43 protein-coding genes and 1 pseudogene are annotated in these 47,976 nt (G+C 66.0%); 22 read left to right on the top strand and 22 right to left on the bottom strand.

Annotated elements, in window-relative coordinates:
- On the bottom strand, positions 1 to 1,207 hold a 1,207-nt coding region (locus tag H926_RS0103020; RefSeq protein WP_051146235.1), incomplete at its 3' end, for an RluA family pseudouridine synthase.
- Positions 1,208 to 1,393: 186 nt separating this feature from the next.
- On the opposite strand from H926_RS0103020, the gene rpsU reads away from it, so the two are divergent.
- From rpsU to gatB, 5 genes are all read left to right on the top strand, one after another.
- Positions 1,394 to 1,600: a 30S ribosomal protein S21 gene (rpsU, locus tag H926_RS0103025; RefSeq protein ID WP_011446475.1), complete on the top strand. Its 207-nt coding sequence runs from the start codon at positions 1,394 to 1,396 to the stop codon at positions 1,598 to 1,600.
- A 206-nt stretch (positions 1,601 to 1,806) separates the two neighbouring features.
- Positions 1,807 to 2,391, top strand: coding sequence for an FKBP-type peptidyl-prolyl cis-trans isomerase (locus H926_RS0103030; protein WP_022674990.1), 585 nt, complete (start codon positions 1,807 to 1,809; stop codon positions 2,389 to 2,391).
- A 121-nt stretch (positions 2,392 to 2,512) separates the two neighbouring features.
- Positions 2,513 to 2,815, top strand: a complete 303-nt coding sequence (gene gatC / locus H926_RS0103035; RefSeq protein WP_022674991.1) for an Asp-tRNA(Asn)/Glu-tRNA(Gln) amidotransferase subunit GatC — start codon at positions 2,513 to 2,515, stop codon at positions 2,813 to 2,815.
- A 173-nt stretch (positions 2,816 to 2,988) separates the two neighbouring features.
- Positions 2,989 to 4,473, top strand: a complete 1,485-nt coding sequence (gatA, locus tag H926_RS0103040) for an Asp-tRNA(Asn)/Glu-tRNA(Gln) amidotransferase subunit GatA (RefSeq protein WP_028657500.1) — start codon at positions 2,989 to 2,991, stop codon at positions 4,471 to 4,473.
- Position 4,474: 1 nt separating this feature from the next.
- The gene (gatB, locus tag H926_RS0103045) at positions 4,475 to 5,971 is read left to right on the top strand and encodes an Asp-tRNA(Asn)/Glu-tRNA(Gln) amidotransferase subunit GatB (RefSeq protein ID WP_022674993.1); all 1,497 of its coding nucleotides are present in this window, start codon (positions 4,475 to 4,477) and stop codon (positions 5,969 to 5,971) included.
- A 109-nt stretch (positions 5,972 to 6,080) separates the two neighbouring features.
- Here the strand turns inward: gatB and H926_RS0103050 are convergent, their stop codons facing one another.
- The 3 genes from H926_RS0103050 to H926_RS0103060 form a co-directional block, all read right to left on the bottom strand.
- Positions 6,081 to 6,812, bottom strand: coding sequence for a hypothetical protein (locus tag H926_RS0103050; RefSeq protein WP_148291614.1), 732 nt, complete (start codon positions 6,810 to 6,812; stop codon positions 6,081 to 6,083).
- Positions 6,813 to 6,858: 46 nt separating this feature from the next.
- Positions 6,859 to 7,542, bottom strand: coding sequence for a hypothetical protein (locus H926_RS0103055; protein ID WP_148291615.1), 684 nt, complete (start codon positions 7,540 to 7,542; stop codon positions 6,859 to 6,861).
- A gap of 137 nt (positions 7,543 to 7,679) precedes the next feature.
- Positions 7,680 to 10,589: a pitrilysin family protein gene (locus tag H926_RS0103060; RefSeq protein WP_022674996.1), complete on the bottom strand. Its 2,910-nt coding sequence runs from the start codon at positions 10,587 to 10,589 to the stop codon at positions 7,680 to 7,682.
- Positions 10,590 to 10,790: 201 nt separating this feature from the next.
- Between H926_RS0103060 and clpB the strand changes: the two genes are divergently transcribed.
- Positions 10,791 to 13,370 (top strand): ATP-dependent chaperone ClpB, encoded by a 2,580-nt coding sequence (clpB, locus tag H926_RS0103065; protein WP_022674997.1) that lies wholly within the window; start codon positions 10,791 to 10,793, stop codon positions 13,368 to 13,370.
- Between the two features lie 81 nt (positions 13,371 to 13,451).
- Here the strand turns inward: clpB and H926_RS0103070 are convergent, their stop codons facing one another.
- Together H926_RS0103070 and mgtE are read right to left on the bottom strand one after the other, a co-directional pair.
- Positions 13,452 to 13,859 (bottom strand): DUF1489 domain-containing protein, encoded by a 408-nt coding sequence (locus tag H926_RS0103070; protein WP_022674998.1) that lies wholly within the window; start codon positions 13,857 to 13,859, stop codon positions 13,452 to 13,454.
- Between the two features lie 23 nt (positions 13,860 to 13,882).
- Complete coding sequence (gene mgtE / locus H926_RS0103075) at positions 13,883 to 15,313, bottom strand: magnesium transporter (RefSeq protein ID WP_028657501.1); 1,431 nt, start codon at positions 15,311 to 15,313, stop codon at positions 13,883 to 13,885.
- Between the two features lie 144 nt (positions 15,314 to 15,457).
- Between mgtE and H926_RS0103080 the strand changes: the two genes are divergently transcribed.
- Both H926_RS0103080 and H926_RS0103085 read left to right on the top strand, forming a co-directional pair.
- Positions 15,458 to 15,913, top strand: a complete 456-nt coding sequence (locus tag H926_RS0103080) for a peptidylprolyl isomerase (RefSeq protein ID WP_022675000.1) — start codon at positions 15,458 to 15,460, stop codon at positions 15,911 to 15,913.
- Positions 15,914 to 16,078: 165 nt separating this feature from the next.
- Positions 16,079 to 17,623, top strand: coding sequence for an acetyl-CoA hydrolase/transferase family protein (locus H926_RS0103085; RefSeq protein ID WP_043607628.1), 1,545 nt, complete (start codon positions 16,079 to 16,081; stop codon positions 17,621 to 17,623).
- A gap of 121 nt (positions 17,624 to 17,744) precedes the next feature.
- On the opposite strand, the gene H926_RS0103090 is transcribed toward H926_RS0103085, so the two are convergent.
- The 4 genes from H926_RS0103090 to H926_RS0103105 all read right to left on the bottom strand — a co-directional run bounded on the left by H926_RS0103090 (position 17,745) and on the right by H926_RS0103105 (position 21,397).
- Entirely contained in the window at positions 17,745 to 18,626 is an 882-nt protein-coding gene (locus H926_RS0103090; RefSeq protein WP_022675002.1) for a LysR substrate-binding domain-containing protein, read from the bottom strand.
- Positions 18,626 to 19,570, bottom strand: coding sequence for a hemolysin family protein (locus tag H926_RS0103095; RefSeq protein WP_022675003.1), 945 nt, complete (start codon positions 19,568 to 19,570; stop codon positions 18,626 to 18,628). The genes H926_RS0103090 and H926_RS0103095 overlap by 1 nt, the downstream gene beginning before the upstream one ends.
- Positions 19,571 to 19,602: 32 nt before the next feature.
- Complete coding sequence (gene ybeY / locus H926_RS0103100; protein ID WP_022675004.1) at positions 19,603 to 20,097, bottom strand: rRNA maturation RNase YbeY; 495 nt, start codon at positions 20,095 to 20,097, stop codon at positions 19,603 to 19,605.
- Positions 20,098 to 20,305: 208 nt separating this feature from the next.
- A complete protein-coding gene (locus H926_RS0103105) occupies positions 20,306 to 21,397 on the bottom strand; it encodes a PhoH family protein (RefSeq protein ID WP_082208975.1) in 1,092 nt (363 codons plus the stop codon).
- Between the two features lie 265 nt (positions 21,398 to 21,662).
- Here H926_RS0103105 and H926_RS0103110 point away from each other — a divergent pair, with 265 nt between their 5' ends.
- Complete coding sequence (locus H926_RS0103110) at positions 21,663 to 21,965, top strand: hypothetical protein (protein ID WP_022675006.1); 303 nt, start codon at positions 21,663 to 21,665, stop codon at positions 21,963 to 21,965.
- 82 nt (positions 21,966 to 22,047) lie between these two features.
- Here the strand turns inward: H926_RS0103110 and miaB are convergent, their stop codons facing one another.
- The 3 genes from miaB to nhaA all read right to left on the bottom strand — a co-directional run bounded on the left by miaB (position 22,048) and on the right by nhaA (position 25,239).
- Positions 22,048 to 23,370, bottom strand: coding sequence for a tRNA (N6-isopentenyl adenosine(37)-C2)-methylthiotransferase MiaB (gene miaB, locus H926_RS0103115; RefSeq protein ID WP_022675007.1), 1,323 nt, complete (start codon positions 23,368 to 23,370; stop codon positions 22,048 to 22,050).
- Between the two features lie 124 nt (positions 23,371 to 23,494).
- Positions 23,495 to 23,950, bottom strand: coding sequence for a Dps family protein (locus tag H926_RS0103120; protein WP_022675008.1), 456 nt, complete (start codon positions 23,948 to 23,950; stop codon positions 23,495 to 23,497).
- Positions 23,951 to 24,048: 98 nt separating this feature from the next.
- On the bottom strand, positions 24,049 to 25,239 hold the full coding sequence (gene nhaA / locus H926_RS0103125) for a Na+/H+ antiporter NhaA (protein ID WP_028657504.1): 1,191 nt from the start codon (positions 25,237 to 25,239) through the stop codon (positions 24,049 to 24,051).
- Positions 25,240 to 25,344: 105 nt separating this feature from the next.
- Between nhaA and H926_RS0103130 the strand changes: the two genes are divergently transcribed.
- The 4 genes from H926_RS0103130 (at position 25,345) to H926_RS0103145 (ending at position 29,532) form a co-directional block, all read left to right on the top strand.
- Complete coding sequence (locus H926_RS0103130; RefSeq protein ID WP_022675010.1) at positions 25,345 to 25,932, top strand: glycosyltransferase; 588 nt, start codon at positions 25,345 to 25,347, stop codon at positions 25,930 to 25,932.
- 102 nt (positions 25,933 to 26,034) lie between these two features.
- Positions 26,035 to 26,949: a sulfite exporter TauE/SafE family protein gene (locus H926_RS0103135; protein WP_022675011.1), complete on the top strand. Its 915-nt coding sequence runs from the start codon at positions 26,035 to 26,037 to the stop codon at positions 26,947 to 26,949.
- The gene (locus H926_RS0103140) at positions 26,946 to 27,710 is read left to right on the top strand and encodes a TIGR02186 family protein (RefSeq protein WP_022675012.1); all 765 of its coding nucleotides are present in this window, start codon (positions 26,946 to 26,948) and stop codon (positions 27,708 to 27,710) included. Before H926_RS0103135 ends, H926_RS0103140 begins: the two co-directional genes overlap by 4 nt.
- 88 nt (positions 27,711 to 27,798) lie before the next feature.
- The gene (locus H926_RS0103145; protein WP_369801294.1) at positions 27,799 to 29,532 is read left to right on the top strand and encodes an ATP-binding protein; all 1,734 of its coding nucleotides are present in this window, start codon (positions 27,799 to 27,801) and stop codon (positions 29,530 to 29,532) included.
- A 112-nt stretch (positions 29,533 to 29,644) separates the two neighbouring features.
- Here H926_RS0103145 and H926_RS0103150 read toward each other — a convergent pair whose 3' ends face one another.
- Positions 29,645 to 30,382, bottom strand: a complete 738-nt coding sequence (locus tag H926_RS0103150) for a folate-binding protein YgfZ (RefSeq protein ID WP_022675014.1) — start codon at positions 30,380 to 30,382, stop codon at positions 29,645 to 29,647.
- A gap of 38 nt (positions 30,383 to 30,420) precedes the next feature.
- On the opposite strand from H926_RS0103150, the gene pyrC reads away from it, so the two are divergent.
- Complete coding sequence (gene pyrC / locus H926_RS0103155) at positions 30,421 to 31,461, top strand: dihydroorotase (protein ID WP_022675015.1); 1,041 nt, start codon at positions 30,421 to 30,423, stop codon at positions 31,459 to 31,461.
- Positions 31,462 to 31,570: 109 nt separating this feature from the next.
- Here the strand turns inward: pyrC and rarD are convergent, their stop codons facing one another.
- A complete protein-coding gene (rarD, locus tag H926_RS0103160; protein ID WP_022675016.1) occupies positions 31,571 to 32,491 on the bottom strand; it encodes an EamA family transporter RarD in 921 nt (306 codons plus the stop codon).
- A gap of 168 nt (positions 32,492 to 32,659) precedes the next feature.
- Between rarD and H926_RS0103165 the strand changes: the two genes are divergently transcribed.
- Positions 32,660 to 33,151, top strand: a complete 492-nt coding sequence (locus tag H926_RS0103165) for a glycine zipper 2TM domain-containing protein (RefSeq protein ID WP_028657508.1) — start codon at positions 32,660 to 32,662, stop codon at positions 33,149 to 33,151.
- Between the two features lie 152 nt (positions 33,152 to 33,303).
- Entirely contained in the window at positions 33,304 to 33,537 is a 234-nt protein-coding gene (locus H926_RS25375) for a hypothetical protein (RefSeq protein WP_022675018.1), read from the top strand.
- Here the strand turns inward: H926_RS25375 and H926_RS0103175 are convergent.
- Entirely contained in the window at positions 33,534 to 34,946 is a 1,413-nt protein-coding gene (locus H926_RS0103175) for a succinylglutamate-semialdehyde dehydrogenase (RefSeq protein WP_028657509.1), read from the bottom strand. The genes H926_RS25375 and H926_RS0103175 overlap by 4 nt on opposite strands.
- A gap of 104 nt (positions 34,947 to 35,050) precedes the next feature.
- Complete coding sequence (locus tag H926_RS0103180) at positions 35,051 to 36,469, bottom strand: protein adenylyltransferase SelO family protein (RefSeq protein WP_022675020.1); 1,419 nt, start codon at positions 36,467 to 36,469, stop codon at positions 35,051 to 35,053.
- A gap of 87 nt (positions 36,470 to 36,556) precedes the next feature.
- On the opposite strand from H926_RS0103180, the gene H926_RS0103185 reads away from it, so the two are divergent.
- The 5 genes from H926_RS0103185 to H926_RS25380 all read left to right on the top strand — a co-directional run bounded on the left by H926_RS0103185 (position 36,557) and on the right by H926_RS25380 (position 42,493).
- Entirely contained in the window at positions 36,557 to 37,465 is a 909-nt protein-coding gene (locus H926_RS0103185) for an alpha/beta fold hydrolase (RefSeq protein ID WP_028657511.1), read from the top strand.
- A 26-nt stretch (positions 37,466 to 37,491) separates the two neighbouring features.
- The gene (locus H926_RS0103190; protein WP_022675022.1) at positions 37,492 to 38,649 is read left to right on the top strand and encodes a glycosyltransferase family 4 protein; all 1,158 of its coding nucleotides are present in this window, start codon (positions 37,492 to 37,494) and stop codon (positions 38,647 to 38,649) included.
- Positions 38,650 to 38,818: 169 nt separating this feature from the next.
- Positions 38,819 to 39,571: a tetratricopeptide repeat protein gene (locus H926_RS0103195; protein WP_022675023.1), complete on the top strand. Its 753-nt coding sequence runs from the start codon at positions 38,819 to 38,821 to the stop codon at positions 39,569 to 39,571.
- A gap of 123 nt (positions 39,572 to 39,694) precedes the next feature.
- Positions 39,695 to 41,053, top strand: coding sequence for a PQQ-binding-like beta-propeller repeat protein (locus tag H926_RS0103200; RefSeq protein ID WP_022675024.1), 1,359 nt, complete (start codon positions 39,695 to 39,697; stop codon positions 41,051 to 41,053).
- Between the two features lie 45 nt (positions 41,054 to 41,098).
- Positions 41,099 to 42,493 carry an isoprenylcysteine carboxylmethyltransferase family protein gene (locus tag H926_RS25380; protein ID WP_022675025.1) on the top strand — a complete coding sequence of 465 codons (1,395 nt, stop codon included), beginning with the start codon at positions 41,099 to 41,101 and terminating at the stop codon, positions 42,491 to 42,493.
- Between the two features lie 54 nt (positions 42,494 to 42,547).
- Here the strand turns inward: H926_RS25380 and H926_RS0103210 are convergent, their stop codons facing one another.
- From H926_RS0103210 to H926_RS0103220, 3 genes are all read right to left on the bottom strand, one after another.
- Positions 42,548 to 42,847, bottom strand: coding sequence for a putative quinol monooxygenase (locus H926_RS0103210; RefSeq protein ID WP_022675026.1), 300 nt, complete (start codon positions 42,845 to 42,847; stop codon positions 42,548 to 42,550).
- Between the two features lie 14 nt (positions 42,848 to 42,861).
- On the bottom strand, positions 42,862 to 44,235 hold the full coding sequence (locus tag H926_RS0103215) for a glutamate--cysteine ligase (protein WP_022675027.1): 1,374 nt from the start codon (positions 44,233 to 44,235) through the stop codon (positions 42,862 to 42,864).
- A gap of 105 nt (positions 44,236 to 44,340) precedes the next feature.
- Positions 44,341 to 45,093 (bottom strand): 16S rRNA (uracil(1498)-N(3))-methyltransferase, encoded by a 753-nt coding sequence (locus H926_RS0103220; protein ID WP_028657514.1) that lies wholly within the window; start codon positions 45,091 to 45,093, stop codon positions 44,341 to 44,343.
- 107 nt (positions 45,094 to 45,200) lie between these two features.
- Between H926_RS0103220 and ubiA the strand changes: the two genes are divergently transcribed.
- On the top strand, positions 45,201 to 46,115 hold the full coding sequence (gene ubiA, locus H926_RS0103225; RefSeq protein ID WP_022675029.1) for a 4-hydroxybenzoate octaprenyltransferase: 915 nt from the start codon (positions 45,201 to 45,203) through the stop codon (positions 46,113 to 46,115).
- A gap of 129 nt (positions 46,116 to 46,244) precedes the next feature.
- Here ubiA and H926_RS0103230 read toward each other — a convergent pair whose 3' ends face one another.
- The gene (locus H926_RS0103230) at positions 46,245 to 47,156 is read right to left on the bottom strand and encodes an MBL fold metallo-hydrolase (protein WP_022675030.1); all 912 of its coding nucleotides are present in this window, start codon (positions 47,154 to 47,156) and stop codon (positions 46,245 to 46,247) included.
- A 71-nt stretch (positions 47,157 to 47,227) separates the two neighbouring features.
- Positions 47,228 to 47,976 (bottom strand): annotated as a pseudogene (locus tag H926_RS0103235) (chromosome segregation protein); the annotation flags it as partial.

Consider the following 47,976-nt stretch of genomic DNA (forward strand, 5'->3'; position numbering starts at 1 on the left):
CGGCTCCGGCCACGCGGGCGCGCTGGCCAGTGGGCTTGCGCGCGCCGGTGGTTGCCGGGCCATCGATGCGCTTGCGGCGTTCGCCGCGGCGCTCCTTGCGGTATTGCTTGGCGTGGGCCTTGGCCGCGCGCTTTTCCATGGTCTTGGGTTCGACCAGCACCGGCGCTTCGAGTGGCAGATCGCCTTCGGTTTCGGTAAAGCCCAGCTGTTCCAGGCTCTTGGAAAAGTGCTCGGGCAGCGGCGCGGTCACGTCCAGCAGATCCCCTTCGGGATGCTCGATGCGCAGGCGGCGGGCATGCAGGTGCAGCTTGCGGCTGATGCTGCCCGACAGGAACGCGCCCTGGCCGCCGTACTTGCCATCGCCCACGATCGGGTGGCCGATCGCGGCCATGTGCACGCGCAGTTGGTGGGTGCGCCCGGTGAACGGCTGCAATTCCACCCAGGCAGCGCGGTTGCCGGCGCGATCGATCACGCGATAGCGCGTGCGGGCCGGCATGCCGTGCTCGGTTTCATCGACCATCATCTTCTCGCCGCCGGTGCCCGGCTGCTTGGCCAGCGGCAGTTCGATCATGCCATCGTGGATATCGGGCACGCCCATGACCAGCGCCCAATAGATCTTGCGCGCGGTGCGGCCGGAAAAGCGCCTGGAAAAGAACGCCGCGCTGCCCGGCGTGCGCGCCACCAGCAGCACGCCCGAGGTATCCTTGTCGAGCCGGTGGACCAGGCGCGGGCGCGGATCGCCATCGCCGGCATAGGCATCGAGCAGGCCATCGACATGCTCATAGGTGCCGCTGCCGCCTTGGGTGGCCAGGCCCGGCGGCTTGTTGATCACGATCGCGGCGCGATCCTGTTCCAGCACGATGTCTTCGGCCAGGTGGATCTGTTCTTCGGTCAGCGGCTTGCGCACGCGGCCGCCCTTGCCGCCGCCGGCCAGCGGCAGCGGGCCACCCGCCGGGGGCACGCGCAGGGACTGCCCGGCGATCAGGCGGGTGTCGACATCGGCGCGCTTGCCATCCACGCGAATCTGGCCGGTGCGCGCCCAGCGCGACACCATGGCAAAGCTCACCTCGGGGAGGTTGCGTTTGAACCAGCGGTCCAGCCGCACATCGTTGTCATCAGGGCGAACTGTGAACTGGCGCACGGCATCTGCATTGCCGGCACCTTTGCCATTCGAAGCTTTGCCGTTAGAGGCTTTTGAAGAGGTCATGGTCGCGCCCATAAGGCCTTTGCCCGCAAATTGCACGACATTGCTTGCCTTTCGCCGGCAGAATCACTATTGGGCGCCCGGTTCGAGCCGGTCCTGATCGGATTCGGCACGCTTTGTGTTCCTGGTATCTGGTGACCCCCGCGCGGCCGCGGGCTCTCGCCCGAAGCTGTTGAGGTATGTCGGTTTATGCAGATTCTCGTTCGCGACAACAATGTTGATCAAGCTCTTCGTGCCCTGAAGAAGAAGCTTCAGCGCGAAGGTGTCTATCGCGAAATGAAGCTGCGTCGTCACTTTGAAAAGCCGTCGGAAAAGCGCGCTCGCGAAAAGGCCGCCGCTGTGCGTCGCGCCCGCAAGCTTGAGCGCAAGCGCCAGGAGCGCGACGGCGCGAAGTAAGCTTCAATCGTGGCGGGACTATCCGTCACATTGAGCACTTGCGATAGGCCCTGTGCTGGGCCAAGAGGGCGCCGTGAATCACGGCGCCCTTTTCGTTGGGTCGAGCATCCTGGCTCGAATCGACGGGCAGGCACCGGCCGGGCGGCCGTTCCTTTGGGCGCTGCCTGATCAGGGAAAATCCAGAGGGAAACCCCAGAGGGAAACCAATGTCGGAAATCACCCGCGTTCCGTTGCAGCCCGTTGCCAAGGGCTCGCTCGCCAAGGTTTGGCTCGGCGTGATCGTTGCCGTGCTGGTGGGCATCGGCCTGGCCTGGGCGGCGCGCCCGGTGCACTTCAGTGAAGTGCGCGTGATCGCGCTCAAGGAAGGCACGGGCAAGTCTCCCACCACGTCTGACGTGGCGCTGATCAACTATGTTGGCCGCATCGCCAGCACCGGCAAGGAATTCGATCGTGGCGAAAACGCCGCGATGCCGCTGCAAGGCGTGATCCCCGGCTTTGCCCAGGGCCTGCAACAGATGAAGGTGGGCGGCAAGTACCGCCTCGAGATCCCGGCCGCGCTTGCCTATGGCAGCCAGGCCATGCCGGGCCGCGATGGCAGTGTCGCCATTCCCGCCAACAGCGACCTGGTGTTCGAGGTCGAGCTGATCGAGTTCCGCTCCATGGCCGAACTGCAGCGCCAGCAGGCCGCGATGCAGGCGCTGCAGCAGCAGATGCAGGCGCGCGGCGCGGCCGGTGCGGCTGGTGGCGCAGCGGGTGATCCGGCGGCAGCCCCGGTGGTGCCCGCCAACTGATCCGGCTTTATGCCAGGGGGCTGTCGGCCCCGTGGCTTGCCCCAGCGGCTTGAAGGACACCGCGCGCGATGGTAGCGCGCGGTGTTCTTGTTTTTGGCAAACCCTGCACGAAAGGGACGGCATGTCCGTGAATACCGCCGACGTGGCGAAGATCGCCAGTCTTGCGCGCATCAAGGTGAGTGAGGCCCAGCTTGAAGCGATGGTGCCCGAATTGAACGGCATCCTCGCCTGGGTGGAGCAATTGGGCGAAGTCGACGTGACCGGGGTGACCCCGATGACCGCCGTGATCCCCAATACGCTGCGCCTGCGCGATGACGTGGTGAACGCCGATCCGCTGACCGGCGGCGACATCCGCGATGCCGTGCTGGCCAATGCCCCGGTGGCCGAACATGGCTTCTTCGGCGTGCCCAAGGTGATCGAGTAAGCTTTGGCCGGCCTTGCGCGGGCCGTGCTTCGACAGGCTCAGCACGAACGGATGTGGGTTTTGGATCAATCCCCCGTTCGCCCTGAGCTTGTCGAAGGGCCGGCGCAGCACCGCCTTCCAGTTTCCCACGCACGAACCCCGATCGGTTCATGCGCAACAATCGGTCCGAACGGATGACTGACCTTACCGAACTTGGCGTTGCCGCGCTCCGTGATGGGGTGGCGAGTGGCGCTTTCACCGCCACGGAAGTGGCCAGTGCGTTCAACGCCGCGGTCGAAGCGGCGCAGGGCGCGCTCAATGCCTTTATCGTCACCACCCCGGATGCCGCGCTTGCCGCAGCGGCCAAGGTGGACGCAGCCCGCGCCGCCGGGCAGCCGCTGGGCAAGATGGCCGGCGTGCCGATCGGCATGAAGGATCTGTTTGCCACCAAGGGCGTGCAGACCACGGCCGCCAGCAAGATCCTGGAGGGCTTTGTCCCGCCGTATGAAAGCACCGTCTCGCAGAAGCTGTGGGATGCTGGTGCCGGCATGCTGGGCAAGCTCAACCTCGATCAGTTCGCCATGGGCTCGTCCAACGAGACCAGCGGTTTTGGCAATGTGATTTCGCCCTGGCGCAAGGGGGACGATACCACCCCGCTGGCACCGGGTGGTTCTTCGGGCGGCTCGTCGGCCGCGGTTGCCGCGCGCATCGCGCCGGCGGCCACGGGCACTGACACCGGCGGCTCGATCCGCCAGCCCGCCGCCTTCACCGGCATTTCCGGGATCAAGCCCACCTATGGCCGCTGCTCGCGCTGGGGCGTGGTGGCGTTTGCCTCCTCGCTCGACCAGGCCGGGCCGATGGCGCGCGACGTGCGCGACTGCGCGATCATGCTCGAAGCCATGGCCGGGTTCGATCCCAAGGATTCGACCAGCCTCGATCTGGCGGTGCCGGCATGGGAAGCGGGCCTCAATGCCGACATGCGCGGCAAGAAGGTGGGCATTCCGCGTGAATACCGCGTCGATGGCCTCGACGCCGATGTCGCCAAGAGCTGGGAAGATGGCATCGCCTGGCTCAAGGATGCCGGCGCGGAAATCGTCGATATCTCGCTGCCGCATACCAAGTACGCCCTGCCCACCTATTACATCATTGCCCCGGCCGAGGCTTCGTCGAACCTCGCCCGCTATGATGGCGTGCGCTACGGCCTGCGCGATCTGCCTGATGGCGCCAACCTGCAGGACATGTACGCTGCCACCCGCGCTGCCGGTTTCGGCGACGAGGTGAAGCGCCGCATCCTGATCGGCACCTATGTGCTTTCGGCCGGGTTCTATGACGCCTATTACACCCAGGCGCAGAAGGTTCGCGCGCTGATCGCGCAGGATTTCGCCAAGGCGTTCGAGACGGTGGACGTGATCCTGACGCCCACCGCGCCATCGGCCGCGTTCCCGCTGGGGCAGAAGAGCACCGACCCGGTGGAGATGTATCTCAACGACGTGTTCTCGGTGCCGGCGAGCCTCGCCGGTCTTCCGGCCATGTCGGTTCCGGCCGGCCTGTCGCGCGATGGGCTGCCGCTGGGTCTGCACGTCATCGGCCGGCCACTCGATGAACAGGGCGTGCTGAACGCCAGCCTTGCGCTTGAACAGCGCGCACAGTTTTCGGCAAAGCCGGGTAAGTGGTGGTAAGATGAGCAGCTATCGTATCCAGGGCGCCACGGGCGAATGGGAAGTGGTCATCGGGCTGGAAGTGCACGCCCAGATCACCACGCAGGCCAAGCTCTTTTCGGGCTCTGCCACCGCATTCGGCGCCGAACCCAACACCCAGGTCAGCCTGATCGACGCGGCGATGCCGGGCATGCTGCCCGTGCCCAACCGCGAGTGCATCCGTCAGGCGGTGCGCACCGGCATGGCGATCGACGCGCAGATCAACACCTGGTCGCGGTTCGATCGCAAGAACTACTTCTATGCCGATCTGCCGCAGGGCTATCAGATCAGCCAGCTCTACCACCCGCTGGTGGGCGAAGGGTCGATCGAGATCGCGCTGGATGACAAGAACCCCGAGGCCGGCACCAAGGTCATCGGTATCGAGCGCATCCATGTGGAGCAGGACGCGGGCAAGCTGATGCATGATCAGCACCCGACGATGTCCTACGTCGATCTCAACCGCTCGGGCGTGGCGCTGATGGAAATCGTCAGCCGGCCTGATATGACGTCGCCGGCCGAGGCCGGGGCATACCTGACCAAGCTGCGCCAGATCCTGCGCTATGTCGGCTCGTGCGACGGCAACATGGATCAGGGCTCGATGCGGGCCGACGTCAACGTCTCGGTGCGCCGCGCAGGCGAGCCGCTGGGCACCCGCACCGAAACCAAGAACGTCAACTCGGTGCGCTTCGTCATGGCCGCGATCGAGCACGAGGCGAGCCGCCAGGTGGACGTGCTGGAAGCCGGTAGCAAGATCGTGCAGGAAACCCGCCTGTTCGATCCGGGCACGGGCACCACGCGGTCGATGCGCAGCAAGGAAGACGCGCACGACTATCGCTATTTCCCCGATCCCGATCTGCTGCCGCTGGTGCTGGACCAGGCATTCCTGGATGAATGCCGCGCGTCTCTGCCCGAACTGCCCGATGCCAAGCGCACGCGTTATACTGATGCGCTGGGCCTGTCGGCCTACAACGCCGCGGTGCTGACGGCAGACGTGGATACGGCTGCCTGGTTCGAAACCCTGATTACGGCGAGCGCTGCCAAGCAGGGCAAGGATGAAGCCGCCGTGGCCAAGCAGGCTGCCAACTGGCTGACCAGCGAACTGTTCGGCGCGCTCAACAAGCTGGGCAAGGGCCTGGAAGACAGCCCGGTTTCGCCGACAAGCGCAGCAGAACTTCTGGCGCTGATCGGCGATGGCACGATCTCCGGCTCGATCGCCAAGCAGGTCCTGGAAAAGATGCTGGAAACCGGCGACGGCGCGGCCGCGATCGTGGAACGCGAAGGCCTCAAGCAGACGACCGACACCGGCGCGATCGAAGCGGCAGTGGATGCCGTGCTGGCCGCCAATGCCGACAAGGTGGAACAGTACCGTGGCGGCAAGGAAGCCCTGTTCGGCTTCTTCGTGGGCCAGACGATGAAAGCCATGGCCGGCAAGGGCAATCCGCAGCTGGTCAATCAGGTGCTGAAAGCCAAGCTGGGGTGAGGGACGCGCCCTGCGGTCTTCGCACCGCTAGGGCCAGACTTTCAGGACATAAGAAAGCCCCCTGTCCGGCGAAGGACAGGGGGCTTTTCTCTGGGAAGTCGACTGCCTGTCAGCTCTTTACGGGCGTGCGCGTCGCTTTGGCTTCGTTGCCGGCATATTCCTCGAAATTCTTCTTGAACACGGCGACCAGTTCATCGAGCGCAGCCACGGCGTCATCGCCTTCCTTTGGCGGGAAAAGCTTGAGGCCGTTGCCGCCCCACGCTTTGTATTCGAAGTCGATTTTCTGATCGTCGCCAAATTCCCGCACCATGAACAGTGTGCGCAGCGAGCGGCCGTAAATTGCGGCTTTCTGGTAGAATACGTCCGCCACGACGAGTTCTGAATAGCACTTGGCCTGAGAATCCGAGCGGCGCGTTTTAACGGAATTCATGGTCTTGCGCACCAGCGGCGTGGCATGCGTCACGATCGTGGTGCCCGGAGTAAGCTTGAGCATGCCGCGCGGGTGGAGCGTCTCAAGAGCATCGAGCTGGCTGGGACTGTCCAGCGCGCTGGCCATCAGCGTGCGATTGGTGGCATCGCGATTGCCGTGGATGGCAGCATCAAGCAAGCCGCCGCCCAAGAGTCCGGTCGTCATCGACGCCATTCGTTCGGCCGGCCAGATATGGAGTTCGCAGCCATCGGGCGCAGCGGCCGACGGTGCATGCACGACGACCTCCGGACTAAGTGACTTTGCGGCTTCGGCAGGCGCTGCTTGAGATGCGGGCGCCGTCGTGTCTTGCGCCTGGACGGTGCCAACCGTGGCCAGCAAAGCCACGCTAGTTGCAAGGAAGGTCTTGAGCATTTCCATAATCCCCATCTGGAATGGCCCCGTTTGGGCTGTGCTTGGGTTAATTTTTCTTACGCGGCGGCGCTGCTAGCTGCCTGCCAAACGTTTCCACGCTTTCTGCAAACGCGTGGCGCAATTCGCCTAGCGCAGCCTGCGGATCGTCTTCTGGCTTTGCGGGAGGAAACAGTGTGAGCTTTTCCGTGGCAATCGTGCCAAAGCTGCGGGTGGGCGTTTCGCTGCCGTCGAACCGCTTGAAGCGGTAGATCACCTTGAGATAGCGGCCGGAAAAGCTGTCTTCCTGAAAGAACACGTCATCCACGGCCAGTTCGGCATGGCACGGTCCGCCTTCGGCCGTGTAGCGACCCGGCGTATTGCGCAGGGTGCGACTGTCGAGCGTGTCAGCATGGACTGTGACTTGATACCCCGTCAGGCCGAGTATAGTCGGAAGGTCGAGGCTCGCCAGCACGGCCTGTTGGGTGGCCGTGTCCAGCGGTGCTCGCGGCAGCTTTGGATAGCCCTGCCGCCCGTTAACAGCCCCATCAACGATTCCGCCGTGGAGCCAGCCGTAAAAAGTAGACCGCAATGGGCTGCCAGGCCAAATGTGAAGCGTGCAAGGTGATGTGGATGTGGCCAGGCTTGCCGTGGCATCCTGCGCAGTTGCTGTCCACGGCACACTAACGGCCAGCGCAGCAAGCAAACCAATCGGCGCCTTGCGCAGTCGCCCCCACCCGATCTTTTCTGTCATGCCTTCCCCGGGACACCCAGCGTAGTTTGCGCAACAATTTGTTACGAAGTCTGCGTCTAGGCTAAACCGGCATAGCTCGGCAAGGCTTCATCTGGAACCTTGCCGAGCCAGTGCTGCCAAAATGGCAAAATCGGGTTTTACTTCCCCTGTACGCTGGTCACCTCAACCGGCAGGCCGAGCTTGTCGAGCTGCGGTTTGATCTTGGTGGCGTCGCCCACCACCACCCAGGTCAGCTTGCTCGGATCGAGCGCGGTGCGGGCGGCCTTGTCGAGTTCGGCGGCGGTCAGAGTGGGATAGCGCACGGCGAGGCGCGTGTAGTAATCGTCAGGGCGCTGGAACTGGACGATCTTGACCAGGCCATCGAGCACCGCTGACGAGGTTTCGAACGCGCCCGGCAGTTCGCGCGCGGCGCCCTGCGTGGCCCAGCCCAGTTCATCGGGGGCAACGCCCTTGTCCTTGAGGAACGCAGCCATGTCGCCCTGCATCGCGGCGATCGCGGGGCCGGTCTGGTCGGTCTGGACCGGCGCGACGAGGCGATAGATCACGCGGTCCTGGCGGTCGCTCACCGCGCTGCCCACGCCATAGCTCCAGCCCTTGCTTTCGCGCACGTCCATGTTGAGGCGCGAGAGGAAGCTGCCGCCCAGCACTTCGTTGGCGGTGCGCAGCGGCACGAGATCGTCGCGGCCGGTGGCGGCGAGAACCTCGCCGGCCATGATCATCGACTGCGGCGAGGCCGGGCGATCGACCAGCAGGATGCGCGGGCTGGCTGCGGGAATCGTTGCCGACAGGTTCTTGGCCGGGGCAGCGCCCGCTGGTTCGGCCCAGCTGCCAAAGCTGCGTTCCAGCAGCGGCTTGACCGCGGCCAGCGTGGTATCGCCGACCACGAAGATCGTCGCCTTGGACGGGCGCAGCCAGGCCTGGTGGAACGCAGCGAGGTCTGCTGGAGTCAGGCGCTTGACCACGGCCGGATCGCCGGTGCCGGTGGGCGGCGTGCCATAGGGGTGCTGCGGCCCGTAGAGCGCGGGATAGAGCACGCGCGAGGCCATGGCCGAGGGATCGCGCAGTTCGGCATCGATCGCGGCGAGTTGCTGGGCGCGCACGCGTTCCAGGTCATCGCTCTTGAGCGCGGGATTGCGGATATAGTCGGCTAGCAGCGCCAGTGAGCCAGCGAGGTTGGGCGCCACGGCATCGAGCTGGAACGCCGTGCTGTCGGGCAGGGCGGCGTTGCTGATGTTGGCGCCCAGGTTTTCGCGGGCACGGGCAAAGGCGGCGGCATCCAGGGTCTTGGTGCCCTGGTCCATCATCTTGAGCAGCATGGCCTGCGTGCCCAGCGCCTGGCGCGGATCGGCGGCAAAGCCGGCGTCGAACGCCACCTGCACCGAAACGACAGGCACGGCGGCGCGGCGGGCAAAGACCACCTTCACCCCGTTGGACAGCGTTGCCCGCTCGATCTGCGGGAACTGCAGCGCGGCCAGGTTGCCGATAGGCGGCAGTTCGCTGCGATCGGGGCCGGCGGCAGCGGCCGGCACGGCCGGCTGCGGCGCCGGGTCTTGGCCGGGCTGGTGCCAATAGGCGGGATGGGCAGCGCTACCGTGGCCCCCACCGACCTTGGTATCGTTGTTGGCCCAGCCGCCGTGGGATTCGCCGCCCTCGGTGCGGGTGCCCGGCTCGACCGTCAGGGCAAAGACCGGGCGCGTCAGCCACTTTTGCAGCGCGTCACGCACCTGCGCCGGCGTGAGCGCGGCCATGGCCGCCAGTTCCTTGCGATAGTGGTTGGCATCGCCGTTGTAGAGCAGACCTTCGGCCAGCGTCGGTGCCTTGCCGCCAAAGCCGCCGACCGATTCCAGCTTGCGGATCTGGTCGCTGGCGGTGACGGTGGCGGCGCGGGCGAGTTCGTCGGCCGTCGGGCCTTCGGTCACCAGGCGCTTGATCTGCGCGTCAAGCGCGGCGCCGACGGCGGCGGCATTCTGGCCCGGCTTCACATCGGCCTGAACCACGAACTGCCCGGCCTGGGCATAGATTTCGGCATTGGCGCCGGCCGCAACCGCCAGTTGCTGGCCACGCACCAGGTTGTCGTCGAGCCGCGAGGAAGCAAGCCCGCCCAGGATCACCGCGCCGATCTGCAACGGCAGGTAATCGGGGTTGTCGTAGCCCGGGATCGCCCACATGCGGTAGATGCGGGTGGTGGCCACTTCATCCTTGATCGTCTTGGCGACCGGCGCGGGCAGGGTCGGCACCGGGGCCGATACCGGTTGCACCTTGGGCCCGGCGGGAATGGCGCCGAACCACTTGGCGACCTTGGCCTTGGCCGTGGCGAGATCGACGTCACCGGCCAGGACCAGCACGGCGTTGTTGGGGCCATAGTGATCGGTGAACCACGCTTTCACATCGGCCAGGCTGGCGCTGTCGAGATCGGCCATCGAACCGATCGTGCTGTGGTGATAGGGGTGGCCGACGGGATAGAGGTTTTCGAGCTGCTCGTATTCCACCAGGCCATAGGGCTGGTTGTCGCCCTGGCGCTTTTCGTTCTGGACCACGCTGCGCTGGTTATCGAGCGTTTCCTGCGTCACCGCACCCAGCAGATAGCCCATGCGATCGGATTCCAGCATGAGGAAGCGATCGAGCGCGGCCGTGGGCACGGTTTCGAAATAGTTGGTGCGATCAAACCAGGTCGTGCCGTTGTAATCGGTGGCGCCGGCGTTCTGCAGCGGGGTGAAGAAATCGCCCTTGTTGTGCTCGCTGCCGTTGAACATCAGGTGTTCGAACAGGTGGGCAAAGCCGGTCTTGCCCTTGGGCTCGTTCTTGGAACCCACGCCATACCACACCGACACGGCCACGACCGGCGCCTTGCGATCGGTATGGACCAGCACGCGCAGGCCGTTGGGCAGGGTGAACTGCTCGTACGGGATGTTCACTGCTGAAACCAGGTTGGCCAGCGGCGCCGGGGCGGGCACTGCCGGGGCCGATGCCGTGGCGGCAAGCACGGGCGAAGGCGCGGCCGAGGCGATGGCCAGGGCCAGGAGAGAGGCGTTGAGGAAGCGCTGCATGGAGGGGGGCTTGTCCTGTCTCGAAAAGTCTCTGTGGCGATGTGTAAGGGCATGTTCGGCGGAGTCAAAGCTGAACCATCGTGAGGACTTGCCACGCGACATTGGTTTTGATTGCAACCGGTGGCGCAAAATTTGATCCACGTCCTTGTGTTGCCCAAAAGTCACACTACCTTGTGGCGGTCAGGAGAGCGAGAGACCGTTATGAACCTCGAAAAATTCACCGATCGCGCCAAGGGTTTCCTCCAGGCGGCCCAGACCCTGGCGATCCGCCTGAGCCATCAGCGCATCACCCCCGAGCACGTGCTCAAGGTGTTGCTGGAAGACCCTGAAGGCATGGCCAGCGGGCTGATCCAGCGGGCCGGCGGCAACCCGGCCGTGGCCCAGGCCGAAGTGGACAAGGCGCTGGGCAAGTTGCCGGCGGTGTCTGGTTCGGGCGCGCAGAATTCGCCCGGGCTCGACAACGATACCGTGCGCCTGCTCGACCAGGCCGAGCAGGTTGCTGCCAAGAGCGGGGACAGCTTTGTCACGGTGGAACGCATGCTGCTGGCGCTGACGCTGGCCGGCACCACGGCGGCTGGTCAGGCCCTGAAGGCGGCGGGCCTGTCGCCCCAGGCGCTGGAAGCCGCGATCACGGCGCTGCGCGGTGGGCGTTCGGCCGACAGCGCCGGCGCGGAAAACGCCTATGACGCGATGAAGAAATATGCCCGCGACCTGACGGCCGCCGCGCGCGAGGGCAAGCTCGATCCGGTGATCGGCCGCGACGAGGAAATCCGTCGTACCGTGCAGATCCTGGCGCGTCGCACCAAGAACAACCCGGCGCTGATCGGCGAACCCGGCGTGGGCAAGACGGCGATTGCCGAAGGCCTGGCGCTGCGGATCGCCAATGGCGACGTGCCCGACAGCCTCAAGCATCGCCGCCTGATGGCGCTCGACATGGGCAGCCTGATTGCCGGCGCCAAGTATCGCGGCGAGTTCGAGGAGCGGTTGAAGGCCGTGCTTGACGAGGTGAAGGGCGCCGAGGGCGAAATCATCCTGTTCATCGACGAGATGCACACCCTGATCGGCGCGGGCAAGACCGAAGGCGCGATGGACGCGTCCAACCTCTTGAAGCCGGCGCTGGCGCGGGGCGAGTTGCACTGCATCGGCGCCACCACGCTGGATGAATACCAGAAGTACGTGGAAAAGGACCCGGCCCTGCAACGCCGGTTCCAGCCCGTGTTCGTGGGCGAGCCGACGGTGGAGGACACCATCTCGATCCTGCGCGGGATCAAGGAAAAGTACGAGGTGCACCATGGCGTGCGCATCGCCGACGCCGCGATCGTGGCGGCCGCGACGCTGTCCAACCGCTATATCGCCGACCGCTTCCTGCCCGACAAGGCGATCGACCTGATGGACGAGGCCGCCAGCCGCATCCGCATGGAGGTGGAAAGCAAGCCCGAGGAGATCGAGAACCTGGATCGTCGCATCATCCAGCTCAAGATCGAGGAAATGGCCCTGGCCAAGGAAACCGACCAGGCCAGCCGCGACCGGCTCGATACCCTGCGCGAAGACCTGGCCAACCTGGAACAGCAATCGGCCGAACTGACCACGCGCTGGCAGAACGAGCGCGACAAGATCCATGCCGAAGGCAAGATCAAGGAGCATCTCGACAGCGCGCGCGTGGAACTGGAGCAGGCGCAGCGCGTGGGCGATCTGGCGAAGGCTGGGGAGCTGGCCTATGGCCGCATTCCCGAGCTGGAGCGCCAGTTGGCCGAGGCGCAAGGCGCCAGCAAGAACGCCCTGCTGCGCGAGGAAGTGACGGCCGAGGATATCGCTGGTGTCGTCAGCCGGTGGACCGGCGTGCCGGTCGACCGGATGATGGAGGGCGAGCGGGAAAAGCTGCTCGCCATGGAAGACGTGCTGGGCAAGCGTGTGATCGGCCAACGCGACGCGGTGGTGGCCGTGTCCAAGGCGGTGCGCCGCGCGCGGGCCGGGTTGCAAGACCCCAACCGTCCGCTCGGCAGCTTCCTGTTCCTGGGCCCCACGGGCGTGGGCAAGACCGAGTTGACCAAGGCGCTGGCGGGTTTCCTGTTTGATGATGACAGTGCGATGGTGCGCATCGACATGTCGGAGTTCATGGAAAAGCATGCCGTCAGCCGTCTGATCGGCGCGCCTCCGGGCTATGTCGGCTATGACGAAGGCGGCGTGCTGACCGAGGCGGTGCGGCGCCGGCCCTATCAGGTCGTCCTGTTCGACGAGGTGGAAAAGGCTCATCAGGACGTGTTCAACGTGCTGTTGCAGGTGCTCGATGATGGGCGCCTGACCGACGGCCAGGGCCGCGTGGTGGATTTCACCAACACGCTGATCATCCTGACCTCCAACCTGGGCAGCCAGTACCTGGCCAACCTGGGCGAGGGCGAAGATGCCGCCAGCGTGGAGCCGCAGGTGATGGATGTGGTGCGCGCGCACTTCCGGCCGGAATTCCTCAACCGGCTGGATGAAATCATCCTGTTCCACCGCCTGGGCCAGGAACACATGGCCCCGATCGTGGACATCCAGGTGGCACGCGTGGCCAAGCTGCTCAAGGATCGCAAGATCACGCTGGACCTCACCGAGGCGGCCAAGCGCTGGCTGGGCCGGGTGGGCTATGATCCGGTCTATGGCGCGCGGCCATTGAAGCGGGCCGTGCAGCGCTATCTGCAAGACCCGCTGGCGGAGCGGCTGCTGGCAGGCCAAGTGCCCGACGGCAGCACGGTGACGATCGATGAAGGCGACGGCGCGCTGGCGTTCCACGTCAGCTGAGCCGCGCAGGCCATTGCGGAAAGGGAAGGGGAGCGCATGTCGCTCCCTTTTCTGCATCGGCGGGCCGGCAGCCCGCGGGCGTCAGACCAGGCCGAGCTTGGCCAGTTCGCCGGCGATCGCGGCGGGCAGCACGTCACCGGCTTCCCCATGGCCAAGATCGGCCGGGGCATCGGCTGCTTCCAGATAGCGCCAGCCCTGGTGGGCGCGGCGCGGCATCGGCACCACGTCGATCAGGCGGGTGGAGACCAGGATATTGGTGCGTCCGCCCTCGGCCTCTTCAAAACCCAAGATTTCGCTGCGCGCGACCAGCTGGTGCTTGAGAATCCAGTACAGCGAGCCGCCGATCATTTCGGCATGGCGGCGCGGGCAGTTGCGCGTGGTCAGGCGGGCGACGCCATCGGCACCGTGGCGCCGGCCGGTGGAAAACCATTCGTGGACTTCCGCCAGCGACTGCGCGCCATAGGCCACTTTGGTCATGTTGAGCGGCATTGCAGGTGTTCTTTCAATCCGAATCAGGCGGCAAGCCCGGTGACGACAGCCAGCCCCAGGAACGAGAAGAACCCCATGACATCGGTGGCCATCGTCACGAATACGGCCGAAGAGACAGCCGGATCCACCCGCAGGCGATCGAGGCTGACCGGAACGAGGATTCCAGCCAGGCCCGCCACCAGGTTGTTGATCACCATGGCCGCGCCGATCACCGCGCCCAGGTGCGGGTTGCCAAAGATCAGCGTGGTGCCCACCCCGATCAGCACGCCCAGCGAGAGCCCGTTGGCCAGCGCGATGCGCAATTCGCGCAGGATCATGCGCACGGTGTTGGAACTCGTCAGCTGGTTGGTGGCAATCGCGCGCACCACCACTGCCAGCGTCTGGGTGCCGGCATTGCCGCCCATGCCCGAAACGATCGGCATCAGCACGGCGAGCAGGGCAAAGCGCGCGATGGCGCCCTGGAACAGGCCGACCACCGAGGCGGCAATGATCGCCGTGCCCAGGTTCACCACCAGCCACGACAGGCGCGTGCGCACGGTCAGGCCGATCGGCTCGTTGATGTCGCCATCGCCCGCGCCCGACAGGCGCAGGATGTCCTCGCTCGCCTCTTCCTGGATAATGTGGACCACGTCGTCCACCGTGATCTGGCCGACCAGCCGGCCACTGTCATCCACCACGGCGGCAGAAATCAGCGCATACTTCTGAAAGCGGAGCGCGACCTCTTCCTGGTCCATGGTGACGGGAATCAGCGTCTGGTCGCGCTTCATCACATCGGCCAGGGGCACGCTGCGCGGTGCGCGCAGCAGCCAGGAAAGCATGCAGGTGCCAACCGGGCGATGCTTTACGTCGACGATGAACACTTCCCAGAATTCGGTGGCAAGGTCATCGTCGTCGCGGCGCAGGTAATCGATCAGGTCGCCCACGGTCAGGTGTTCGGGCACCGCGATCACGTCGCGGCTCATCAGGCGGCCGGCGGATTCTTCGGGGTAGGACAGCGCGCTTTCGATCGCGGCGCGGTCTTCCGGCTCCATTTCTGCCAGGACGGCGGCCTGGTCTTCCTCGTCGAGGTCTTCGATCAGGGCGACGGCGTCGTCCGTCTCCATCTGCTCGGCGAGGTCGGCAACCTCTTCGGGTTCGAGCTGATCGACCAGGTCATCGCGCACCCAGTCGTTCAACTCGGCGAGCACGTCTGAGCCGAGCAGGTCGTTGATCGCGCGGGCCAGCGGCGCACGGTATTCCTGGCCGATCAGCTCGAACAGGTCGGCGATGTCGGCCGGGTGGAGCGGCTCGACCAGGTTATAGACCGCTTCCTGGTTTTCCGCGTCCAGCGCCTCGGTCACCCGGCGCAGGAACGAGGGGCGCAGCGTGTTGTCTTCCTCGTCCAGTTCCTGCGAATTGCGCGCAGGTTCGGGCGCTGCCACCGTCAAGGTGTCAGTGTCCACGCCGTCGTCCATCCGCGGGTCGTGTTCGTGGGGCGCGCCTTGTTCCATCAAGGCGGGGATAGGCGATCATCCGGCAAATGCAATGGTGCACTGCAGCGTGACTTTGTCCGAAGATTGCCTATATCGGCGGCATTCTTTGCCAAGGAAGAGTGGTCGATGTCTGAAGAAAAACTGGTCCTGTCGCTGGATTCGGGCGATGTGGTGATCAAGCTGCGTCCCGACCTGGCCCCCGGCCACGTGGAACGCATCAAGGAACTGGCCTCGGAAGGCTTCTATGACGGGGTGAAGTTCCACCGCGTGATCCCCGGTTTCATGGCGCAGGGCGGCTGCCCGCAGGGCACCGGCATGGGCGGCTCCAGCAAGCCCGACCTCAAGGCCGAATTCAACGATCAGCCGCACGTGCGCGGTGTGTGCTCGATGGCCCGCACCAGCTATCCGCACTCGGCCAACAGCCAGTTCTTCATCTGCTTCGATGATGCGCGTTTCCTCGATCGCCAGTACACTGTGTGGGGCGAAGTGGAGAGCGGCATGGAACTGATCGACGCGCTGCCCAAGGGCGAGCCGCCGGCAAACCCTGGCGTGATCCGCAAGGCGACCGTGCAGGCTGCCTGATTGCGACTGGCTGATCACGGCTGGCTGATCGGGTCACTGTCTCACTATCGAGACAAAACCTGTATCATATCAGGGAAAAGGCGGGGCTGGTCCCCGCCTTTTTTGCTGTAGGACAAGGCGCATCGGCTTAGGGGCAGGGTAGATCGAACCCGAGAGGAGCCCCCCATGAACGCCCCCGTTTCGTCACCGTCCGTGTCTCCTGCGCGGATTGCCCATCCTGATTATCGCGCCAAGCTGATGAGCGCAGACGATGCCGCCAGCCTGATTGGCCCCGGCGCCGTGGTGGGTATGAGCGGGTTCACCGGGGCAGGCTATCCCAAGGCGGTGCCCCAGGCGCTGGCGCGGCGGATGGAGGCGGCTCATGCAGCCGGCAATCCCTATGCCATCAAGGTGTGGACCGGGGCATCGACCGGGCCTGAACTCGACGGCGCGCTGGCGCGGGCCAAGGGCATCGATTTCCGCCTGCCTTACAACTCCGATCCCCTGGTGCGCGAGCAGATCAATGCCGGCACGGTGCAGTATTTCGACATGCACCTTAGTCAGGTGGCCCCCGTGGCGTGGCAGGGCTTTCTCGGCCCGCTCGACGTGGCGCTGGTCGAGGTTTCGGCGATCCTGCCCGATGGCAGCGTGGTGCCGTCCTCATCGGTGGGCAACAACAAGACCTGGCTCGATCGGGCCGGCAAGATCATCCTGGAAGTCAATTCCTGGCAGCATGAAGCGCTGCACGGCATGCACGATATCTATTATGGCACCGCGCTGCCGCCGCATCGCCGCCCGATCCCGCTGGTCCATCCCAATGATCGCATCGGCCAGCCCACGTTCCGCATCGATCCGGCCAAGGTGGTGGCGGTGGTGGCCACCGACACGCCGGATCGCAACGCCCCGTTCAAGGCGCCCGACGATGCCGCCCGCGCCATTGCCGGGCACCTGCTGCAATTCTTTGGCCACGAAGTGAAAATGGGCCGCCTGCCGGCCTCGTTGCTGCCGATCCAGTCGGGCGTGGGCAATATCGCCAATGCCGTGCTCAATGGCCTGATGGACAGCCCGTTCGATCCAATGACGGCCTATACCGAAGTCTTGCAGGACGGCATGCTCGATCTGCTGGCGGCGGGCAAGCTGGCGATGGCCTCGGCCACGGCGTTTTCGCTCAGCCCCGATGCGGCAGAGGCGCTGAACGGCGAAATGCACCGCTATCGCGATCGCATCGTGCTACGCCCGCAGGAGATTTCAAACCACCCCGAACTCGTGCGGCGTCTGGGCTGCCTGGCGATGAACGGCATGATCGAGGCCGATCTCTACGGCAACGTCAACTCCACCCACTTGATGGGCTCACGCATCCAGAACGGTATCGGCGGCTCGGGCGATTTTGCCCGCAATGCCTATATCTCGATCTTCATGGCGCCCTCGCTGGCCAAGGGCGGGGCGATTTCCACAATCGTGCCCCAGGTCAGCCATGTCGACCATATCGATCAGGACGTGCAGGTGATCGTCACCGACCAGGGCCTGGCCGATCTGCGCGGCCTTTCGCCCAAGCAGCGGGCCGAACAGGTCATCGCCAACTGCGTGCACCCGATCTATCGCGACCAGTTGAGCGACTACTATGCCCGCGCCCTGCGCGATTCCTATGGCAAGCATTCGCCCTCGCTGCTCGACGAGGCGCTTTCCTGGCATCAGCGCTTTGTGCAGACGGGCACCATGCGGGCGGGGTAATCAAGGGCCCCTCCACCACCGCTCCGCGGCGGTTCCCCTCCCCGCCGAGCGGGGAGGACCTGGGATCCTCCCCATCACCGATGGGGAGGTGGCGGCCGGAGGCCGACGGAGGGGGGGCCTCTTAAAGCCCCGCCTTCAGCATCCAGTCGTGGAACAGGCGCACCGGGCGCGATTGCAGGGCGCGGGGGCGGCAGACGAACCAATAGGAATAGGGGCTGTCCACTTCGATGTCATAGACGCGCGCCAGCCGGGGATCGTGGCTGCGGCTGAAATGGTCATCGTGCATGATGGCAATGCCCAGACCCTGCGCGGCGGCTTCCAGAATCAGCTGGCCGGAATCGAAATGGTCGATCGCGGCTGGCTCCAGTGCCTCCAGATGCAGCGTGCGCTTCCAGGCTTCAAAGCTGGCCGGCAGGTCGTTGTGGACCAGGAACGTCTGCTTGGCGAGCTTGGCCATGTCGGGGCGGTTGCCCAGCTCTTCGGCCAGCTGCTTGCTGGCGATGGCATAGACCCGGTTGTGATCGAGCCGCACGGCATGCAGCGCGGCGTCCGGCCCTTCCGACAGGATAATCGCCGCGTCGATCGTGTCACCCAGCTTGGTTTCCGCAGCGGTCGAGCTGTCGATATCAATGTGCAACTGCGGGTGCAGCTTGCGCAACTCGCCCAGGCGCGGGAACAGGCGCTGGCTGCCAAACAGCGGCAGCACGCCCAGGCGCAGGCGCATGACCTTGCCGGTGTCGATCATGCGGTCGATCCGGTCGGCCATCTCGTCGATCAGCGGGGCCACGGCATCATACAGCGTCTGCCCGTCTTCGGTCAGCTTGAGGGCCTGGTGCTTGCGCTCGAACAGCGGCTTGCCCACGAACTCTTCCAGCGCCGCCAGCCGACGCGACAGGGCCGACGGGCTGAGTGCCAGTTCGGCTGCAGCCGTCTTGGCCGAACCGGCGCGCACCACGCGAATGAAAGCTTCCAGCGAGCGCAGTGGTGGCAGGCGGCGGATCATCAGGCGTCTTCTTCTTCGGCAAGGGCGGTGGAGGGGGCGTGCAAGCGCAGGCGCGTGAGGCGGCGTTCGTCGCCCCCGGTCACTTCCAGGCGCCAGCCGGACTCGTGCTCCAGCACACGGCCGACTGGTGGCACTTCGCCAGCCAGGACCACGGCCAGGCCGCCCAGGGTGTCGACGTCTTCCTCCACCTCGGCCAGGCGCGGATCGATGATGCGGGCGACGTGTTCCAGTTCGGCGCGGGCATCGGCATCCCAGGTATCGGGATCGAGGCGGTTGAGCAGCACTTCGGGGGCATCATCGTGCTCGTCTTCCACGTCCCCTACGATTTCCTCGACCAGATCCTCGAACGTGATGATCCCGTCGGTGCCGGAATATTCGTCCACCACCACGGCCAGGTGGGTGCGGCTGCCGCGCATGTCGGCCAGAACATCGATCGCGCCGCGCGCCTGGGGCACGAACAGCGCCTGGCGCAGCAGCACGGTCCAGTCATCAGGCGCGGGCGCACCTTTAAGCGCCATGTCCGCCAGGAACGGGAACACGTCCTTGATGTGCATCATGCCCTGCACTTCATCGAGCGATTCGCCATAGACCGGCAGGCGGCTGTGGCCATGCTCGGCAAAGGCGGCAACCACCTCGGCAAACGTGGAGGAGGCGGGGATGGCAATGATCTGGCCACGCGGGATGGCCACGTCATCGGCATCGCGCTCGCTGAAATGGAGCAGGTTCTTGAGCATCTGGCGTTCCACCGGCACCAGGTCGCCATCGGCGCCCAGATCATGGCCGGGTTCATGCTCGTGCTCTTCGATCGCTTCCTCGATCTGCGCCCGTAGAGACTGGTCATGGTCAGGCCCCTTGAAAAAGGCCTTTATCACGCGCCAAAGCGCCCCATTACTGTCGCCTTCGCCCGAGCGATTTTCACCGCCGGACCCATTGCCCTCGGGCACTGACCTTGCTCCTTAGCTGTTACTGTCGATATTCATGCATATGGGTCGGCCAGGCCCAGCAAGGCAAGCGCCTTCCGCTCCAGGTCTTCCATTTCCTCGGCCTGGGCTTCGCCCTCCTCGTGGTCATAGCCGGCCAGATGCAGCAGGCCGTGGATCACCAGGTGGGTGGCGTGGTTTTCTACCGAGATGCCCTTTTCCGCGGCTTCGCGGGCACAGACGCCCTGCGCCAGGATCAGGTCGCCCAGCATGCCCGGCGCGCCCTCGTCGGCTGCGGCGCGCAGCACGTCTTCGCGGGCAAGCATCGGGAAAGACAGCACATTGGTGGGCTTGTCCTTGGCCCGCCACTGCTTGTTGAGGGCGTGCACCTCGTCATCGTCGGCCAGGACCAGGCTGACCAGCAGATTGGGATGCGCAAGTTCAGTGGCAACCTGCGCGGCTGCCTCGGCGGCGCGGTTGGCCAGTGCCTCCCAATCGGTGGTATCTCCCCAGATGGGATCGATGTCGATTTCCAGAATCGGCGCGGTCATGCGGGGGCCTGTGCAATTGGGGGACGAATCGCTTTGGCATGGCGACGCGGGCCGCGCCACCCGCCATGTGCAAAAAATGCAAGGTCAGGGTCAGTGCAAGGTTTCCACTACCCCCCGACTCCCTCCTCTAAAGAGGATGGGGAGGATGAAACAAAACCCCCTCCTTTTCAGAGGAGGGGGTCGGGGGTGGTGGAGGCACCGTGCAAGGTCAGGCCTCGTTCCCTTCATAGGCTTCAACGATACGGCCCACGATGGGATGGCGCACCACGTCGGCGCGGCTGAAATGCACCACGCCGATGCCGTCCACGCCTTCCAGTCGGCCGACTGCGTCTGCCAGGCCACTGGCAGCCACGCCGCCGGGAAGGTCAACCTGCTTGGGATCGCCGCACACCACCATGCGGCTGTTCTGGCCAAAGCGGGTGAGGAACATCTTCATCTGCGCCGGCGTGGTGTTCTGCGCTTCGTCGAGGATGACAAAGGCATCGGCCAAGGTGCGCCCGCGCATGAAAGCGATCGGCGCGATCTCAATTTCGCCGCTGGCGATGCGCCGCTCCACCTGTTCGGGCGGCATGCAGTCATAAAGCGCATCGTAAAGCGGGCGCAGATAGGGATCGACCTTTTCCTTCATGTCCCCGGGCAGGAAGCCCAGGCGCTCGCCAGCTTCCACCGCCGGGCGCGACAGGATCAGCCGCTGAACCGAACCGGTCATCAGCTGGGCCACGGCTTGGGCCACGGCAAGATAGGTCTTGCCGGTACCCGCCGGCCCCAGGGCAAAGATCACATCGTTCTGCACCAGCGCCTGCATGTAGGAGATCTGCGTGGCCGAACGCGGCACGATGGTCTTGCGGCGGGTGCGGATCATGATCGGCGGGGCATTGCCCGGCGTTCCGGTGATGATCCCTTCGAGCGTGGGTTCCGCGCTCATCGCGATAAGCGATTCCAGGGCGCCGCTGTCGATCTCGTGCCCGGTGTTGAGGCGCTGGTACAGGCCCTTGAGCACGTCACGGGCGCGGGCCACGGCGTCTTCGGGTCCTTCGATCAAGACCTTGTTGCCGCGTGCGGAAATGAACACGCCGAGGCGGTTTTCGATCTGCACCAGGTTGGTGTCGAACTGTCCGAACAGCGCGCCCAGCATCGTCTGCTCTTCAAATTCCACTTCCACGCGGGCGCGACGGGGTTGGTCGGGCCGCGGCCCGGTCCTGACCCCGCCATCGCCCTGTATTCCGGCACGGTGTCCGGGGCGGTCGAAGGTCATGTCGCGATGTGCCTCGTCGTGGGCACGGGGGAATTTGCGAGCCATGGGATGGGGTTTTCGCGCTCCTTTCATCGAACCACTTTATCCAAGTGTAAGGCGTGATTGCCCTTGTGCAAGGGAGACTGGCGGCAAAATGCACAACGCAGGTAACAATTGCGCGACACTTTGCTGCCGAGGCACGACAAACCTGAGCGGTTTCTTGCAACGTGCTTCGGCAGGCATTCAGCCGGGCAGGGTCATAACCGTTTCATGGCCGAACGAGACCCCCGGGCAAAACGCTCAGGTCCGGCCGGAACAAGGAGTTACCCCCATGCGCAAGTTCGTCCTCGCCCTCGTTGCTGCCGCCCTGGTTGCCCCCGTCATGGCGCCGGCCATTGCCAATGCCCAGCCGGTCAACACCCCGGCCGTGGCCGCCGCCCGCCACGAAGTGCGCCGCGACCGCGCCGAAGTGCGCCATGATCGCCGCGAAGTGGCCGTGGCCCGCGCCCATGGCAACGAACGCGCAGTGCGCATCGCCAAGCACGAACTGCGCCATGATCGCCGTGACATGCGCCACGATCGCAAGGTGATGCATCACAAGATCCGCCACGCCTATCGCCATCACCACGGCTAAGGTCAGGCGCCCAAACCAAAAGGCCCCCGTCGCGTGGATCGCGGCGGGGGCCTTTTGCTGTCTGCGCGGTGCTTGGGCCGGATCAGGCGACCAGTTGGCCAGCGAGCGAATTGGGCCCGGCCTGCACCAGGTCAACCGTCACCAGATCGCCGATCGCCACATCGCCGGTGAAGTGCACCGATTGCAGCCAGGGCGATTTGCCCAGCCATTGGCCGGCAAGGCGCCCGCGCCGCTCGACCAGCACCTGGCAGCGCCGGCCCACGCTGGCCTGGTTGAACGCCGTGGCATCGCGTGCCAGCGCAGCCTGCAGCCGCTTGAGCCGCTCGTCCATCACCGCCGGCGCGATCTGATCGTCCATCGTGGCCGCTGGCGTGCCGGGGCGGGGCGAATACTTGAAGCTGAACGCCTGGGCATGGCGCACCGTACCCACCAGATCGAGCGTGTCCTGGAATTCGGCCTCGGTCTCTCCCGGGAAACCGACGATGAAATCGCCCGACAGCGCGATATCGGGCCGGGCGGCGCGCACGCGATCGAGGATCTTGAGATAGCTTTCCACCGTGTGGCTGCGGTTCATCGCCTTGAGCACGCGGTCGTTGCCGGCCTGCACGGGCAGGTGCAGGAACGGCATCAACTTGTCGATCTCGCCATGGGCGGCGATAAGCCCATCGCTCATGTCGTTGGGATGGCTGGTGGTATAACGGATGCGCGCCAGATCTGGCTCTGCCGCCAGCACCCGGATCAGCCCATCGAGTCCGATGGCGCGGCCCTTGGCGTCCTGGCCGGTCCAGGCATTCACGTTCTGCCCCAGCAGGGTGATTTCGCGCGCGCCGCCGGCAACCAGCAGCTTGGCCTCTTCCACCAGATCGGCAAACGGGCGCGAGATTTCCGCGCCACGCGTATAGGGCACCACGCAATAGGTGCAGAACTTGTCGCACCCTTCCTGCACCGTCAGGAACGCGCTGGGGCCCGACCGGCGGCGCTTGGGCAGCGCGGCAAACTTGGCTTCGGCCGGCATGTCCGTCTCGGTGCCGCGCTTGCCGGCGGCGGCATCGGCCACCATTTCGGGCAGGCGGTGATAGGCTTGCGGCCCGACCACGACCTTGACCGACGGCGCGCGCGCCATGATTTCCTCGCCCTCGGCCTGGGCCACGCAACCAGCCACGGCGATCAGTGGCGTGGTGCCATCGGCACGGCGCAGGCGGCCAATATCGGAATAGACCTTTTCCGTGGCCTTTTCGCGGATGTGGCAGGTGTTGAGCACGACCAGATCGGCACCATCGCGTTCGTCGGTGGCGGTCATGCCTTGGGCGGCAAGCAACTCGGCCATGCGCTCGCCATCATAGACGTTCATCTGGCAGCCGAAGCTCTTGACGTGAAACGTCCGGGGGGGATTCTCTGCGGGCATAAGCCGCGCCCCATAAGGCAATCGGGCGCGGATGGAAACCGCCTTGCGCACCCGCCACTGCCTAGGAAAAGGCCCGCCGCGCAAGGCATGCGCGGCGGGCCTTGGCATGGCAGGCAGCGTTGGTTCAGGCCAGGATCTGGCTCAGGAACCACACGCGCTGCTGGGCCTGGTCGGTCCAGTCATCGGCCGCGCCTTCGGTGGCGTTGTCGCCGGCTTCGGTTGCCGCGGCCTTCACCTTGCGGATGGTTTCGACCAGCGCGGCATTGTCGTCGCGCAGGGCCTTGACCATGTCCATCGCATCAACCTTGGCGCGGTCATCATCCTTTACGCTGGCCTTGGCGCCGATCGCGCCGATCGAGGTGAGCGTGGCGCCGCCGTTCTTGCGCACGCGCTCGGCCACGATGTCGGTCAGTGCGAAAAGCTCGGTGGCCTGCTCGTCAAACAGCAGGTGCAGATCGCGGAACTGCGGGCCGGCCACGTGCCAGTGATAGTTCTTGGTCTTGATATAGAGCGCGAAATAATCCGCGAGCAGCCCGTTCAGGCTATCGATCAGCGCCTTGTTTGCGTTGTCGCCCGGCATGGTAAACCCCTTTCCTTTGCTTGGCTTTGCGCTTTCATACGCCACAACGGCGCCAAAGTTTCACGCAAATGGTGGCTTGTAAAAATCGGTTTTGTCGATCAATCGGCAGGCTTTGGCGCCAGTCGCAAGACGAGCGCGCCGCCGAGGGCGGACAGCAGCGATCCGCCCAGGATGCCGATCTTGGCCTGCTCGACCAGATCGGGCTGCGCTGGAAACGCCAGCGCGGCAATGAACAGGCTCATGGTAAAGCCGATACCGCACAGCAGCGCCATGCCCCACAGATGCATCAGCCGCGCGCCGACTGGCCGTGGCGCCAGGCCCAGCCGTTCGGCACCCAGCACCGCGCCCAGCACGCCGGCCTGCTTGCCTATGACGAGCCCGGCCGCGATTGCCAGGGGCAGCGGCGCCAGGATGCCGGCCAGGCCCGTGGCGCGCAGATCGACCCCGGCATTGGCCAGGCCGAACAGCGGGACGATCACGAAGCCACTGATCGGCACAAGCAGATGTTCCAGGCGCAGCAGCGGGCTGTTACCCCGGGCATCGAGCTTCATCGGCACGGTCAGCGCCGCCAGCACCCCCGCCACGGTGGCGTGGACGCCCGATTGCAGCACGCATGCCCAGAGGGCCACGGCAAAGACCGCATAGGTCGATGCCCGAGTCGCACCGGCGCGGTTGATGAGAATCATCGCGCCAAACACGGCGGCCGCCGCCGCCAGCCAGGCCCAGGCCACCCCGCTGGTGTAAAAAATGGCGATCACCACCACCGCGCCAAGGTCATCGACCACGGCCACGGTCAACAGGAACAGTCTGATCGACCGGGGGGCACGGCGCCCGATCAGGGCCAGCACACCCATGGCAAAGGCGATGTCGGTGGCGGCGGGAATGGCCCACCCGCGATGCAGCATGGGAAAATCACGGCTGACGGCCAGGAACACCAGCGCGGGCAGCGCCATGCCTGCCAGCGCCGCCAGCACCGGCAGCCGCCGCCGCCGTGCATCGGCCAGTGCGCCGCTGATGATTTCGCGTTTGATCTCAAGCCCCACGACAAAGAAGAACACGGCCATCAGGCCGTCGTTGATCCAAGCATGCAGGCTGTCGAGTTGGGGCGCCACGATCACCGGAAGGGCATAGTGCAGTGCGGCGTGATAGGTATGGTGCAAGGGCGAATTGGCCAGCGCGATAGCCAGTGCCGCGCAGACCAGCAGCAGCACGCCCGGCGCTGCTTCGTGGCGCATCAACCGGCGCAATGCCGATTGCGGCTGATGAGGGGACCCGCGCATTTCCGCCATATTCGATTCATTCCTGAAGGTTGCAAGCGTTGCCACGCGCCCCGGCCAGCCGTAATTTGCCAGTGGGGGTGTTTGCCGTCAAACGGGGGTGAGGGCAAATTGGGAATGATGTCGCTGTCCACAGTCTGGCTGTGGCTGGCCATGTTGCAGCGCGAACTTCTGCTTTTCGCTGCAACATGCCTGGCCGTGGGTGCCTGCCAAGAACGGCGGATGGACGGACTGTGGGCCTGGCTCCGGATCACGGGCCGGGCTTGCACACTACATCTGGCTTCGGGCTTTGCCGCAACTCCCGATTGGCCCGCGCGCGTCGACCGTGGCGCGGGTGGTCAGCCGGGTGCGGCAGCGGTGCTGGTGCCGGTCTGGTCGGAAGCGCCGGGTGTGGCCGCCGTGATCGAGCATTGTCTGGCGGCTTGGCCAAATGCGGACCTGCGGCTCTATGTGGGCTGCCATCGCAACGATCCCGCCACGCTGGCGGCGGTCATGCGCTGCGCCACCGATCCGCGCCTGCGCATCGTGGTGCATGATCGCGACGGTCCGACGACCAAGGCCGATTGCCTCAATCGGCTTTATCTTGCGTTGCAGGCCGATGAGGCGCGCAGCGGCAGGATCGTGCGAAGCGTAATCGTGCACGATGCCTCGAAACCGCGCGACGACGAATATGGTCAACCGCCGCTTCCGGCGTTGTGGGCATAGCTTTCGCATGTAGTGCCGATCGCCCTTTTGCTGCCGCGGCGCAGCCGTGCGGGGCAACCGTGGCATTGCGGAATTGGCCTGCGCCGCCTAGGACAAGTGGCGATGGATGTGTACCTTCCCATCGCCAATCTGGCGGTCAACGGCTTGGTGATCGTGGGGCTTGGCGCCTTGACCGGGCTCTTGTCTGGTATGTTCGGCGTGGGTGGTGGTTTTCTCACTACTCCGTTGCTGATCTTCTATGGCGTGCCGCCGACGGTGGCCGCCGCATCGGCCGCGAGCCAGGTGACCGGGGCCAGCGTTTCGGGCGCATTTGCCCACGCTCGGCGCGGCGGCATCGATTATCACATGGGCGCGGTGCTGGTCGCCGGCGGCGTGCTGGGCACCGGGGTGGGGGCACTGCTGTTCCGCCTGCTCCAGGCGCTGGGCCAGATCGATACGGTGATCAACATCCTCTATGTCGTGCTGCTGGGCGGCATCGGCGGGCTGATGGCGCATGAAAGTATCACGGCCCTGCGCGCACAGCGGCTTGGCCTCGCCCAGCCGGCGCGGCGCCGCCGCCACCATCCCTTGGTGGCCAGCCTGCCACTGCGCTGGCGGTTCTATCGCTCGGGCCTTTATATCTCGCCACTGGCGCCGCTCTTGCTGGGCATGGCCACCGGCATCCTGACCATGCTGATGGGCATCGGCGGCGGGTTCATCCTGGTGCCGGCAATGCTCTATATCCTGGGCATGAGCACCAACGTCGTGGTGGGCACCTCGCTGTTCCAGATCCTGTTCGTGACGATGGCGACAACCATGATGCACGCGCTGACCACGCATGCGGTGGATATCGTGCTGGCCGGGCTGTTGCTGGTGGGATCGGTCTCGGGCGCACAGATCGGCGCGCAGTTTGCACAAAAGGCCAAGCCTGAGCAGTTGCGCCTGATCCTGGCGGTGATCGTGCTGGGCGTGGCACTGCGCATGGCGCTTGGCCTGGGCTATCGACCCGACGAGATTTTCACCGTGGTGCCGCTATGACGCCGCGCTGGGTGCTGGCGCTGCTGGCGCCGGTGGCCATTCTGCTCGGCGGGGCGCGCGCGCCGATCCTGGTGCCCGAAATATCGCAGCATCGGGTGGAAGTGCGCCAGGGCTTTACCGGGGCGGACCTCTTGCTGTTTGGCGCAATCCTCGATCCGGGTGGCACCCGCGCCGCGCAGGATTACGATATCGTCGTCGTGCTCAAAGGCCCGGTGCAATCCATCGTGCTGCGGGAAAAGCGCAAGGTGGCGGGCATCTGGGTGAATGCCGCCAGCAGCGAGTTGCGCTCTGCGCCCAGTTTCTTTGCCATCGCCTCGTCCCGCCCGGTGCGCGAGATCGTGGATGAAAAGACCGCAGCGATCTATGAACTCGGTCTCGATCGCCTGCAGCTTTCCCCGATCGGGGCGATCGACCCGGCGCGGCAACGGCACTTTGCCGATGGCCTGGTGGATCTGATGCAGCGGCAGGGTCTTTATCGCGAAGACGGCCACGGCGTGACGATCAGTGGGCAGGTGCTGTATCAGGCGCGCATCACGCTGCCTTCGCAAGTGCGCACCGGCACCTATACCGCCGAAACCTTTGCCATCCGCCAGGGCCGCGTGATCACCTCGGCGGTCACGCGGGTTGACGTGTCGAAGCAGGGTTTCGAACGCTTCGTGGCCGACCAGGCCGATGGCAACGGCCTGCTCTATGGCCTGTTTGCCGTGCTGGTATCGGTGGGCATGGGCTGGATCGCCGGGCGCCTGTTTGCGCTGGTGTGATGTGGGGCACTGCTTAGCCCAAAATTAACCCTGCCAGTTCTAGCGTTTGGCGCGACAACGGGCTGGGGCAAGAACAGGCATGACGGACATGAGCAGGCAGGTATTCATTTCGGCAGACCCTGCCCGGCCTGGAGACCTTGCCCCGCACGGGCCGATGCCGGCTGCTGCCGCTTTGCCCGATATTGTCCTTGAACCGCGCGATCTGCCGCCGTCCGATTGCGCGCTCAGCCCAATCGGAGTGGTGGTGGATGTGGCAGGATCGGGCAGCGGCATCGCGCTCGATCTGCATCGCCTGGAAGACTGCATGGACGATGCCGACCCTACCGTGGCGCTATCGGGCCAGGTGGGCAGCCAGATCAAGGTGCGCGTGGGGCGCGGCTGGCTGCTCGGCTCGGTGCGCAACCAGCGCCGCGATGGCAAGGTGGATGGTGGCGCGCTGGCCCAGCTCGATTTCCTGGGGGAGGGCGAGGAAGACCCCGCCACCGGCCGCATCTTCGGCTTTCGCCGCGGCGTTACCCGGTTTCCCGTGCCCGGCGCGCTGGTCTATCCGGCGACCAGCGCCGATCTGCGCCAGATCTATGCAAGCGACGGCCGCGCGCATGTGACCGTGGGCACGGTGTTTCCCACCCAGGATATCCGCGCCGGCCTCTATATCGATCCGCTGCTGGGCAAGCATTTCGCGCTGCTGGGATCGACCGGCACCGGCAAATCGACCGCCGCTGCGCTGATCCTGCACCGCATCTGCGACATGGCGCCCGAAGGCCATATCGTGATGATCGACCCGCATGGCGAATATCTTTCGGCGTTTCGCAACACCGGGCAACTGTTCGACGTGTCGAACCTGCAGATGCCCTATTGGCTGATGAACTTTGAAGAACACTGCGAGGTGTTCCTCACCGCTACCGGGGCAGAACGCCAGATCGACGCCGATATCCTGGCCAAGTGCCTGCTGATGGCGCGGCAGAAGAACCGCCTGGCCGAACAGGTGGGCCGCATCACCCAGGATTCGCCGATCCCCTATCTGCTGTCTGACCTGTGCAACATCCTGCAGAACGAGATGGGCAAGCTCGACAAGGGGCACAGCTCGATCCCCTATATGCGGGTGAAGAGCAAGATCGAGGAAATCCGCAACGATCCGCGCTATCAGTTCATGTTCTCGGGCATGCTGGTCAGCGATACCATGGCCGAATTCGTCGGGCGGCTGTTCCGCCTTCCAGCCCATGGCAAGCCGATCTCGATCATCGACGTGTCGGGCGTGCCGTCCGAAATCACCTCTACCGTGGTTGCCGTGCTCAGCCGCCTGGTGTTCGACTATGCCATCTGGTCGCGCCAGGAAACCACGCGGCCGATCCTGTTGGTATGCGAAGAAGCGCACCGCTACGTTCCCAACGAGCGCAATTCCAACGGATCGTCGGTTGGGCGCATCCTGTCGCGCATCGCCAAGGAAGGCCGCAAGTATGGCGTGTCGCTCGGCCTGATCACCCAGCGCCCGTCTGACCTGGCTGAAGGCGTGCTGTCGCAATGCGGCACGATCATCTCGATGCGCCTCAACAACGATCGCGACCAGCAGTTCGTGCGCGCGGCCATGCCCGAAGGCGCGCGCGGCTTCCTCGATTCGATCCCTGCGCTGCGCAACCGCGAATGCATCATCTGTGGCGAGGGCGTGGCCATTCCCATCCGCGTCGCGTTCGATGACCTGGACGAAGCGCGGCGCCCGGCATCGGCCGATCCCTCGTTCAGCCAGCTATGGGGCAAGAGCGGCGGCGAAACGGAAAGCGTCGCGCGCACCGTCCACCGCTGGCGCGCGCAAAGCCGGTTTTGAGGGGGGTGCTTACCTACGGGGGGCTTCGACAGGCTCAGCCCGAACGGAATCCCGAGAAATTGTTACCGGACCCCGTTCGCCCTGAGCTTGTCGAAGGGCGCTGGGCCAACGCTCAATCCGCTTTCAGCGCATCCTCAAGCCAATGCGGGGCACGGGTAATCGCTTCTGTCCGCAGATGATCCACCGCCAGGCCGAGGTCGGGATAGGCCACGCGCTGGCGGGCCGGGTCTGACTGGGCGAGGGGAACGACCGCGAGGCGGCGGTTGACCTTTTGCCGCCAGTTCATCCGCGCGGTGTTTTCCTGGCCGACATAGCAGCCCTTGGTAAAGCTCACGCCGTTGAGTTCGGCCGCATTGGTTTCCAGCCATAGCGTCTGGTCGCTGCCCAGTTCGGCCTGTCCTTCGGGCACGCCCAGCTTGAGGCGGTGTTCGCGCCATGGCGCATCGACCGCCACGTCATCGTCAGCCACTGCGGCGATCCAGCGCTGGCCCAGCGCTGCCAGGCGCGGATCGGCGGCGCCGCCATCGCCCATGTGGCCCTGCCAATAGACGCCCAGTTCGGGCGCGATGGCGATCACGATTTTGCGGCGCAGCCGATAGAGCGAAAGGCGCTTGACCAAGGCCTCGGCCACGGCAGCCTCGCAATCGATCAGCAGCGCGTCCTTGCCATCGGGCCAGACCAGGAAATCGAACAGCGCCTTGCCTTGCGGGGTCAGCAGCCCGGCCCAGACCGGCAGCGGCCCCTGCACGTCGTTGGTGACAAGGCCCTGGAGGAATGCGGCCACGTCTTCTCCCGGTGCAGTGGGGGATAGCCGGATCAGGGCGCGATCGAACAGGCGGGGATTGCTCATGGGTGACAGATAGGAGCGCTTGGGCTTAAGGGGAAGCCATGAGCACGCAAACGACTCTCACGATCCGCCGCCCGGATGACTGGCACGTTCACCTGCGCGACGGCGCGATGCTGGAAGGCGTGGCGCCCTATACCGCGCGCCAGTTTGCCCGCGCGATCGTGATGCCCAACCTCTCGCCGCCGATGACCGATGTGGCCGGCGTTGCCGCCTATCGCGACCGCATCCTAGCGGCTTTGCCGGCGGGCAGCGATTTCACCCCGCTGATGACGCTTTACCTGACCGATCATACCGATCCTGACGAGGTGGAGCGCGGCCATGGCGCCGGCGTGTTCACCGCGGCCAAGCTCTATCCCGCGCATGCCACTACGGGTTCGGCCCATGGCGTGACTAGCGTGGCGACAATCTATCCCGTGCTCGAACGCATGCAGAAGATTGGCATGCCGCTGTTGATCCATGGCGAGGTGACCGATTCCCACGTCGACATCTTCGATCGCGAGGCGGTGTTCATCGAGCGCACGCTGGGCCGCCTGGTGGCCGATTTCCCGGCGCTGAAAATCGTGTTCGAACACATCACCACGCAAGAAGCCGCGCAGTTCGTGGAAAGCGCCGGGCCGAACGTGGGCGCAACGATCACGCCGCAGCACCTGCACATCAACCGCAACGCGATGCTGGTGGGCGGGATGCGCCCGCATGCCTATTGCCTGCCGGTGGCCAAGCGCGAAAAGCACCGCCTGGCGCTGCGCAAGCTGGCCACCTCGGGCCATGATCGGGTGTTCCTGGGCACCGATACCGCGCCCCATGCGCGGCATCTCAAAGAAAGCGCCTGCGGCTGCGCCGGGCTGTTCAACGCGCCCTATGCGCTGGAAAGCTACATCGCCGTGTTCGATGAAGAGGGCGCGCTCGACAAGTTCGAGGCCTTTGCCAGCGAAAATGGCCCGCGCTTCTATGGCCTGCCGCTCAACGAGGGCACGGTGACCCTGGAAAAGACCGGCGTTGCCGTGCCGGCCGAAATCGCGGCGGGCGGCACAGTGCTGGTGCCGTTCCACGCAGGTGAAACCCTGGCCTGGCGCCTGGTCTAAGTTCCTCCCCGGCACGGGGAGGGGGACCAGCCGCAGGCTGGTGGAGGGGTGTTGGGGCCTGATACGGCCCTGAAGGCATAAAAGCCTCCATCCCCCTGCGGCGGAAGGTTCACCGCCGGCGCAGCAGGTCATAGCTGAACAAGGCGATTGCCGCCCAGATCAGCATGAAACACGTCACCCGCGCCGGATCGAGCGGCTCGCCATAGAGCAATGCGCCCAGCACGAAGAGGATGGTCGGCGCGATGAACTGGGCAAAGCCCAGCGTCGACAGATCAAGCTTGCGCGCCGCCACGGCAAACAGCAGCAGCGGCACGGCCGTGACCACGCCCGATCCGGCCAGCAACCAGGGCACCACGCCGCCTTGCGACAGGGCCGAGCCGGCCGGGCCGGATGCGGCGTGGAGCACGGCGAGCAGCGCCGGCACGAACAGCACCGCGGTTTCGACGGTCAGGCCGATGACTGAAGGCACCACGACGAACTTGCGCACCAGGCCGTAGAGGGCAAAGCTGCCGGCCATCGCCATGGCCACGCCCAGCATCGACAATGCGCCGGCCATCAGCACGGCAATGCCACCGGCAGCCAGCGCCACGGCCGCCCATTGCAGGCGGTTCAAGCGCTCGTTGAGGAAAACGACGCCGATCAGCACGTTGAGCAGCGGGTTGATGTAATAGCCCAGGCTCGCCGCCAGCACCTGGTGCGTTTCGATCGCCACCAGATACATCAGCCAGTTGCAGCCGATCGCTGCCGCGCTCAGCACCAGCCGGCCAAGCACCGCCGGGGTGGTGAGTGCAGCGCGCAGGGCGGGGCCCTGGCCGCTGAGCCAGACCACGGCAAGGCACACCGGCAGCGTGAATACCACGCGCCAGCTCACCAGCTCGATCGCCGGAACGCCGAGCAGCGGATGGAAATAGATCGGGAAGAATCCCCAGATCACATAGGCCAGCACGGCCGCGCCCAGGCCGCTCGCGGCCTTGGACGTGCCGGGGTTGTTCAGGTTGCTCGCCGTTGCGCTGTCTATCCTCTCGCTCATGGCCGGGCCTGTGGCAGGCACATCGCCTTGCGCCAAGGCCCTTTTCCGCGCGGCGTGCGGGCCGGTCCGAACTTTTTTCGTTTCTGACCAATTCTGACAGTCGCGTTGCATGTCGTTCAGCTTGAAGGCTGTAAACATGAACCAACACGACGGATCAGGAGACCGAACATGATCGCACTTCGCAAGACTATGCTGGGCCTGGCCGCAACGGCCGCTCTGGCTTCCGGCATCGCCCCGGCTTCGGCGGCGATTGAAGTTGCCCCCCAGCCCACGCTGGTTGCCCCGGTGGCGCACGATGGCTGGGACCAGGGTTGGAACCACAACCGTGGCGGCTGGCGTGATCGTGACGATTGGCGCGGTGGCTATGGCCGTGGCGGCAACGACTATCGCGGCTATGACCGCCAGGATTATCGCGGCAACGACCGTGGCTATTATGGCGACGTTGCCTATCGCGGCCAAAGCTGGCGCGGCAACGACGGCCGCTATTACTGCCGCCGCAACGACGGCACCACCGGCCTTCTGGTGGGTGGCGTGGCCGGTGCGCTGATCGGCCGGGGAATTGCCGGCAACGGTGATCGTACGCTTGGCGCCCTGCTGGGTGCGGCCGGTGGCGCGCTGCTGGGCAAGTCGATCGACCAGAGCAACGCCCGCTGCCGCTAAAGCGAACAGCCTAGATCCTGCCCGACCGGAGGGACCAGTCGGGGATCGGGCGGGACCGGGGCCTGCATGCGTGGTGGCGTGCAGGCCCCCTTTTGCGTCTGGTTTGCCGTGCCGTTAACGCACCGCTAACCACGGCCGGTTCAGGAATGGCCATGGCCAAGCCTTTTGCCTCATGCCTTTTTGCGCTGCTTGCCAGCCTGGCCGTGACGGCCTGCGCGCAGGATGACGCGCCCAAGCGCAAGGCTGATCACGATCCCGCAATGAGCGCTGCGCTTGAGGGGCAATTGTTGGTTGATCCCGATCTGTCGCAGCAGAACATGCGCAACGCGGCGGTGGTGCCGGGCGGCCCGGTCGATCCCGCCACGCCGCCCCCCGATTCGCCCTAGCCAGACAGCCCGATACCGATCGAGGCGCGCGGCTGTTCCATTTCGGCCGAGGCCACGGGATAGGCGCAGAAATCCGCCGCATAGAACGCGCCGGGCCGCTGGTTACCGGAAAGGCCCACCCCGCCCAAGGGCGCTGCGGGTGAGACGCCGTTGGTCGGTCGGTTCCAGTTGACTGCGCCGGCCCGCACATTGGCCCAGAACCGGTTGTAATCCTGCGGCGTGCCGCCGATTAGCGCGGCACACAGGCCAAAGCGCGTGGCGTTCGCCTCGGCCAGGGCCTGGTCGAAATCATCCACCTTGATCACCTGCAGGATCGGGCCGAACAGTTCCACATCGGGGCGCTGGGTCATCGCTGTCACGTCGATCATCGCTGGGGCCAGGAACGGCAGATCGCCGCGCGGCCGGGTGAGATGGCGGATCGGCCGCCCGCCGTGCGACAGCAGATAGACAAAGCTTTCGGTCAGGCCATCGGCGGCGGCATTGTCGATCACCGGGCCCATGAACGGCGCGGGATCGTCCAGCGGCGCGCCCACGATCAGGCGATCGACCAGAGCCTTTACCTCGCCAACCACGGCATCATAGAGATCGGCCTTGACGATCAGCCGGCGCGCGGCGGTGGCACGCTGCCCGGCGGTGGTAAACGCCGATTGCACCACCAGCGCGGCGGCATCGGCGATCTTGGGCGTGTCCCACACCACGATCGGGTTGTTGCCGCCCAGGTCCAGCGCCACGATCTTGCCCGGCTGCGCCGCCAGGCGGCGGTTGAGCGTAAGGCCAGTGTGGCTCGATCCGGTGAACAGCACGCCATCGACGCCTTCGTGGATGGCCAGCGCCTTGCCTTCCTCCGCCGCGCCCACCAGCATCTGCGCCAGGGCGGCCGGCACCCCGGCGCGATGCAGGCACTGGATCAGGGCCTGGCCCGTGGCCGGTGCCTTTTCCGATGGCTTGAACACCACGGCATTGCCCGCGATCAGCGCGGGAATGATATGGCCCACCGGCGCCTGCGCCGGCAGGTTGAACGGGCCGATCACCGCCATCACGCCGTGTGGCTTGTGGCGCAGCGCGGCCGTGCCCTGCAGCGCGCTGTCGAGCCGGCGTTGCGCCGTGCGTTCGGCATAGCTGCGCACGGCGATTTCCACCTTGGCCAGCACGGTGTCGACCTCGCCCTTGGCTTCCCACAGCGGCTTTCCGGTTTCGCGGGCGATCAGGGTGGCAAGGCTTTCGGCATCCTTGCGCACTTCGTTGGCAAAGCGGCGCATCAGTTCGATGCGGGTGGACAGCGGCTGCGCTGCCCAGGCCGGCCACGCGCGCCGCGCACGCGCCACCGCGGCATCGACATCGCCCACGGCGCCGCGCCAGAGTTCAGCGCCGGTGGCCGGCTCTGTGGAAATGATCTCTCCGGCTGCCACGGGGTGGGCGTCGATCCTTTGGGTGAGGCTTGCTGTCACAGGGGGGGATAAACCAAAAGCGTTACGAATGGGTCAGCGATCGGCCCAGCAGCCTGTCGCATTGCTTAATGATCGTGGCCGGCCGGCACCGGCGGCTGGCCGAGTGCCTCGCCCAGGCGACGGATCGCCGCGATCTTGGCATCGAGCGCGTTCCAGTCATCGTGTTCGGCGATCGGCGCCCAGATGCTTTCCACTTCGTCGATCAGCAGGCTGGGCGGGGCCTCTTCCTGCCACAGTGGATGGTCGCCGCCACAAGGTTCATAGCCAGCGAGCGCGGGCACGGCATCGGCGCCGCGCCCGCCGCGATGGGCGTGAAAGAATGCATCGGGGCCGGTCCCGCTGGCGCGCATCCCCGCCTCGCAGGCCGCGATCAGAGCGCTATCGCGTTCCAGTCCTTGCGATACCACGCCCAGGCGCCAGCACCAGCGGCGCGCCATGGCGGCCTGGTAGAGCGGGCCAAAGCGTTCGAGCGCGGCGATCAGCGGCGGCGCTTCTTCCACCAGGCGCAGCGCTACGGCCAACTGGCCGCAGTTCCAGCCGATCACCTCGGGCTGGCGGCCAAAGGCATAGCGGCCGGCCTCATCGAAATAGGCCGCGACAAAGCCCGCATCCCAGCGGGGCAGCCAGCGCCACGGGCCATAGTCAAAGCTTTCGCCCGTCACGTTCATGTTGTCGGTGTTGAGCACGCCGTGAACAAAGCCCGCGACCATATAGCTGGCGGCCATATTGGCCATGCGCGCCACCACCTGGTGCAGCAGCGTGGCCGCCGGGCTGGACCCGGCGGGCGCCGCATCGGGCGCGCCGGGAAACTGCGCCAGGCAATAGGCGATCAATTCGTGCATCTCGGCCGGCTTGTCGAGCGCGAGCAGGCGCTGGAACGTGCCGATGCGGATGTGCCCATGGCTGAGCCGCACCAGCACCGCCGAGCGGGTGGGCGAGGGCTCATCGCCGCGCCACAGGTTCTCGCCGGTCTCGATCACCGAAAAGGTGCGGCTGGTGTTGACGCCCAGCGCTTCGAGCAGCTCGGTCGCCAGGATTTCGCGCACCGCGCCTTTGAGTGTCAGGCGCCCGTCGCCCCGCCGGCTCCACGGCGTTTGCCCGGAACCCTTGGTGCCCAGGTCGAGCAGGCGGCCCGCGCCATCGCGCAACTGGGCAAAGGTAAAGCCGCGCCCATCGCCCAGGTCAGGATTGTACACTCCGAACTGGTGCCCGTGATAGCGCAGCGCCATTGGCCCGGGCAGATTGCCGGGCAGCGGCACGAAGCGGCCGAAGTGGGCGAGCCACTCGTCACCGCTAAGGCCATCAAGCCCCACCTGCGCGGCGGCACGATCATTGCGCCAGCGCAGCACGGTCTGCGGAAAATCGGCCGCCGCCACGCTATCGCCCAGCCAGGGCGCCAGCGCCGCCAATTGCGGATCGGGGCGATAGGGAATGGCTTGACCCGGCAGCGGGCGATCCGACACGGCTTGCGGGACAGGCTCCATTCTTCCATTAGTGGGGTGCTTGCACGCCACAGGCAAGGCGCCTTGTGGCTTAACAGTGATACAAGACACGGGAAAACGCGTTTGCCCATCGCCACATTCGAGATTCGCAGTTGGGCCAGCACCGATGGTTTGCGCCTGGCCTATCGCGCCTATCCCGGCGATGCGGCGCGTCTTCCGGTGATCTGCCTGCCCGGCCTGACGCGCAATGGCCGCGATTTCGAGGATCTGGCCCCGCATATCGCTGCCAGCGGCCGGCGCGTGCTGTGCCCCGATCTGCGCGGGCGGGGGGAAAGCGACTATGCCCGCGATCCGATGACCTATCAGCCGCCGGTCTATGCCCAGGATCTGGCGGGCCTGCTCGCCGCCGAAAAGATCACCCGCTTCATCGCCATCGGCACCTCGCTCGGCGGCATTCTCACCATGGCGCTGGCGGCCGGCCAGCCCGGCCTGGTGGCGGGCGCCGTGCTCAACGATATCGGCCCGGTGATCGATCCGGCCGGCCTGGCGCGCATTACCGACTATGTCGGCCAGGGGCGCAGCTATCTGACCTGGATGCACGCCGCACGCGGCCTGCGCGAGACGATGGGCGATATCTATCCCGATTTCAGCATCGAAGACTGGCTGCGCCTGGCCAAGCGGCTGATGGCGCTGGGCACGGGCGGGCGCATCGCCTTTGACTATGACATGAAGATCGCCGCCCCGATCGAGGCGGCAGAGCAGGCGCGCGACGATGCTGCGGCCAAGGCCAGGGCAGAAGGCACCGCGCCGCCGCCCGAGGCCGATCTGTGGCCGCTATTTGCCGCGCTCACGCCGGTGCCGCTGTTGGTGGTCCATGGCGCCACCTCGGACATTCTCTCGGCTGATACCGCCGCCGCGATGGCGCAGCGCCATCCCGATTGCACGCTGGTGACCCTGCCGCGCGTGGGCCATGCCCCGACGCTGGACGAACCCGAGGCACGCGCGGCGATCGATGCCCTGCTGGCCCGGCTGGACTGACGGCATCTGGCGCAGGAACCTTGACCATGGATCGCCAAGCCGGCCCGGCCCGCCGCCTGCATGTGCTGCACCTGCATTCCACGTTCGATGCCGGGGGCAAGGAACGCCGCAGCGTGGCGCTGATGAACCGGTTCGGCAACGCGCTCGATCATTCGGTCGTCTCGGCGCAGCCTGGCGCGCTGGGCGCGCGCAGCCTCTTGGCGCGCGGGCTTTCGGTGCATTTTCCGCTGGGTTTTCCCCCGCTGGCGGGCAAGCTCGGCGTGCGTCGCCTGCAGACCCTGGCGCGCGGGATGCAGGGGTTTGACCTCATCTGCACCTACAACTGGGGGGCGATGGATGCGGTGATGGCGCACGCGCTGTTCGCCCCGCTCTATGGCCTGGCGCCGCTGGTCCACCATGAAGACGGCTTCAATGCCGACGAGGCAGAGCGGCTCAATCCCCGGCGCAACTGGTTCCGGCGCGTGGCCCTGGCCCGGGCCAGCGCACTGGTGGTGCCCTCGCGTCGGCTTGAGGCCGTGGCCCGCGATGCCTGGCACCAGCCGGCCGGCAAGGTCCACCGCATTGCCAATGGCATCGACACCGCCGCCTATGCCCGCAAGGCGCGCCCCGACGCGCTGCCGCGTGTGATCAAGCGGCCGGGGGAAAAGTGGGTGGGCACGCTGGCCGGCCTGCGCCCAGTCAAGAACCTGCCTCGCCTGGTGCGCGCCTTTCGTGCGCTGCCCGAAGAATGGCACCTGGTGATCCTGGGTGAAGGGCCCGAGCGCGAGGCGATCCTGACCCAGGCGATGGATCTCAACATCGGCCACCGCGTGCATCTGCCCGGCCATGTTCCCGATCCGGCGCTGGCAGTGGGGCTGTTCGATTTCTTTGCGCTGTCGAGCGATAGCGAGCAGTTTCCGCTGTCGGTGGTAGAGGCGATGGCCGCAGGCCTGGCCGTGGCGAGCCCGGCCGTGGGCGACGTGGCCGAGATCGTTGCCGCTGACAACGCGCGGTTCATCGCGCCGGTCGGTGATGAAGCAGCGCTGGCCCAGGTCATGCTGGACCTGGCAACCGACGAGCTGGCGCGCCGCCGCGCCGGGGCGGCCAACCGCGTTCTGGCCACGCGCGAGTATGATGAAAGCGTGATGGCCGGCCACTATGCCCGCGTCTATGCCGATGCGCTGGGACTGACCCAATTCCCGTGAAGCATCGTTCGTTGTCGCGATGTTGCAGGCGGTTGGCCGCTTAACCATCGGTTCAGCGGGGGACAGCCAGCATCATAGGCGTTGAAAAGGTGGCTCCATCCGCTAAACACCGCGCCCATTCCGTGCAATTCTTGCCCATCCCTTGCTCTCAATCGCCGAAAGCTTAGCCTTGGCCCTTAGACCGAACCGTCCGCAAAACCCGTCCGATCCGCGTGCCGTTGCGCGCGCCGCCGAAGGCAATGTCTTCGCCCGCGAAGTGGACGATGCCCTGCGCCAGGACGAGGCGCTTTATGCGCTGCGCAAGTGGGGCAAGCCGGTTGGCGCGGCCGTGGTGCTGGGCCTGGCCGGGCTGGGTGGCTGGCTGTGGTACAGCAATCACCAGGATACGCTGCGCGGCCAGCAGGGTGAACAACTGACCCAGGCACTCGACAATTTCGAAGCCAAGAACGACAAGGCCGCGCAAGCCCTGCTCGATCCGCTGGCCAAGGACGGCACCCCGGGCAACCGCGCCGCCGCGCAGCTGCTGCTGGCTGGCAAGGCGCAGGACGATGGCAAGGCCGATCAGGCCGCCAAGGGCTTTGCCGCCGTTGCCGCCGACAGCAATGCGCCGCAGGCCTATCGCGATGCCGCCACGGTGCGTGAAGTGGCCATCACGTTTGACAAGCTGCCTCCGCAGCAGGTGATCGACCGCCTCAAGCCGCTGGCCGTGCCGGGCAACCCGTGGTTTGGCAGCGCCGGCGAACTGGTTGGCCTGGCCTATCTCAAGCAGGGGCACAACGATCTGGCCGGGCCGCTGTTTGCCGCCATCGCCAAGGATAAGGACGTGCCCGACACGATCAAGCGCCGCGCGCGCCAGGTTGCCGGCAGCCTGGGTGTCGACGCGGTTGACGATGTTTCGGCAGTTATCGGGCAGGCCCAGTAAGGCTGCCACGGTTTCCCGATCGATCGGGTTTGCATGCATTGCGCGCCGCCGCCCCGCATCGGGCCGCCGGGGCATGACAGGACAAGGAAGACAGGCATGATCCGCATTCCCAGCCAGGGCCACATGGCCCGCCAGCCAGGCGCCGGCACCGATCGCCGCCGGATTGCGGCGCTGGCCCCCGCGGCGGTGCTCGGCCTGGCGCTGGTTCTGGGCGGTTGCGCCGGGCACAAGGGCAAGGTCAAGGCCACGCCCACCGTGGGCGAACGCATTCCCGTGCTGTCGCGGATCGAGGCCGGCACCAAGGTCGATCCCACGCTGGCCAGCATGGACGTGGTCGTGCCCGCGCCCGTGGTCAACACCGAATGGGCCCAGGGCGGCGGCACTGCCAGCAAGTCTTCGGGCCATCTCGCGCTTGCCGATGCCCCGCAAAAGCTGTGGTCCACGCGCATTTCCGGGTCTTCGCCCAAGCAGCGCCTGGCCGCATCGCCGGTGGTGGGCAATGGCACTGTCTTCGTGATGGACACCGAAGGCGTGGTGCGCGCGCTCGATGAAAACAACGGCCACGAAAAGTGGAAGCAGGGCTTCCGTCTGCCCGAAAAGAACGATTCGATCTTTGGCGGCGGCGTCAGCTTTGATTCGGGCAACGTCTACATCACCACCGGCCTTGGCGAAGTGGCCGCGCTCGATGCGGCCGATGGCAAGATCAAGTGGCGGGTAAAGCCGGCTGGCCCGCTGCGCGGCGCGCCCACCGTGGCGTTCGGCGCGGTCTATGTGATGACGCAGGACAACCAGATCTTTGCGCTCAACACCGCTGATGGCACCAATCTGTGGAATCAGTCCGCCTCGGTCACGCAAAGCGGCGTGTTCGGCGTGGCGGCTCCCGCCGCTGGCCAAGGCACGGTGATCGCCGGCTACAGCTCGGGCGAACTCGTGGCCTATCGCTATGAAAACGGGCGGCAGCTGTGGTCCGATGCGCTGGCGCGTACCTCGATCGCCACGAGCGTTTCGACGCTGACCGATATCGATGCTGATCCGATCATCGAACGTGGCCGGGTCTATGCCCTGGGCCAGGGCGGCCGCATGGCCGCCTATGAACTGGTCACCGGCCAGCGTATCTGGGAACTCAACCTCGCGGGCATTTCCACCCCGGCAGTGGCTGGGGAGTGGATCTTTACCCTGACCGACGAAGACAAGCTGCTGTGCATCGCCAAGTCCACCGGCAAGGTCCGCTGGATGAGCCAGCTGCCCCGCTATCTCAAGCCCAAGAAGAAGGAGAGCCCGATCTTCTGGACCGGGCCGGTCTTGGCAGGCAACAAGCTGTGGGTGGCCAATTCGCGTGGCGAGATTTCCACCATCACCGTGGGTGATGGCACGCTGGCCCGCGTGACCAAGGTGGCAGCGCCCGTTACCCTGCCGCCGATCGTGGCTGACAAGACCCTGATCGTGCTGGATGACAGCGGCGAAATCACCGCCTGGCGTTAACCTTCTTCACCGAATTTCCACTTCTGCGCGTATAAGCGGGCGGGTATGACCAAGTCGCCCGCCCACGCCGTTTCGCCCCGCCCTGCCAGCGATGTGTCCGTCTGGGTAGGCTTGGTGGGCCTCGCTGGCCTGCTGGCATGGGTGGCGGTGTGCCGCGCCTGGCCGCAGATCGTCGATGCGCTGGGCTTGCCAGGGCCGCACGCGCGGCTGGCCGGATCGAGCGCGGCGGTGCTTGCCCTCTTGTTTTCCGGCACGCCGATGGTGGCCTGGTCGCTGCTGGTCGACAAGGTTCATCGCCGGCCCTCCACCGGCATCGACTGGACGGCGCCGCGCCCGTTGCGCAGCGTGCTCGATATCTCGATCACCAAGCTGGCCGGGCTCTGGGCCACCTGGGCGCTGATCGCCTTAGTCTATTGCCTGGGGCGCTGGTATTGGCGCGGGCAGTATCTGTTCGCCATGGACCTTTTGGAACAGGCCGCGCCGTTCCTGTTCCTGGGCGCCGTTCCCTATGTGCTGTGGCTCGATCGCGTGCTGGTCAACCCGCGCGACGGGGCCTGGCATTTCGGTGCCATGCTGATCGGGCGCGAAGCCTATGACGTGGACCAGGTGTGGCACCACTTGCGCGCCTGGACGGTGAAAGGCTTTTTCTGCGCCTTCATGATCTCGATCCTGCCCGGTGGTTTTGCCGCCGTGGTCGAGGCGGACTGGACCGGGCTGTGGGCCGATCCGGTACGCTGGTCGAACACCGCGATCGAGGCGATGTTCATGATCGACGTGCAGATCGCCATGGTCGGCTACCTGCTGACGATGAAGCCGCTCGATGCCCACATCCGCACGGCCAATCCCTATCTGGCGGGGTGGGTGGCAGCGCTGATGTGCTATCCGCCCTTTGTGCTGATGGGCGGCGGCGGCGTGCTGGACTATCACCAGAACACCGCAGAATGGGCCTATTGGTTCGATGGCCATCCGGCGCTGCTGTGGGCCTGGGGCCTGGCGCAGGTGGTGCTGACGGCGATCTATGCCTGGGCCACGATTGCCTTCGGCTTGCGCTTTTCCAACCTTACGTATCGCGGCGTGCTGACCAACGGCCCCTATGCCTTTACCCGGCATCCCGCCTATCTGTCGAAGAACCTGTTCTGGTGGCTGGTGACGATGCCGTTCCTCGCCACCACGCATTCCAAGGTTGATGCCGTGCGCAACACGGTCACCCTCGCGCTGGTCAGCGCGGTCTATTTCTGGCGCGCCAAGACCGAGGAAAAGCACCTGCTGGGCGAAGACGCCAAGTATCGCGCATACCATGCCTGGATGGCCCAGCATGGGCTGATCACGCGGCGGTTGGGCCGGTTGGTGCGAATGATTTTTGGTCGGTCGGGCGCGGGTATCCACTACCCCCAGACCCCCTCATCCAAAGAGGATGGGGAGGATAAAGCATTAATCTAAAAGTCCCCTCCTCTTCATAGGAGGGGGTTGGGGGGGAACCCTAGCGCTAAGCGCTCAAACCGCCACGCCTTCATCGCTTTCGAACACGCGGATGTTGCGCTCGGTCAGGCCCAGGCCGGCGCGCTGCTGTGCCCAGGTGGCCATGTGCGCGGTCTGGAAATGGGCGTCGAGCGCGGCGCGGTCGCGCCACTTTTCGCTGACGTGGATCACTTCGGGATCAAGCGCATCGTGCGAATAGGCATAGGCCAGGCACCCGTCTTCGGCGCGGGTAGCCTCGATCACCGCGCGCATCATCGGCGCGGCGGTGGCGAAGGCGGCGGTCGGCAGGCGAAACGTGCCCATTACCAGGATCATGGGGTACTATCCTCTCAAAAGCTCTTGGCGGCATAGACCTTGGACAGGTCACCGCCCCACGCGCCGTGGTACAGATCGAGCAAGCGCTCGGCCGGGGTCTTGCCCGAGGCGACGATCTCGTCCAGCGGCAGGAGATAGCCGGTTTCGTTGTCTCCGGCTGCGTTGAGGCGCCCGCGCGCGGCCAGGCCCGAGCGCGCAATGTCGAGCACGCGGCCGGCGATATCGCGCAGGGTGCCGCCACCGGGCAGCGGCGCATCAAGGCCCAGCTTGGGTACGCTGGCGCGCAGGATCTCGCGCCCTTCCAGGTCCCAGTCCTTGACCAGATCCCACGCCGCATCGAGCGCGCCCTGATCATAGAGCAGTCCCACCCAGAACGCGGGCAGGGCGCAGATCCGGTTCCACGGGCCGCCATCGGCGCCGCGCATTTCCAGGAACGATTTCAGCCGCACTTCGGGGAAGGCGGTGGAAAGATGGTCGATCCAGTCGCTCTTTCGCGGCTTTTCGCCGGGCAGCGCGGGCAGCTTGCCATCAAGGAAATCGCGGAACGACTGGCCGGCGGCATCGATGTATTTGCCATCGCGGAACACGAAATACATCGGCACGTCGAGCATGTAGTCGACATAGCGTTCATAGCCAAAGCCGTCTTCGAACACGAAGGGCAGCATGCCCGTGCGCGCGGGATCGGTGTCTGACCAGATGTGGCTGCGATAGGACAGGAAGCCGTTGGGCTTGCCTTCCAGGAACGGTGAATTGGCAAACAGAGCGGTGGCCAGCGGCTGCAACGCCAGGCTGACGCGGAACTTCTGCGCCATGTCGGCTTCGCTGGCATAGTCCAGGTTGGTCTGGATCGTGCAGGTGCGCAGCATCATGTCCAGCCCCATCGTGCCCACGCGGGGCATATGGCGCAGCATGATCTCATAGCGGCCCTTGGGCATGATCGGCAGATCGCCGCGCGCCTTGTCGGGCCACAGGCCAAGGCCGAGGTAAGCGAGGCCAAAGCGATCGCCGATGGTCTTGACCTGGGCAAGATGGCGCCCGGTTTCCGCGCAGGTTTCGTGCAGGCTTTCCAGCGGCGCGCCCGACAGTTCGAGCTGGCCGGCCGGCTCCAGGCTGACCGCGCCATCCGGGCCGGACATGGCAATGACCTTGCCGCCTTCCATCACCGGCTCCCAGCCGAATTCGGTCAGCGCCATCAGCAGATCGCGGATGCCACCTGGCTCGTCATAGGACGGGGCGGCATGATCGGCCGTGCGATAGACGAATTTCTCGTGCTCGGTGCCGATTCGCCATGCCTCGCGCGGCTTTTCGCCCTTCTGCATGGGGGCGACAAGCTGGTCCCGGCTCTCGATGAGAGGATCGTTGCTATCTGAAACCTGTCTCGTGCTCATGCCCGCATCCGTTAGTGGCCAAACGGACTTTGCGCCAGCGATAAACGTGGGATGAACGATTGCAGGGCGGCAATAATCCCAGGGGTGTGCGCGCAGCGCAAACCCTCACGCGGCAGCCCAGTCCCCCGCAACCCCCATCCACAATCCCAGGCCCGCCACGGCTGCCGTTTCGCCCCGCAGGATGCGCGGACCCAGGGTAATGGCGTGGGCGGCAGGATGTGCGCGGATCGCGGCGCGTTCCGCTTCGTCAAAGCCGCCCTCCGGCCCGATCAGCAGTGCCGCTGGGCCCTTGTGCGCGGCAAAGGCAGCGGCAGCGGGCGCGCCGCCCTGTTCATCGGCAAAGAATAGCGCGCGCCCGGTTGGCCAGTCGCGCAGCATGGCGTCGAGCTTCACCGGATCGAACAGCGCGGGCAGGGCAGTGCGTGCGCATTGCTCGGCCGCCTCGGTCACGATCGTGGCGGCGCGCTCGGCATTGAGCTTGTCGGCCACGCAGCGCCGCGTAATCACCGGGCGGATCTGGCCGGCGCCCAGTTCTGTCGCCTTTTCCAGCACCCAGTCGAACGCCTGCTTCTTGAGCAAGGCCGCGCACAGCCATAGATCGGGCACCGCCTCCAGTGGCCGCAACTGCCGCTCGAGCGTCAGCATCATGTCACGCTTGCCGGCGTGCGCCACGCGGGCAAGCCATTCGCCGGTCTGGTTGTCGCACACGATCACCGCGTCGCCCGGCCCAGCGCGCATCACCTTGCCCAGATAGTGCGCCTGTGCGCTGTCGATCGCCAGGCTGGCGCCCTCTTCCAGCCGTTGTTCCACGAACAGGCGCGGGGCAGAGCGGGGCGGCCAGGCGGGGGTGGCGGGCAGATGATCGGTCATGGGCAGCGTTCATAGGCAGCGCCGCGCGCGGCGGCAACACGCGGGCGATCTGTCCCCTTGCGGGCCCGACCAAACCGGCGCAGGAGCATGGCAGCATGACCACGGCAACCGATCAGATCGTCCCTGACAGCGAACATCGCGGGCTGGTGGCCCGCCTGCCGCAGCCCTTGCGCGATTATGCGCTGCTGGCCCGGCTGGACCGGCCGATCGGCTGGTGGCTGCTGTTCTGGCCCTGCGCCTGGGGCGTGTTCCTGGCCGGCGGCGCGCGGCAGTGGCACTTGGTGGCGTGGATGCTGCTCGGCTCCATCGCCATGCGCGGGGCGGGGTGCGTCTATAACGATATCGTCGACGCTGATCTCGATGCGCGGGTCGCCCGCACGGCGCAGCGCCCGGTGGCCAGTGGTCGCGTGCGCAAGAAGGCGGCCTGGGCCTGGCTCGTGGTGCTCGCTGCGGTGGGGCTGGTCGTGCTGCTCCAGTTGCGCTGGCAGGCGCAGATCGTCGCGCTGGGCAGTCTGGCGCTGGTCGCCGCCTACCCGTTCATGAAGCGCATCACCTGGTGGCCACAAGCCTGGCTCGGCCTCGTCTTCACTTGGGGCGCGCCGACCGGCTGGGTGGCGGTGCACGATGGCGACCTCGGCGCACTCGCCGCGCTCTATGCCGGGGCGATGTGCTGGTGCATCGGCTATGACACGATCTATGCCCTGCAAGACCGCGAGGATGACGCCATGGTCGGCATCCGTTCCAGCGCCCGCGCGCTGGGCAGCAAGGTGCGGCCCGGCGTGACTGCATTCTACGCCGCTGCCGTGGCGCTATGGGCGCTGGCGTTCTGGCTGATCCATCCCGATCCCCTCGCGCTGCTCGCGCTGCTGCCGGTGGCGCTGCACCTGGCGTGGCAGGCGCTGAGCCTGGATGTGGACGATGGCGACAACGCCCTGGCACGGTTCCGTTCAAACCGCACGGCGGGTTTCCTGATGGCGCTGGCATGCCTGGTGGTGGGGAGCGCGGGGTAGGCGGACCGAGAGGCTTGGGAAACATGCCCTCCCCAGCCCCTCCCGCACGCGGGAGGGGCTTTTTGGCGCTGTTCTCCCCTCCCGCGTGCGGGAGGGGCTGGGGGAGGGCATGTTACAGCGCGCGCCCAATCAGTTCGGCCGTGGTTCGACCGGATAAACGATGAAGTCCGGCCGCACAGCCTTCACGGGCGTGTCGCCCATGGCATCCACGGTCTGAACCAGGTCGGCAATCGCGGCGGGCGGCAGCGCCAGGCCGTGTTCGGTCGGGTGCGTGGGCGCTTCCATCGGATAGTCCTGGCCCGGCGTGGTGGTCATCTCGATATGGGTGCCGAGCAAGGCGCGGATCGGGTGTGTCTGGGCAAAGGCGGCCAGGCGATGGGCGCTGGCGCGGAATTCGGCGAAGTGGTTGCTCGGCACGTAGAGACGGCCGGGATAGAGCATGTCACCCGACAGGAGCAGGCGGGTTTGCGGGTCGTAGATCATGACGTGGGCGCTTTGATGACCTGGCGTCGGGATGGCGCGCAGCACGCGGCCGCCAAGGTCCAGCGTGCCCAGGCCGTTGGGCCAGTCGGCCACGTGAAACGCGCTGGCGACATCGGCTGGGGCAAGGCCTACCACGGTGGTATCCGGCCGATCGACAAATTCGCTGTCGCCGGCATGATGGTCGCCATGGCTGTGCGAATGGGCCACTGTCAGGTGCAGCGGGCGGTTGCCATGGGCCTGGCGCCATTGCGCGATCACGCGCTCCACCGTGGGCCGCACCATGAGGCCGCCGGCGCCGGTATCGACCAGCAGCGCACCCTTGCGTCCGAACAATAGATAGAGGAACGGCGCCTCGAAATTGGTTTTCACCGATTGGCGGATCACGAAGGTATCTGCGTCAACCTGTTGCACCTGCATCTCTGGTTCGCTGGCCGTGGTGCCATCGATCCAGTGCGCGAAGGGCGGGGGATCGAACGCCGGGGCCGCGCCGATCAGCAGGGACGATCCTGCGGTAAGGCCAAGGGCAAGGGCGAGGCGAAAGCGGCGTGCAGTGTCCATCCTGTCTGAATGGCACGCGCGGGCGCGCGCGACCATGATCGGGTGCGCCCGCGCTTTTGATCCTGTGCGTTCTACACCGCCGTAGCGAGCAGTTCTTCCGCGCCGCCGAGGTCCACGCTGACCAGACGCGAGACGCCGCGTTCCACCATGGTCACGCCAAACAGGCGGTGCATGCGGCTCATCGTCACGGCGTTGTGCGTGACGATGAGATAGCGGGTCTGCGTTTCGGCGACCATGGCGTCGAGCAGGTCGCAGAAGCGTTCGATATTGGCATCGTCGAGCGGCGCGTCCACTTCGTCGAGCACGCAAATCGGCGCGGGATTGGTGAGGAACAGGCCAAAGATCAGCGCCACTGCCGTCAAGGCCTGTTCGCCACCCGACAGCAGCGTCAGCGATTGCAGCCGCTTGCCTGGCGGCTGGGCCATGATTTCCAGGCCTGCTTCCAGAGGGTCGTCGCTGTCGACCAGCGCGAGATGGGCTTCGCCGCCGCCGAACAGGCGGGTGAACAGGCGGCGGAAATGCCCGTCCACCGCCTCGAACGCGGCGCGCAGGCGCTCGCGCCCCTCACGGTTGAGGTTGCCGATCGAGCCGCGCAGGCGGTTGACCGCTTCGGCCAGTTCGGCCTGTTCGGCCAGGCTTTCGGCCTGGCGCGCCTCGGCCTGGGCGAGTTCGTCTGCCGCCACCAGGTTGACCGGGCCGATCCGCTCCCGCTCGGCCAGCAGCCGCTCGTGCGTGGTGCTTTCGCTGGCGGCATCGCCCACCTCGGCCCCGGCAAAGGCAAAGCGTTCGGGCAGCAGGGGCGGCGGGCATTGAAAGCGCT

This window comes from Novosphingobium sp. B-7 (assembly GCF_000410615.1).
Taxonomy (GTDB): Bacteria; Pseudomonadota; Alphaproteobacteria; order Sphingomonadales; family Sphingomonadaceae; genus Novosphingobium; species Novosphingobium capsulatum.

Coding starts and splice junctions, on each gene's coding strand:
- H926_RS25375 (WP_022675018.1), top strand. CDS start 33,304: ATGGCCAAGCCTTTTGCCTCATGCCTTTTTGCGCTGCTTGCCAGCCTG.
- rarD (WP_022675016.1), bottom strand. CDS start 32,491: ATGAGCGAGAGGATAGACAGCGCAACGGCGAGCAACCTGAACAACCCC.
- H926_RS0103070 (WP_022674998.1), bottom strand. CDS start 13,859: ATGCCGCTCAACATGACCAAAGTGGCCTATGGCGCGCAGTCGCTGGCG.
- H926_RS0103230 (WP_022675030.1), bottom strand. CDS start 47,156: ATGGACACTGCACGCCGCTTTCGCCTCGCCCTTGCCCTTGGCCTTACC.
- pyrC (WP_022675015.1), top strand. CDS start 30,421: ATGAGCACGCAAACGACTCTCACGATCCGCCGCCCGGATGACTGGCAC.
- H926_RS0103165 (WP_028657508.1), top strand. CDS start 32,660: ATGATCGCACTTCGCAAGACTATGCTGGGCCTGGCCGCAACGGCCGCT.
- H926_RS0103055 (WP_148291615.1), bottom strand. CDS start 7,542: ATGACAGAAAAGATCGGGTGGGGGCGACTGCGCAAGGCGCCGATTGGT.
- H926_RS0103085 (WP_043607628.1), top strand. CDS start 16,079: ATGAACGCCCCCGTTTCGTCACCGTCCGTGTCTCCTGCGCGGATTGCC.
- gatB (WP_022674993.1), top strand. CDS start 4,475: ATGAGCAGCTATCGTATCCAGGGCGCCACGGGCGAATGGGAAGTGGTC.
- nhaA (WP_028657504.1), bottom strand. CDS start 25,239: ATGGCGGAAATGCGCGGGTCCCCTCATCAGCCGCAATCGGCATTGCGC.
- miaB (WP_022675007.1), bottom strand. CDS start 23,370: ATGCCCGCAGAGAATCCCCCCCGGACGTTTCACGTCAAGAGCTTCGGC.
- H926_RS0103060 (WP_022674996.1), bottom strand. CDS start 10,589: ATGCAGCGCTTCCTCAACGCCTCTCTCCTGGCCCTGGCCATCGCCTCG.
- rpsU (WP_011446475.1), top strand. CDS start 1,394: ATGCAGATTCTCGTTCGCGACAACAATGTTGATCAAGCTCTTCGTGCC.
- H926_RS0103030 (WP_022674990.1), top strand. CDS start 1,807: ATGTCGGAAATCACCCGCGTTCCGTTGCAGCCCGTTGCCAAGGGCTCG.
- H926_RS0103050 (WP_148291614.1), bottom strand. CDS start 6,812: ATGCTCAAGACCTTCCTTGCAACTAGCGTGGCTTTGCTGGCCACGGTT.
- mgtE (WP_028657501.1), bottom strand. CDS start 15,313: ATGGACGACGGCGTGGACACTGACACCTTGACGGTGGCAGCGCCCGAA.
- gatA (WP_028657500.1), top strand. CDS start 2,989: ATGACTGACCTTACCGAACTTGGCGTTGCCGCGCTCCGTGATGGGGTG.
- H926_RS0103200 (WP_022675024.1), top strand. CDS start 39,695: ATGGCCCGCCAGCCAGGCGCCGGCACCGATCGCCGCCGGATTGCGGCG.
- H926_RS0103105 (WP_082208975.1), bottom strand. CDS start 21,397: ATGGCTCGCAAATTCCCCCGTGCCCACGACGAGGCACATCGCGACATG.
- H926_RS0103135 (WP_022675011.1), top strand. CDS start 26,035: ATGGATGTGTACCTTCCCATCGCCAATCTGGCGGTCAACGGCTTGGTG.
- H926_RS0103140 (WP_022675012.1), top strand. CDS start 26,946: ATGACGCCGCGCTGGGTGCTGGCGCTGCTGGCGCCGGTGGCCATTCTG.
- H926_RS0103130 (WP_022675010.1), top strand. CDS start 25,345: ATGATGTCGCTGTCCACAGTCTGGCTGTGGCTGGCCATGTTGCAGCGC.
- H926_RS0103145 (WP_369801294.1), top strand. CDS start 27,799: ATGAGCAGGCAGGTATTCATTTCGGCAGACCCTGCCCGGCCTGGAGAC.
- H926_RS0103090 (WP_022675002.1), bottom strand. CDS start 18,626: ATGATCCGCCGCCTGCCACCACTGCGCTCGCTGGAAGCTTTCATTCGC.
- H926_RS0103120 (WP_022675008.1), bottom strand. CDS start 23,950: ATGCCGGGCGACAACGCAAACAAGGCGCTGATCGATAGCCTGAACGGG.
- ubiA (WP_022675029.1), top strand. CDS start 45,201: ATGACCACGGCAACCGATCAGATCGTCCCTGACAGCGAACATCGCGGG.
- gatC (WP_022674991.1), top strand. CDS start 2,513: ATGTCCGTGAATACCGCCGACGTGGCGAAGATCGCCAGTCTTGCGCGC.
- H926_RS0103215 (WP_022675027.1), bottom strand. CDS start 44,235: ATGAGCACGAGACAGGTTTCAGATAGCAACGATCCTCTCATCGAGAGC.
- H926_RS0103180 (WP_022675020.1), bottom strand. CDS start 36,469: ATGGAGCCTGTCCCGCAAGCCGTGTCGGATCGCCCGCTGCCGGGTCAA.
- H926_RS0103080 (WP_022675000.1), top strand. CDS start 15,458: ATGTCTGAAGAAAAACTGGTCCTGTCGCTGGATTCGGGCGATGTGGTG.
- H926_RS0103150 (WP_022675014.1), bottom strand. CDS start 30,382: ATGAGCAATCCCCGCCTGTTCGATCGCGCCCTGATCCGGCTATCCCCC.
- H926_RS0103110 (WP_022675006.1), top strand. CDS start 21,663: ATGCGCAAGTTCGTCCTCGCCCTCGTTGCTGCCGCCCTGGTTGCCCCC.
- ybeY (WP_022675004.1), bottom strand. CDS start 20,097: ATGACCGCGCCGATTCTGGAAATCGACATCGATCCCATCTGGGGAGAT.
- clpB (WP_022674997.1), top strand. CDS start 10,791: ATGAACCTCGAAAAATTCACCGATCGCGCCAAGGGTTTCCTCCAGGCG.
- H926_RS0103190 (WP_022675022.1), top strand. CDS start 37,492: ATGGATCGCCAAGCCGGCCCGGCCCGCCGCCTGCATGTGCTGCACCTG.
- H926_RS0103210 (WP_022675026.1), bottom strand. CDS start 42,847: ATGATCCTGGTAATGGGCACGTTTCGCCTGCCGACCGCCGCCTTCGCC.
- H926_RS25380 (WP_022675025.1), top strand. CDS start 41,099: ATGACCAAGTCGCCCGCCCACGCCGTTTCGCCCCGCCCTGCCAGCGAT.